57 protein-coding genes and 1 riboswitch (1 of these 58 running past the window's edge) are annotated in these 54,132 nt (G+C 40.2%); of the genes, 47 read left to right on the top strand and 10 right to left on the bottom strand.

The window, feature by feature from the left end; translation table 11 throughout:
* From ACXM1Q_RS00380 to ACXM1Q_RS00570, 39 genes are all read left to right on the top strand, one after another.
* Positions 1–124, top strand: partial view of a hypothetical protein gene (locus tag ACXM1Q_RS00380; protein WP_458515353.1) — the 3' end only. 3,893 nt of this gene lie to the left of the window's left edge; 124 of the gene's 4,017 nt are visible here — the last part of the coding sequence; its start codon lies off the left edge, out of view; it ends in the stop codon at positions 122–124.
* 50 nt (positions 125–174) lie between these two features.
* Positions 175–834 (top strand): phage tail protein, encoded by a 660-nt coding sequence (locus tag ACXM1Q_RS00385; RefSeq protein WP_458515354.1) that lies wholly within the window; start codon positions 175–177, stop codon positions 832–834.
* On the top strand, positions 831–2,258 hold the full coding sequence (locus ACXM1Q_RS00390) for a phage tail spike protein (RefSeq protein WP_458515355.1): 1,428 nt from the start codon (positions 831–833) through the stop codon (positions 2,256–2,258). Before ACXM1Q_RS00385 ends, ACXM1Q_RS00390 begins: the two co-directional genes overlap by 4 nt.
* 14 nt (positions 2,259–2,272) lie before the next feature.
* Complete coding sequence (locus tag ACXM1Q_RS00395) at positions 2,273–4,480, top strand: SGNH/GDSL hydrolase family protein (protein WP_458515356.1); 2,208 nt, start codon at positions 2,273–2,275, stop codon at positions 4,478–4,480.
* Positions 4,481–4,510: 30 nt separating this feature from the next.
* Entirely contained in the window at positions 4,511–4,873 is a 363-nt protein-coding gene (locus tag ACXM1Q_RS00400; RefSeq protein ID WP_458515357.1) for a hypothetical protein, read from the top strand.
* On the top strand, positions 4,860–5,090 hold the full coding sequence (locus ACXM1Q_RS00405; protein ID WP_458515358.1) for a phage holin: 231 nt from the start codon (positions 4,860–4,862) through the stop codon (positions 5,088–5,090). Before ACXM1Q_RS00400 ends, ACXM1Q_RS00405 begins: the two co-directional genes overlap by 14 nt.
* A gap of 292 nt (positions 5,091–5,382) precedes the next feature.
* Entirely contained in the window at positions 5,383–6,366 is a 984-nt protein-coding gene (locus tag ACXM1Q_RS00410; protein ID WP_460255631.1) for a peptidoglycan recognition protein family protein, read from the top strand.
* A gap of 527 nt (positions 6,367–6,893) precedes the next feature.
* A complete protein-coding gene (locus tag ACXM1Q_RS00415) occupies positions 6,894–7,121 on the top strand; it encodes a hypothetical protein (protein WP_458515360.1) in 228 nt (75 codons plus the stop codon).
* Between the two features lie 9 nt (positions 7,122–7,130).
* Positions 7,131–7,313, top strand: coding sequence for a ribbon-helix-helix domain-containing protein (locus ACXM1Q_RS00420; protein WP_458515361.1), 183 nt, complete (start codon positions 7,131–7,133; stop codon positions 7,311–7,313).
* Between the two features lie 70 nt (positions 7,314–7,383).
* On the top strand, positions 7,384–7,572 hold the full coding sequence (locus tag ACXM1Q_RS00425; protein ID WP_458515362.1) for a hypothetical protein: 189 nt from the start codon (positions 7,384–7,386) through the stop codon (positions 7,570–7,572).
* A 299-nt stretch (positions 7,573–7,871) separates the two neighbouring features.
* Entirely contained in the window at positions 7,872–9,539 is a 1,668-nt protein-coding gene (locus ACXM1Q_RS00430; RefSeq protein ID WP_458515363.1) for a formate--tetrahydrofolate ligase, read from the top strand.
* A gap of 205 nt (positions 9,540–9,744) precedes the next feature.
* The gene (locus tag ACXM1Q_RS00435; protein WP_458515364.1) at positions 9,745–10,083 is read left to right on the top strand and encodes an ATP cone domain-containing protein; all 339 of its coding nucleotides are present in this window, start codon (positions 9,745–9,747) and stop codon (positions 10,081–10,083) included.
* Between the two features lie 139 nt (positions 10,084–10,222).
* Positions 10,223–10,657, top strand: coding sequence for a EutP/PduV family microcompartment system protein (locus tag ACXM1Q_RS00440; protein WP_458515365.1), 435 nt, complete (start codon positions 10,223–10,225; stop codon positions 10,655–10,657).
* Position 10,658: 1 nt separating this feature from the next.
* Positions 10,659–11,255: a cob(I)yrinic acid a,c-diamide adenosyltransferase gene (locus ACXM1Q_RS00445; RefSeq protein ID WP_458515366.1), complete on the top strand. Its 597-nt coding sequence runs from the start codon at positions 10,659–10,661 to the stop codon at positions 11,253–11,255.
* Between the two features lie 182 nt (positions 11,256–11,437).
* Positions 11,438–11,583, bottom strand: a riboswitch (adenosylcobalamin (AdoCbl) riboswitch).
* Positions 11,584–11,829: 246 nt separating this feature from the next.
* On the top strand, positions 11,830–12,966 hold the full coding sequence (locus ACXM1Q_RS00450; RefSeq protein ID WP_458515367.1) for a 1-propanol dehydrogenase PduQ: 1,137 nt from the start codon (positions 11,830–11,832) through the stop codon (positions 12,964–12,966).
* A 59-nt stretch (positions 12,967–13,025) separates the two neighbouring features.
* Positions 13,026–13,370, top strand: coding sequence for a BMC domain-containing protein (locus ACXM1Q_RS00455; protein WP_167758442.1), 345 nt, complete (start codon positions 13,026–13,028; stop codon positions 13,368–13,370).
* An 18-nt stretch (positions 13,371–13,388) separates the two neighbouring features.
* Positions 13,389–13,964 carry an ANTAR domain-containing response regulator gene (locus tag ACXM1Q_RS00460; protein ID WP_135034995.1) on the top strand — a complete coding sequence of 192 codons (576 nt, stop codon included), beginning with the start codon at positions 13,389–13,391 and terminating at the stop codon, positions 13,962–13,964.
* Positions 13,965–13,971: 7 nt separating this feature from the next.
* Complete coding sequence (locus tag ACXM1Q_RS00465; RefSeq protein WP_458515368.1) at positions 13,972–15,354, top strand: sensor histidine kinase; 1,383 nt, start codon at positions 13,972–13,974, stop codon at positions 15,352–15,354.
* A 105-nt stretch (positions 15,355–15,459) separates the two neighbouring features.
* Positions 15,460–16,896, top strand: a complete 1,437-nt coding sequence (gene eutA / locus ACXM1Q_RS00470; RefSeq protein ID WP_458515369.1) for an ethanolamine ammonia-lyase reactivating factor EutA — start codon at positions 15,460–15,462, stop codon at positions 16,894–16,896.
* Between the two features lie 15 nt (positions 16,897–16,911).
* Entirely contained in the window at positions 16,912–18,282 is a 1,371-nt protein-coding gene (locus tag ACXM1Q_RS00475; RefSeq protein ID WP_135035004.1) for an ethanolamine ammonia-lyase subunit EutB, read from the top strand.
* A 14-nt stretch (positions 18,283–18,296) separates the two neighbouring features.
* Positions 18,297–19,196 (top strand): ethanolamine ammonia-lyase subunit EutC, encoded by a 900-nt coding sequence (eutC, locus tag ACXM1Q_RS00480; protein WP_458515370.1) that lies wholly within the window; start codon positions 18,297–18,299, stop codon positions 19,194–19,196.
* A gap of 12 nt (positions 19,197–19,208) precedes the next feature.
* Positions 19,209–19,865, top strand: coding sequence for an ethanolamine utilization microcompartment protein EutL (gene eutL, locus ACXM1Q_RS00485; protein ID WP_458515371.1), 657 nt, complete (start codon positions 19,209–19,211; stop codon positions 19,863–19,865).
* A gap of 16 nt (positions 19,866–19,881) precedes the next feature.
* Positions 19,882–20,403, top strand: coding sequence for a BMC domain-containing protein (locus tag ACXM1Q_RS00490; RefSeq protein WP_458515372.1), 522 nt, complete (start codon positions 19,882–19,884; stop codon positions 20,401–20,403).
* 6 nt (positions 20,404–20,409) lie between these two features.
* Positions 20,410–21,891 carry an acetaldehyde dehydrogenase (acetylating) gene (locus ACXM1Q_RS00495; RefSeq protein WP_458515373.1) on the top strand — a complete coding sequence of 494 codons (1,482 nt, stop codon included), beginning with the start codon at positions 20,410–20,412 and terminating at the stop codon, positions 21,889–21,891.
* Between the two features lie 14 nt (positions 21,892–21,905).
* Positions 21,906–22,190 (top strand): BMC domain-containing protein, encoded by a 285-nt coding sequence (locus tag ACXM1Q_RS00500; protein ID WP_458515374.1) that lies wholly within the window; start codon positions 21,906–21,908, stop codon positions 22,188–22,190.
* A 45-nt stretch (positions 22,191–22,235) separates the two neighbouring features.
* A complete protein-coding gene (gene pduA / locus ACXM1Q_RS00505) occupies positions 22,236–22,508 on the top strand; it encodes a propanediol utilization microcompartment protein PduA (protein WP_135035019.1) in 273 nt (90 codons plus the stop codon).
* A 74-nt stretch (positions 22,509–22,582) separates the two neighbouring features.
* Complete coding sequence (locus tag ACXM1Q_RS00510) at positions 22,583–23,152, top strand: hypothetical protein (protein ID WP_458515375.1); 570 nt, start codon at positions 22,583–22,585, stop codon at positions 23,150–23,152.
* Positions 23,153–23,161: 9 nt separating this feature from the next.
* Positions 23,162–23,797: an ethanolamine utilization phosphate acetyltransferase EutD gene (gene eutD, locus ACXM1Q_RS00515; protein WP_458515376.1), complete on the top strand. Its 636-nt coding sequence runs from the start codon at positions 23,162–23,164 to the stop codon at positions 23,795–23,797.
* Positions 23,798–23,807: 10 nt separating this feature from the next.
* Positions 23,808–24,395: a hypothetical protein gene (locus ACXM1Q_RS00520; protein WP_458515377.1), complete on the top strand. Its 588-nt coding sequence runs from the start codon at positions 23,808–23,810 to the stop codon at positions 24,393–24,395.
* 11 nt (positions 24,396–24,406) lie between these two features.
* Positions 24,407–24,682, top strand: coding sequence for a EutN/CcmL family microcompartment protein (locus ACXM1Q_RS00525; protein WP_458515378.1), 276 nt, complete (start codon positions 24,407–24,409; stop codon positions 24,680–24,682).
* Positions 24,683–24,694: 12 nt separating this feature from the next.
* Positions 24,695–25,798 carry an ethanolamine utilization protein EutH gene (locus ACXM1Q_RS00530; RefSeq protein ID WP_135035034.1) on the top strand — a complete coding sequence of 368 codons (1,104 nt, stop codon included), beginning with the start codon at positions 24,695–24,697 and terminating at the stop codon, positions 25,796–25,798.
* A 3-nt stretch (positions 25,799–25,801) separates the two neighbouring features.
* On the top strand, positions 25,802–26,254 hold the full coding sequence (locus ACXM1Q_RS00535) for a cupin domain-containing protein (protein WP_135035037.1): 453 nt from the start codon (positions 25,802–25,804) through the stop codon (positions 26,252–26,254).
* Positions 26,255–26,314: 60 nt separating this feature from the next.
* Positions 26,315–27,409 carry an NADH-dependent flavin oxidoreductase gene (locus tag ACXM1Q_RS00540; protein ID WP_458515379.1) on the top strand — a complete coding sequence of 365 codons (1,095 nt, stop codon included), beginning with the start codon at positions 26,315–26,317 and terminating at the stop codon, positions 27,407–27,409.
* Between the two features lie 21 nt (positions 27,410–27,430).
* The gene (locus ACXM1Q_RS00545) at positions 27,431–28,753 is read left to right on the top strand and encodes an HAD family hydrolase (protein WP_458515380.1); all 1,323 of its coding nucleotides are present in this window, start codon (positions 27,431–27,433) and stop codon (positions 28,751–28,753) included.
* Positions 28,754–28,912: 159 nt separating this feature from the next.
* Entirely contained in the window at positions 28,913–29,665 is a 753-nt protein-coding gene (locus ACXM1Q_RS00550; RefSeq protein WP_135035046.1) for an ABC transporter ATP-binding protein, read from the top strand.
* On the top strand, positions 29,666–31,612 hold the full coding sequence (locus ACXM1Q_RS00555; RefSeq protein ID WP_458515381.1) for an ABC transporter permease: 1,947 nt from the start codon (positions 29,666–29,668) through the stop codon (positions 31,610–31,612). It abuts the gene before it with no gap.
* A gap of 93 nt (positions 31,613–31,705) precedes the next feature.
* Positions 31,706–32,371 carry a response regulator transcription factor gene (locus tag ACXM1Q_RS00560; protein ID WP_458515382.1) on the top strand — a complete coding sequence of 222 codons (666 nt, stop codon included), beginning with the start codon at positions 31,706–31,708 and terminating at the stop codon, positions 32,369–32,371.
* Positions 32,368–33,318 carry a sensor histidine kinase gene (locus ACXM1Q_RS00565; protein ID WP_458515383.1) on the top strand — a complete coding sequence of 317 codons (951 nt, stop codon included), beginning with the start codon at positions 32,368–32,370 and terminating at the stop codon, positions 33,316–33,318. Before ACXM1Q_RS00560 ends, ACXM1Q_RS00565 begins: the two co-directional genes overlap by 4 nt.
* The gene (locus ACXM1Q_RS00570; protein ID WP_458515384.1) at positions 33,309–33,776 is read left to right on the top strand and encodes a GNAT family N-acetyltransferase; all 468 of its coding nucleotides are present in this window, start codon (positions 33,309–33,311) and stop codon (positions 33,774–33,776) included. The genes ACXM1Q_RS00565 and ACXM1Q_RS00570 overlap by 10 nt, the downstream gene beginning before the upstream one ends.
* Positions 33,777–34,148: 372 nt before the next feature.
* Here the strand turns inward: ACXM1Q_RS00570 and guaA are convergent, their stop codons facing one another.
* The gene (gene guaA / locus ACXM1Q_RS00575; RefSeq protein ID WP_458515385.1) at positions 34,149–35,714 is read right to left on the bottom strand and encodes a glutamine-hydrolyzing GMP synthase; all 1,566 of its coding nucleotides are present in this window, start codon (positions 35,712–35,714) and stop codon (positions 34,149–34,151) included.
* Between the two features lie 136 nt (positions 35,715–35,850).
* Between guaA and ACXM1Q_RS00580 the strand changes: the two genes are divergently transcribed.
* The 8 genes from ACXM1Q_RS00580 to xerS all read left to right on the top strand — a co-directional run bounded on the left by ACXM1Q_RS00580 (position 35,851) and on the right by xerS (position 44,587).
* Positions 35,851–36,546, top strand: coding sequence for a GntR family transcriptional regulator (locus ACXM1Q_RS00580; RefSeq protein WP_458515386.1), 696 nt, complete (start codon positions 35,851–35,853; stop codon positions 36,544–36,546).
* Positions 36,547–36,561: 15 nt separating this feature from the next.
* On the top strand, positions 36,562–37,188 hold the full coding sequence (locus ACXM1Q_RS00585; RefSeq protein WP_458515387.1) for a CatB-related O-acetyltransferase: 627 nt from the start codon (positions 36,562–36,564) through the stop codon (positions 37,186–37,188).
* A gap of 66 nt (positions 37,189–37,254) precedes the next feature.
* Positions 37,255–37,587: a putative DNA-binding protein gene (locus ACXM1Q_RS00590; RefSeq protein WP_135035063.1), complete on the top strand. Its 333-nt coding sequence runs from the start codon at positions 37,255–37,257 to the stop codon at positions 37,585–37,587.
* A 10-nt stretch (positions 37,588–37,597) separates the two neighbouring features.
* Positions 37,598–39,163 (top strand): signal recognition particle protein, encoded by a 1,566-nt coding sequence (gene ffh, locus ACXM1Q_RS00595; RefSeq protein WP_458515388.1) that lies wholly within the window; start codon positions 37,598–37,600, stop codon positions 39,161–39,163.
* A 660-nt stretch (positions 39,164–39,823) separates the two neighbouring features.
* Positions 39,824–41,608: a TcaA NTF2-like domain-containing protein gene (locus tag ACXM1Q_RS00600; protein WP_458515389.1), complete on the top strand. Its 1,785-nt coding sequence runs from the start codon at positions 39,824–39,826 to the stop codon at positions 41,606–41,608.
* Positions 41,609–41,620: 12 nt separating this feature from the next.
* Complete coding sequence (gene ldcB, locus ACXM1Q_RS00605) at positions 41,621–42,373, top strand: LD-carboxypeptidase LdcB/DacB (RefSeq protein WP_458515390.1); 753 nt, start codon at positions 41,621–41,623, stop codon at positions 42,371–42,373.
* A gap of 133 nt (positions 42,374–42,506) precedes the next feature.
* Entirely contained in the window at positions 42,507–43,280 is a 774-nt protein-coding gene (locus ACXM1Q_RS00610; protein ID WP_458515391.1) for a hypothetical protein, read from the top strand.
* Between the two features lie 236 nt (positions 43,281–43,516).
* Positions 43,517–44,587: a tyrosine recombinase XerS gene (gene xerS, locus ACXM1Q_RS00615; protein WP_458515392.1), complete on the top strand. Its 1,071-nt coding sequence runs from the start codon at positions 43,517–43,519 to the stop codon at positions 44,585–44,587.
* 15 nt (positions 44,588–44,602) lie between these two features.
* Here xerS and ACXM1Q_RS00620 read toward each other — a convergent pair whose 3' ends face one another.
* From ACXM1Q_RS00620 to ACXM1Q_RS00660, 9 genes are all read right to left on the bottom strand, one after another.
* On the bottom strand, positions 44,603–44,902 hold the full coding sequence (locus ACXM1Q_RS00620; RefSeq protein ID WP_458515393.1) for a bacteriocin immunity protein: 300 nt from the start codon (positions 44,900–44,902) through the stop codon (positions 44,603–44,605).
* 82 nt (positions 44,903–44,984) lie between these two features.
* Positions 44,985–45,974, bottom strand: a complete 990-nt coding sequence (locus ACXM1Q_RS00625) for a lipoate--protein ligase (RefSeq protein ID WP_135035086.1) — start codon at positions 45,972–45,974, stop codon at positions 44,985–44,987.
* Between the two features lie 8 nt (positions 45,975–45,982).
* Complete coding sequence (gene lpdA, locus ACXM1Q_RS00630; protein ID WP_458515394.1) at positions 45,983–47,683, bottom strand: dihydrolipoyl dehydrogenase; 1,701 nt, start codon at positions 47,681–47,683, stop codon at positions 45,983–45,985.
* A 12-nt stretch (positions 47,684–47,695) separates the two neighbouring features.
* Positions 47,696–48,739, bottom strand: coding sequence for a dihydrolipoamide acetyltransferase (locus ACXM1Q_RS00635; RefSeq protein WP_458515395.1), 1,044 nt, complete (start codon positions 48,737–48,739; stop codon positions 47,696–47,698).
* A 9-nt stretch (positions 48,740–48,748) separates the two neighbouring features.
* Positions 48,749–49,741 carry an alpha-ketoacid dehydrogenase subunit beta gene (locus ACXM1Q_RS00640; RefSeq protein WP_167758447.1) on the bottom strand — a complete coding sequence of 331 codons (993 nt, stop codon included), beginning with the start codon at positions 49,739–49,741 and terminating at the stop codon, positions 48,749–48,751.
* 16 nt (positions 49,742–49,757) lie between these two features.
* Positions 49,758–50,726, bottom strand: coding sequence for a thiamine pyrophosphate-dependent dehydrogenase E1 component subunit alpha (locus ACXM1Q_RS00645; protein ID WP_458515396.1), 969 nt, complete (start codon positions 50,724–50,726; stop codon positions 49,758–49,760).
* Positions 50,727–50,866: 140 nt separating this feature from the next.
* Positions 50,867–52,033 (bottom strand): ATP-grasp domain-containing protein, encoded by a 1,167-nt coding sequence (locus ACXM1Q_RS00650; RefSeq protein ID WP_458515397.1) that lies wholly within the window; start codon positions 52,031–52,033, stop codon positions 50,867–50,869.
* A 14-nt stretch (positions 52,034–52,047) separates the two neighbouring features.
* Complete coding sequence (locus ACXM1Q_RS00655) at positions 52,048–52,788, bottom strand: esterase family protein (protein ID WP_135035098.1); 741 nt, start codon at positions 52,786–52,788, stop codon at positions 52,048–52,050.
* Between the two features lie 15 nt (positions 52,789–52,803).
* On the bottom strand, positions 52,804–53,634 hold the full coding sequence (locus ACXM1Q_RS00660) for an alpha/beta hydrolase (protein WP_458515398.1): 831 nt from the start codon (positions 53,632–53,634) through the stop codon (positions 52,804–52,806).
* Positions 53,635–54,132: the final 498 nt, after the last annotated feature.

The raw sequence follows: 54,132 nt of genomic DNA on the forward strand, positions 1-54,132 counted from the left end.
AGTTGAAGCTGGCGGTAATGTCATGATTGATAGCGGAGCGCTAGTTGGTCATATTGGACCAGCAGTGAACGGATATATCGGTCGAGAAACACGCAGGGAAGGGAGGCGGTCACTACGGCCTTAGAAATTAAAGAATATATCGAGTTTGGGGCTTTTAACTCCAAAGGCTGGGGTATGTATCTGGTCGATCGTGACGCACCTACCCCAGATGAGAAAGAAATCGTTGAGGACATTCCTTTTTTGCAGGGTGTCCTTGATTTTTCTTTTTTGACTGGTGAGCGGATTTTCCAAAATCGAGAAGTAACTTACAAATTCAAACTACCAAACACACACTATGACAATCGGAAGACAGTCGAGCGTTTTATCAAAAAAGAGGTCATGCCTAACTTTGAAGAGAAGTTGTATGATAGTGCGATTCCTAATCATTTTTTTGTTGGTAAGTGTGCATCTGTAAAAGTTGTTCATGATCCAGGAAAGAGAAATTTCATCGTGACGCTGGTCTTTAACTGCTATCCTTTCGCATACACTTTGAAAAAGTATTATGACGATGTGTGGGATACTTTCTCGTTTGATGACGATGTGTCAGCTTTTACTAAATGGAATATCGATGGAACTCGTGATATTGTGATTTTCAATCATGGGTCGGCTTTTGTTGCTCCGGAGATTGTTGCAAACGGCCACTTTAAAGTTATTGATGCAAATAGCGATAGTTGGACTTTTCAAAATGAAACGAAGACAGATACCTCCTTTCAACTTGTTCCAGGTGTAAATAAGCTAAGAATCGAAGGAAATGGCCACATTTCTTTCCACTTTAGAAGTGAGGAGATGGTATGAGGACAAAGGCACATAATCGACTTTATCGAAGTGGTGGTTATCGTGTTATTTACTGGCATGATATTGATGATCCAGAGCCAAAAGTTTTACATGAACCTACTTACTCAAAATCCGAAAAGCTCTCGTCCGGAAAAATTACTAAGCGGGTCAATGAAGCAGATGAGTTCATTTTCACGATTCCCACGAATAACCCTCACTACTCCAAGTTGAAAGTTATCAAAGGCTTAGTTCGTGTGGAGAATCTCTTTGATAATACAATCGAATTTTATGGACGTGTCATTGAAATCAACGGGTCAATGACTGCTCAAGGAGGATTTAGCCAAGAAATCATCTGTGAGAGTTCTCTTGCTTATCTGAACGATATGACCATGGCATGGGAAAAGCGGAGGAATCGAGGTCCGGACGAATTTCTAAAGCACGTTATATGGTTCTATAATCAGCGTGTGGAGAAGCATAAACAGTTCAAAGTTGGCCGTGTCAATATGCCTTATGAGTCCGACAGACCGTATCTGTATACAACCTACGAGAGTGCTTGGGATACTATCAAAAACCGTTTGCTGGATAAATTCGGCGGTCATATCGTTATGCGAGCGGAGCGTGATGGTAATTACATCGACTATCTGAAAGAAATCGGGGAGCATAAAAAGACCCCGATTAAGCTAGGGAAAAATATCAAGTCGGCCAGTCGAAACATCTCACTTGAGGACATGATGACCCAGATTGTGCCGATTGGTGGAGACGATGAGAATTATAAAGATCCAGAGTCAGAGAATGGGAATAGCTCGGATATTATCCGGCCGCAAATCAACATCTCATCTGTAAATTTAGAAAATCCAACGCATGTCATGACTCTTTATGATGAGGAGCTTATGAAGCAGTTCGGAGTTATCCGGAAAGTTGTGCAGTGGTCTGAAATCACTGATCCAAGGATTTTGAAAGCTCGGGGATGGCAGTATCTGCGTGATCAAAAAGTTGCTTTGGCCAATTGGAAGGTGTCTGCAGTTGATCGCTATCTGATTGATGATGAGTATGAAAAATTCGAGGTTGGGAATTACCATCCTGTTGAAAATCCCCCACTTTCAGGCATTGAAGAACTTCAAATCATTTCTAAAGAAATTGACATCCTCAATCCACAATCGGTTGAGTTGGAGATTGGTGCTGATAGTTTGACAATCTCAAGTTTTCAGTTGCAGCAACGACAAGCTCAAGAATCGATTGAGAAATTGAATCAAGACATGAAGATTGCCAACGCAAAGGCTGAAGCTGATAGAGCAAAGCGAGATGAACAAATCGCAGTGCTACAGAACCAGCAAATCGAGCATGAAGCTCGTCTGAGTGGAAGTGAGTCAGAGAAGGCTGAGACTCAGAGACAGATTAATAATCTGCAGAGACAAATCGATGAATTACAGAAACAGAATAACTAGAGAAGGAGAAGTGTATGGTTCGTTTTGACGCAAATGAACTTCAAAGCCAAGGCCCAGAAGCGATTGGCCAGAATATCAATAGAGATTTTTCCCACTTAGATAGGACTCAACGATATCCCGTTGAAACACTAATTCGTTTCATCCGAGAAAAAGGTTACGGAATCGATGTTAGAGAATCTATGGCAAAAGCTCTTGAGAGAATATATGTCGATGCTAGTCAAGGTGGCAACACTAATATGGAGATAGCACAAGCTAGGGGAGCTTATGACACCTTGTCTGAAAACCTAGACAACATTATTTCCAGTCTCAGAACAAAAGCAAATGATTCTGAAATAAAAATGTTGATCAACAACATCATGGATGGTACGCCAAAAGGTACGTATTCTAATCTTGCTGCGTTGCAATCGGCAAAAGCGGGAGGAGACAGAGGTATTTACATCACGACAAACAATGGACACTGGAATTACTGGAATGGTTCTAGATGGGTTGATGGTGGCCCTTATCAATCACCGCTTGATGGTGTACCTAACCAATTCGGTGTCATTTTTGATGGGTTATTGACTATTGATCGAAACTTAAAAACAGTCACGATAAAAAAAGATACTTGGATTTCTTTTGGAAATAAAAACTACGCACCAAAAGAAGATTTGAGTATTATTTATGAGCCAACTGGCTTGTCTGAATATGTCGTGTACGATTTTCAAAATAGCGGCTTATCGATGATGACCTTATCCACAATCAAGAATATTTCGTCAACACAGGTCATTCTTGCGATTATGTATAAAGAAGCTCTACATTACCCGGTAAATTCACGGTTTGTAAAAACTATCGGCTATGCAGAGTATACCCAAGACAGCATGATTGGTTCGGTTGTTCAAGGCGCTGTGATTTATAACAACAGCACCGGGACAATTAGTTTTGAAGGCCTTGGAGAAGCTGATGAGATTATTGTTTCAAAAGGCACTAGTTACTATACTATTAAAGGTCATGAAGATCTTCAACTTTCCAGCGGGTTTATGCATCATCTTATCTTAGATGTAATGGACGGGAAATTTAAATTAATCAAGAGTACGTTTCGGACAAAAGGTTCAACTTTTACCGGCAAAAACACGGAGATTCTTATTGCTTCTATTTACCTGGGCGAAATCACGCATTACTCAAATCCTAATTTTGTAAGAACTACCAAAAACTTGGTTAAAGAATCTTACAGTTTGGAAGATTTAATCGTAGATTTACAGACTAAACGGACTGTTTTAGTTACATTGGGAGATTCGACAACCGACGGTTATAGGACTTCAAACTACTCTAATAATCAGATTAGTGTTCTTGCTGAAAAACCAAAAACCTATTCTCATCAATTGATGCAATTGTTGAACAGCTCCACGCAAAACAGGTTCAATCACAAAGTCTATAATCGCGGCTTTTCAGGCAAAACTATTAATTGGCTCAAAAATAACTTAGAAGCAATTCTAGAACCAATCAATGAAAAAATTGACTACGCAACAATTGCCATGGGGATCAATGATATGGTTTATGATGCTACTAAAATTGCAGCTTTTCGCAATGACCATACCGCAGTTATTAGTGCTTTGATGGCAAAAGGGATTAAGCCGATCCTGATGTCCACGCAGAGTCAATTTGAAAATTATAGGCGTTTCGGCTCTAAGACTAATAGCATAGCAGATGTAATTAAAAAGGACCTTGCGGAGGAATTCGGCATTCCGTTCATCGATTACAATGCTGGCACATCAAACATCTTGAATGCTTCAAATTATAGCGTACATGATCTGATTCCTGACATGTGCCATTTTGGCGATTTAGGGCATAAAAAAGGGGCTGAATTTTTGGCATCTCAGTTGATTTCACGCTGTAAAACAGTTGATAGCAATATGAGAATTGGCTACCAATCGAACAAAGTAATATCAGATTTAATTTACTCTGATTTTCAGAACGATAACGACAAGCAAGTAAAATGGATTTCTAAAACAGATAATTTTGATTTAGAAGGTCGGCTGAATGAATCAGCTATAAAAACAATGTTTGAGGTAATCGTTTATATCGAAAAACCAAGCTATGTACGCTGGTTTGGAGAAAATGTAGACATCAATGTTGTTGATGGGGAAGTGCTTGATGTTGGATTGTATACAATCAATGTTAAAAACAAACCAGGTCAAACGAGTAAATTTAGAGGTCTAAAATTTGAACTGGTTCCGGAAGTGTGAAGGGATTTAACTTAGAAAGCGAGGTAATTTGTGAATATTGGAGAAATTGTTACGCTTTTTGGGGCTGTAGTGGCTCTGCTTGGGGGTGTTTCAAAGCTACTGTCAGAGTCCAGGCGGTCTGCTGAAACGTTAGAGCAAATTAAGAAGACAGCTGATAGTAACTCTGAGGCGTTGACCAAGGTTACAAATGGGACTAGGACTTCTTTACGATATCGACTCTTTCATGATATGCAGGTAGATATTGCGAAAGGTTATACGACTTTGGAACGGAAGCGAGAGATAGCCAAACTCTTTGAATCTTACAAGATTCTCGATGGGAATGGGGAAATTGAGTTGATGTATCATGAGTTTGTAGAATTGCCTTTGAAAGGAGACAATGATGCGCCTATCTGATAACTGGTATCAAGCCTTTAAATGGCTAGTACTTATTTTTTTACCAGCTTTGAACACTTTGATTTTTGTCGTAGGTGGGGAGCTAGGCTATGATTTGACGGTGGTCAATAACATTTTGACTGCCGTTTCTGCTTTTTTAGGAACCGTGGTAGGTGTATCTACAGTTGATTATTACAGGAAGGAGGCAGAGAATGACGACAGCACAAGACGTGGTTAACTACACTAACACTTTGGTAGGGAAGAAGGTTACAGTCCCTACCAACCCCTACGGGGGGCAGTGCGTGGCTCTGATTGATCATATTGTTCAGCATTTTACGGATGGGAAAAAGAATATGGCTTACATCAATGCCATAGATGCTCTTAAAAAAGCTAGGCAGAATGGCTTTCCTGTCATTGAGAATGACCCCAACGATCCGAATTTGATTCCGCAGTCGGGCGATGTTGTAGTCACTACTGAGGCATGGCCATTTGGACATATCTTCGTGGTTGTATCCGCTGACGTCAAAGGCATGCACACCATCGAGCAGAATATTGACGGCTATCGTGATGACAACCGAAATGGCATCAACGACCAGCTGGAAGTCGGAGGTGGTGGATACACCCGTAAGAACTATCGAGACTACAGTCACGTCGTAGGGTGGTTCAGGCTGCCCTATTCTAGCTCACAGGAGGTCACAAAGCAGAAAGAGGGTAAATCTACCATGGAACCTAAAAACGTGAATGGAGACTTGTATAGCGGGCTGATTACTGAAGCACGACCAGAGGTGTTCTGGAGTGGTGGCAAGCGGACGAGTAAAATCCAATACATCGTGATCCACGGTACAGCCACAACGTCTGTAACAGGTGCTTATAGCACTTGGTTACGGTCACGGAATAACATGACTTCCGCTCATTATTTGGTGACACCGAACGCTACCATGGGATGTGTTGGTGAAAATCATGTCGCTTGGCATTCTGGTGGAGAGCATGCAATCACCAATGAAAATTCAATCGGAATTGAGCACATCAATTCGCACATTGGAAATGTAAACGACCCGAATACCTATCTGTTCGATGATGCAACTCTTGAACGTGGAGCGAAGCTGGTCGCAGAGATTTGTTTGCGCTATGGATTGAAACCCGATGCCAGCGTTATTGTTCCCCACCGACAAGCTAGTGCAACAGCTTGTCCGCAAACCCTTGATATGGCTGATTACATTAAGAGAGTTCAGCGTTATTACAACGAAATGAGCGGAGTGGTTATTTCCAAAAAGGAAAATACCACTCAAAAACCAGCTATTTCCAAAACGGAAACAACTGGCTCATTCAAGGTTCGTGTCTCAGTCACTGACCTAAACATCCGCAAAGAGCCATCTATCAAAGCCAAAACCAATGGCAAGGTAAAACCTGGTGTCTACACTATTACAGAAACCAAGTCCGCTGATGGCTATGAGTGGGGCAAGTTAAAGAGCGGTGCCGGCTGGATTGCGTTAAAGTATGCGAAGCGGATATAATTGACTTCCCGGTGTTAGGAAATAGCACTGTTGAGCATTTTGTTGACGTCAACAAAATTGGTAGCTATGCGGTTTTCGGGTAACTGACCGACATTGATGTCGGTCAGACTTAGTTACTTAACACTACTTAATATTACTTAACACTAAATATCTAACCGACATTTCCATCGGTAGCAAAATCCCCTTTCGGAATTTCTTTCCGGAGGGGCTGTTTTTGTTTTCGAAAGTTGACGTTTTTTCTTAAAAAAGGCAAATCATTAACATTGTATGTGTGATGTTAAGTTATTTATGTAAAACTTCTTAGAATCGTTTCAGTTTTTATTAGATTTTATCGTGAGATTTTCTTTTCCAAGTAAATTCCGGAGGCCTTATAAACGTTGTTAAATCAACGTTTTTCTATTTTCTAAATAAATTCTTTTCGTGAGAAAAACGTGAGATTTTTTAAATTTTTTTAAGATATCGCTTGACTTATGTACGTACATAAGTTATACTATATACATAAAGATGAAGGAATCGAGGAAAACAAAATGAAACTTAAAGATATCGTGAAAAACTACATTTCTTTTTACAAAGAATTTGGAATGACTGCAGCTGAACTTTTGGAAGTTTTGAATAAATACGTTTCTTATTTTGAAATTGAGAACATTGACTTCGGTAAATTCGTGGCTGATATGGAAGAATACACTCAAGACAATACTGAATATTTTGGTTTTAGTGAAGTATCTTTTAAAGAAGCTATGGCCTGGTTTGCGTAAGGAGGAAAAATGACAGAACTAAAAAAAATGGGGCGCCCAATAAAAGGAGGTGCTCCTCGGAATAAAAGGTTGGAGCTTCGCATAACTGAAGAGTATTTGGATCGTTTAAATGCAATCGCACAGAAGACTGGATTGACAAGAAGCGAGCTAGTTGTTGAAGGAATTGAAAAGATTTTAAAAAAATATGACTAAAAACTCTTGACTTATGTACGTACATAAGTTATAATTAATACATAAAGATAAAGGAATCGAGGAAAACAAAATGGCACTAAATCAAGAACAAATCAATGAATTGGTAAAAGAATACAACGCCTTCATGGCAAGTGAAGGACGTGATCCAAAAACTGAGGATGAAGTGTTGGAGGACTTGCAAGCATACGCTAAAGATTTCACAGACTACGAAGATTTTGATGAAATCCCGTTTGAAGAGTTGTTGGATTTCATTGGATAATTAGCAGAATAATATTAAAAAGGCTCACACGAGCCTTTTTGTGATACAATAGATAAAAATTTATGGAAAGGTTCCATTGATTTTCTAACGCTAACCACTCCGATTTTAGGAGTGGTTTTTTGCTTTTATGGGGGGCAACGAGGGGGCAAAAAATCGGTAAAGTTTAGAAATGTTTGGTAAATAATTGAAAAATGAGCTGTCTGAACCCCTTATTTTGGTAGGGTTTGGCACGATATATGAAAATATTGTAACTGGCTACTGATTTACTGTATAATGAGGAGTGAAGAGGAGGATTGGTCATGAAAACTGATATTCAAATTGCACAAGAAAGTTCCCTGAAACCAATCATAGAGATTGCAGCAAGCCTCGGCCTAGAGTCAAGCTCTATTGAACAATACGGTCCTTATAAGGGAAAAATTTCCTATGAGACTCTTTCACGTTTGAAACAAGAAGAAGCTGGTAAATTGATTTTGGTGACGGCTATCAATCCTACTCCAGCCGGAGAAGGAAAATCGACAGTGACTATTGGACTGGCAGATAGTCTTGCTGCTGCAGGTCATAAAACCATGATTGCACTTAGAGAACCATCCCTTGGCCCAGTTATGGGCTTGAAAGGAGGAGCTGCTGGTGGGGGCTATGCCCAGGTTCTTCCAATGGAAGATATTAACCTTCATTTCACGGGGGATATGCATGCCCTGACTTCTGCCCATAACACTTTATCTGCTCTTATAGACAACCACCTTCATCAAGGGAATGACTTGGATTTAGATCCAAGTCGCATTGTTTGGAAGCGTGTCCTAGATATTAATGACCGAAGCTTACGTCAGATTGTGATTGGACTGGGTGGACCTATCAACGGTCAGCCTCGAGAAGATGGTTTTGACATTACTGTTGCTAGTGAAATGATGGCTATACTCTGTTTGGCTCAGGATCTTCAAGATTTGGAACAGCGCTTGTCCAATATTTTAATTGGTTATAAACGGGATGGAAGTCCTGTCTTTGTGAAAGATTTGGGGGCAGCAGGAGCGCTAACACTATTGCTCAAAGATGCCTTAAAACCGAATTTGGTGCAAACCATTTATGGAACTCCAGCTCTAGTTCATGGGGGGCCTTTTGCCAATATCGCTCATGGATGTAATTCGGTAGTTGCTACGGAGACAGCCTTGTCTTTGGCTGATATTACTGTCACCGAAGCTGGGTTTGGAGCTGATTTAGGAGCGGAGAAATTCCTAGATATTAAAGTTCCCCACTTGCGTAAAGCTCCTGATGCGATTGTAGTGGTCGCAACCATTCGTGCTCTGAAGATGCATGGAGGCCTACCTAAACAGGAATTGACACAGGAGGATTTGACAGCCCTTGAAGCTGGATTTGCGAATCTCCACCACCATGTTCAGACTCTAGCATCAACTGGAAAACCTGTTGTTGTCGCCCTCAACCGTTTCTCTGGCGATACAAGTGCAGAATTAGAGCTGCTCAAGCACCTTTGCCTGAATGCTTCCATTCCTATTGCTCTTACAGAAGTTTGGGAAAAAGGGCCTCTGGGAGGCCAAGAATTAGTTGAGCTTCTCCTACCTTACTTATCAGAAGAAAAAGGTTTTACCTCGTATTACGACCGTCAAGGAAATTTCATGGAAAAACTAGAGTCCCTAGTTCAGAAGGCCTATGGTGCCCAAGGTGTGGATTTGACCCCGAAAGCGGTGAAACAACTGAAGGAGTTTCAGCGTCAGGGTTGGGATCACTTTCCAATTTGTATGGCCAAAACACCCTACTCCCTATCTGATGATCCGAGCTTAGGAGGACGACCTCAGGATTTCCGAATCACCATCCGTGAATTTCAGGTGCGTCATGGAGCCGGTTTTATCGTGGCTTTGGCTGGAAATGTCTTAACAATGCCTGGTTTACCGAAACAGCCAGCAGCATTGAAAATGGGATTGGATGCAGATGGTCATGCTTTCGGTCTTTTCTAGAAAGTTGACAACGTGATTTCAATCTGTTAGAATGTGAATATGCGATGAGTCGATTGGTAGTAGAGACTACCCATCAAGCATAGGAGGTCATATCGCAGGAGCGGACCTTGATGAGTTGTGTGAACCTGCTCATCACACGGAAGTGCCTTTCGGATCCCTCCTCTTTTTGAGTGAGGGATTTTTTGTAAGGAAATGGAGGAATCATATGCGAGTCATTAAACGTGATGGACAAGTAACGGAATTTAACCCTGAAAAAATCTACCAGGCGATTTTAAAAGCAGCCCGGTCTGTTTATGTCTTGGATGATTCTTTACGACAAAATCTTGCCCAAGTAACCAAGAAAGTGGTTATGGATTTGGAAGAAGCCCAGATTGAAAAAGCAACTATTAGTATGATTCAATCGATGGTTGAAAATCGTCTTTTAGACGCTGGCTACATTAATATTGCTGAGCATTATATTTCTTACCGTTTGCAGCGAGATTTGGAGCGGAATGGCTATGAAGACCGCATTAGTGTTCATCTAAAATTTGAACAATTGAAGTAATAAGACTTGATTTATAACTGTTATTAGCGTAAAATGAAATTGCTTACATAAGAATAACCAAGGCAAAGGGGCCTGTTTCCAATCGCGATGAAGCGAGACTATTTGGAACGGGATTCCTTTGCCTTTTTAGGAGTAAACGATGAAAAAAATAATGCTTATTGGGCCTATTGGTGTGGGAAAAACGAGCTTGACCCAACGCTTACATGGCTTGGATTTGGCTTACCAAAAGACCCAGGTGGTTCAATTTCATGAGGATATCATTGATACACCTGGTGAATTTCTACAGCACAGGCAATACTACCATGCTTTAAATGTGACGGCTATGCAAGCTGATGTGATTGGTTTGATGCTAGATGCTAGCAAGGAAGAGCAGTTTTTTCCACAGGGTTTTTCAAATTTATTTACTAAAGAGATGGTGGGGCTGATTACCAAGATGGATCTGATTGAGGAGGGACAATCTATGGATTGGGCTTATTGCCAGCTTCAGGAGGCGGGCTGCCAACGAATTTTTGAACTTTCAGCAGTAGACAATCGCGGTTTATCAGATCTTTTAGAATTTCTACAGGAGGACTAAGATGCAACTATATACAAAAACAGGTGATAAGGGTTTAACAAAATTAGTAGGTGGTCAAAGTGTTGCTAAAGATTCAGAGCGGGTTCAGGCCTATGGGACCATTGATGAACTCAATTCTTGGATTGGGTATTTGATGTGTGATTTGAGTCCGGAAGATGTTCTTCGTGAAGAGTTACTAGAGTTACAGCACTATTTGTTTGATTGTGGCTCGGATTTATCAACTCCACAAGGTGTTTATCCTTATAAGGTGGATCAAAGTCTTGTGGATTGGATTGAGGAGCGGATTGATTTGTATGCTCCCATTCCTCCAGCTTTGGAAACCTTTATATTACCAGGGGGACATCCTTTGGCGGCTTCACTTCATGTGGCTAGAACGATTGCGCGTCGTGCTGAAAGACATATCGTTGCAGCCATGTGGTCAACAGATATCAATCAAAATGTTTTGATTTTTGTGAATCGGTTATCGGATTATTTCTTTGCTTTGGCGCGTTTTGTGAATGACAAAATGGGTGAAAAAGATATCCCTTACGAACGAGGCAGTAAGGTCTTCCATGCTATTACAAAAGAAGATGTAGAACGTTGGTCTCGTAAAAACTAAGCATAGCAAGAAGAGGTTGGGAATTTCCCAACCTCTTGTTTGTTATTGAAAGCTAATCTACTACTTTGTAGTTCCCACTAAGCTTCACTGATTAGTATAGCCTTCTAAGGACTGCGACTCTGCAGCTGGACTAAGTCCAAGAAAATGATGGTACTAATCGTAGAATGAAAATGAATGGGTATTCATGAGGTCGAAGCTTTACATCGAAACTCGACTTCTACTAAAACTTAGATTCAAAGATCTGACTTAAAGCTAGGCTTATCACAGTGGCGGGACCGTGTTGGATTTACACCAAACTTCCATGAATCTAAGAGTACAATAATCAATTTCTTCTAGTCCTAGTTTATTCTTTATTTTTAGAAAAGGCAAGTAAAAGCTTTCGGTTGGATAAGAATTTTTTAAAATCTCATCCGATTCCTGTCTTTACTTGAGACGGAAGCGCTTTTATGTTACACTAGGTATAAGTACAATGGCGTACATCGAATGAAACAAGCAATGAAGCTACAGGAGAGGACTAGGACGTAGGAGTTGTAGGTCTTTTCATGTGGCTTATTTTTGTATTAAAGGAGTGCCTATGTATCAGATTTGTTATAAAACAGAGCTCTTAGTCGGGGCAGGAGCTTTACGGGGATTGGAGAAATATCAACAACAAACAATTCTAGTTGTTGCAGATCCCTTTTTGGAAAAGACAGGTCAATTAGAGGAGATTTTAGCCTATTTACCTGCTAGTAATCAGGTGACCATTTTTAGTGAGATTCAGCCAGATCCACCGATTGAGGTTGTTATTGCAGGAATTCAGGCTTGTCCTGAAGGTGGAGTGGATCTGATCTTAGCGATTGGAGGTGGATCAGCCTTAGATGCAGCAAAAGCGATTTACTATTTTGGTAAGAAGCAAGGACGATTTAAGGAGGTAGAATTGGTTGCGATTCCGACCACTAGTGGAACGGGATCGGAGGTAACGGACTTTTCCGTGATTACAGATGCTGAATTAGGCCGCAAATATCCAATTGTAGATCGAAGTCTGCTGCCTGATGTTGCGATATTAGATGCAGAATTGGTGAAAAGTTTACCGCGTTCAATTACAGCAGATACAGGAATGGATGTTTTGACACATGTGTTGGAAGCCTATGTTTCTCCAAAGGCTAGTGATTTTTCGGATGCGTTAGTGGAAAAGACGGTTCAACTCGTATTTGAGTATTTACCTCGTGCTTATCGGAATGGTCAGGATCTTGAAGCCCGCGAAAAGATGCATGTAGCCTCTACGATGGCAGGAATGGCTTTTAATTCAACATCACTTGGAATTACCCATAGTCTATCTCATGCGGCAGGCGCAGTTTTTCATATTCCTCATGGACGTCTCAATAGTATTCTTTTACCGCAAGTGATTGCCTTTAATGCAGGTTTGGACGGTGTTCGCTTAGATCGGGAGCATGTGGAAACAGCTAAACGCTATCAACGCTTGGCTCGCTTATTAGGCTGTTCAGCCTCTAATCCAGGATTAGGAGTGAAACAATTTTTGCAAGCTCTGAAAAGTTTGCAGAGAAAGTTGGATTTACCATTAACGTTTGCTAAATATGGAGTAGATCGGGCTTTATTTGATGAGAAGAAAGAGACGATTGCTGCTTCGGCTATTCAGGATCCATGTACATTGACCAACCCACGTCACCCCAATCCAGATGATTTAGTGACTATTCTTGAGAATCTTTATTAATTTTGAAAAAATAAGAAAAAATTGATATGATGAAATAAGGAATAGAGTCAGGAGAAAAAATGGCTGAGAAACAAAGAATGATTCAAGAATATGTGCCGGGGAAACAGGTTACTTTGGCACATTTAATTGCAAACCCAGATCCAGTGATTTTTGAGAAATTGGGTTTGCAGGCTAAGGAACAGGGAGCTATTGGAATATTAACAATCACGCCTAGTGAAGCGGCGATTATTGCGGTGGATTTAGCGACCAAAGCTGCCGGTGTGCAGATTGGTTTTGTGGATCGCTTTAGTGGATCGGTAGTGATGACAGGGGATGTATCCTCTGTTGAGACAGCTTTAGTAGCAGTGTTAGATGGTCTTAAAGCTATCCTTGGTTTTACCAGTACTGTGGTAACCAAGACTTAGTTGTGAGAGAGTGAGCGCATGAAAAGTAAAATTGTAATCGTCGATGATGACCCTATTGTTCGCCTTGATATTCGACATATCTTGGAAAAGGAAGATTACCAGGTAGTTGCAGAAGCCAAAGATGGCTTTGAAGCGATTGAAGTTTGTCAAAAATTCCATCCAGATTTAGTGATGATGGATATCCAATTGCCATTGTTGGATGGTTTGACAGCTAGTAAAAAAATATTAGATGATGGATTGACCTATAGTGTTATTCTTTTGTCTGGTTTTACAGATGAGCACTATGTTCAAAAGGCTAAACAATGTGGAACAAGTGCTTATCTAGTTAAACCTCTAGATGCAAAATCCCTCATTCCAATGGTGGAAGTCTGTTTAGAAAAAGGCCGCGAATCCTATGCATTAAAAGAAGAAACCCAAAAATTAGCGAAAAAAATTGAAGATCGGATTTTAATTGAAAAAGCGAAGGGACTTTTGATGCAGCAGAACCATTTATCTGAACCGGAGGCCTTTAAGCAAATTCGTACAATCAGTATGCAAAAACGCGTGCCGATGATTGAAATTGCGAAATTGCTATTGATGCATGATGAATTATAGAGAAAAAATGAAGATTCTCTGCGAGGAGCAAACCGATCTTGAACCCGCAGCAGTATCTTACCTTATTCAACAGGCTGAGCAATTAGAAAAACGGCAACAATATCAGCAGGAAGATGTCTTTATTGATGTGCGAAGCTTGGGGCAGGCTAATCAAGCTTTGGTGATCTATCATAAAAAACCGCTTAGCCAACCTAGTCTCTATAAAGACGAGGTGGTTGGTGATTTGGCCGATTTAAGCAATGAACCCGGGGTGATTCGTACCTTAGAAACTGGTCTAGCTTCTGTAGGCTTGACCGCCCTATCCCAAGAGGGACTGATGATTTATCAGACTGTCTATCCGATTACTTGGGAGGGACGAGTTATAGGGACTTTAATTATCGAAATGCCACCGCCCCCACTCCCATCTTCATTTCCAATGCAGGAATCTTCACAGGTTCCTTGGGAAGAAGAACTCCCAGGATTTTTAGAACATTTGGACAATCTGATTTTTGTATTTAATGGAGAGGGAACCTTGATTTTTGCGAATGCTAAAGCTCGTCATCTGTATGCTGGGTATCTGGGCTACAAGGATCCCCTCCCGGGAATGCATTATGATAATTTAGTGCTGGACACATTGACTTTTGAGGATTTGTTGTTTCATAACCAAGTTCAAGGTTTGGAAATCGAGGAAGTTCGTGTTCCGTATGGGGGATATTTCTTTCAATTAAAACGTCAGTTCATGTCCAATGGATTTCTATTAATGGAGTGTCGAGATGTGAGTGAGATTTGGCAGCTTCAAAAACAAATTGAAGAGCAACAGATGAGCTTGCGAGAGATTAACCACCGTGTCAAAAACAACTTACAAACTTTGGTATCCTTATTGCGTTTACAGGCTCATCAGACAGATAATGTTCTTGTGGAACAGGCATTGGAGCAGAGTGTTCACAGAATTTTATCAATAGCCAATATTCATGACCTCTTATCAGCAGAAAAGGGAAATCAAATGGCCGTTCGTCCCCTGTTGTTACGGGTCTTGGAGACAGTCCGACGGTCTTTTGGTCAGGAATTTATCCAAGTAGTTTGGCAAGTAGATCCAGATTATGAACTCGATTCAAGTCGAGCGACGGCTTTAGCCTTGATTGTGAATGAATTATTGCAAAATTCATTTGAGCATGCCTTTCCAAAAAAACAATTGAATTCGCAAATTCGGTTGCATTTATCGAGGAAAGATGGTATTATTAAATTATTGATAACTGACAATGGTAGCGGTTACAATGTCAAACAAGGTTTTGCAGAAGGCCATCTTGGTCTCATTTTGGTAAAACGCTTTGTTGAAGATAAGTTGTCCGGTAGATTGGACGTTCAATCAAGTCCCCGTGGGACAAGGACACGCATCACTTTTCATGAATAAGATAACTCTCTACAATGGTGTAGGGACGGTAAGAAGCAAAGACGCTTAGAGAATAGATCCATTTATGGACCTAGTTCTTTAAGCGTATTTTTTTGGAGGTATTCCATGTCAGAAAAAATACTGAGTGTCGGGTTAGATATTGGGACAGCTACAACACAACTAGTTCTTTCCCAATTAACGATCGAAAACATAGCCTCAGTTTTTACGATTCCTCGTGTGTATATTACAGACAAAGAGGTGTTGCACAAAAGTGAGATTATGTTCACTCCTCTATTGGATAACCATTTGATAGAAGCCGAACAAATCAAGACTTTTGTTCAAAAAGAATACAAGCGTGCAGGGATTAGCCGCGAAGATATTCAAATGGGAGCTGTTATTATTACAGGGGAATCGGCACGTAAGGATAATGCCAGTCAAGTGCTAGAAGCCTTGAGTGGCTACGCTGGGGACTTTGTTGTAGCCACGGCAGGTCCAGATTTGGAAAGTATTATTGCTGGAAAAGGAGCATGTAGTCATCTATACTCAGAAACCCATCATACATCGGTGGTAAATATTGACATTGGTGGGGGAACTTCTAATTATGCCCTCTTTCGAGAAGGAGAAGTTCAGGACACTGCATGTTTTGATATTGGTGGTCGATTAATAAAGTTGGATCCGAGCAGCCAGATTATTCATTACATTGCACCAAAACTGCAAGAAATTATCAAGCAGGAACAGTTGCAACTGACAGTCGGTCAACCGCTGAATCGTGCAGATCTCGATCGCTTGTTGGGAATTTTGGTCGAAGTGATGGAGGAATCTGTTGGTCTTCCAGGTCAGAGTCCTTATTTTGATCTATTGGTGACCAATCATGCCTTAAAAAAAGGACAAGAGATTAGTTGTGTATCTTTTTCAGGAGGTGTCGCAGATGCGATTGCTCTTGCTGAGCAAGAAATCGATGACTTTTTATACGGAGATATTGGTATCTTACTAGGACGAGCGATTGCCCAGTCGGCTATTTTTAAAGAAAAAGAAATTGTTCAATCAGCAGAGACGATTCGAGCCACTGTAGTCGGAGCAGGTAGTCACACGACAGATGTTAGTGGAAGTACGATTACTTATATAGCTGATATTTTACCGCTAAAAAATATGCCTGTTTTGAAGATGTCTGATGAGGATGAAGCTTGTGATCAGGGACAATTGGGAATGCGGATTCGTGAAAAATTACAATGGTTCCAACTGGAAAATCAGGTTCAACAAATTGCGCTAGCTTTTAAGGGCAAGAAAAGTCCAACTTTTGTAGAGGTTGAAGCCTATGCAGATGCGATTGTTGAAGGGATGGCAGCCAGTATTGAGGAAGGTTATCCTCTAATTGTTGTTGTAAGAGAAGATATGGCGAAGGTGTTGGGACAATGTCTCTATGCTCGGCTTCCCCAAGATTACCCTTTTGTCTGTATTGATTCGGTTGATGTCCAAAATGGAGACTACCTAGATATTGGAAGACCTATTGTGGAGGGCTCTGTTCTCCCAGTTATTGTGAAAACATTAGTATTTGATTCCTAAAGGAGGAAGCGATTCATGATTTTAAAAACAAAATTATTTGGTCGTGTCTATGAATTTTCGTCAGTGAAAGAAGTTCTAGCCAAGGCTAATGAGTATAAGTCAGGGGACCAGTTAGCAGGTGTGGCTGCACAGTCTGCGGAAGAGCGTGTAGCGGCTAAGGTTGTTCTGGCACAATTAACGCTTGCGGATTTATTTAACAATCCTGTTGTTCCTTATGAAGAAGATGAGGTTACACGGATTATTATTGATGATGTCAACCTTCGTACTTATGAAAAAATTAAACATTGGACTGTTGAAGAATTACGGGAATGGATTTTAGATACAAATACGAAGAATGTCGACATTCAATGGATTTCTCGTGGTTTAACATCAGAAATGGTGGCTGCTGTTGCAAAATTGATGACCAATCTTGATTTGATTGTAGCAGCTAAGAAAATTGTGATTACCAAAACAGCCAATACAACTATTGGAGTTCCGGGTACATTTTCTTCCCGCCTGCAGCCCAACCATACAACGGATGATCCAGATGGAATCATGGCTTCTACTATGGAAGGATTTGCTTATGGTTGTGGGGATGCCTTGTTAGGATTGAACCCAGTTGATGATTCAGTTGAAAGTACCAAACGGGTTCTCCATAAATTTAATGACTTTATTGAGGAATATCAAATTCCAACTCAGCACTGTGTCTTAGCTCACGTTACGACTCAAATTGAAGCTATGAATCAGGGAGCTCCGACAGGATTGGTATTCCAGTCTATTGCTGGATCTGAGAAAGGGAACACCGCTTTTGGTTTTGATGCTAAAACGATTCAAGAAGCGCGTGATACAGCTCTTAAAGTTGGTTCTGCTGCAGGTCCGAATGTCATGTATTTTGAGACTGGACAAGGTTCTGAGTTGTCATCCGATGCTCATTATGATGCCGATCAGGTAACTATGGAAGCTCGTTGTTATGGTTTTGCGAAGCATTATGATCCTTTCCTTGTGAATACAGTTGTTGGTTTTATCGGACCTGAGTACTTATATGATTCTAAACAAGTTATTCGTGCTGGTTTAGAAGACCATTTTATGGGTAAATTGTCTGGTATCTCGATGGGATGTGATATCTGTTATACCAACCATATGAAGGCTGACCAAAATGATGCGGAAAACCTTCTTGTACTTTTGGGGGCAGCAAATGTTAACTACATTATGGCTATCCCACATGGCGATGACATCATGTTGAATTATCAAACAACTGGATATCATGAGACAGCTACTATGCGCGACTTATTAGATAAACGACCAATTAAGGAATTCGAAGAGTGGATGGAAAAAATGGGTCTCATGGAAAATGGTCGCCTAACTGCCTTGGGTGGTGATGGATCTGTCTTTATGCAAAGCAAGTAAAAGGAGGTAGAAGAGTGGACGAACTACAATTAAAGGAAATGATTCGAACTCTCTTGAGTGAGATGGTTGATTCAGATAAGGAAGAGACTCCGATTCAAGCAGAGCCTCTAAAGCAGACAGGGACTGTCTCTGTTGAGAGTCAAGTTGAGGATGGCTTTATTGATGATATCACAGAAGTAGATATTCAAGAGCAATTTTTGGTTCCAAATGCTGTTAATGAAGAGGCCTACCGTAAGATTAAAAAATTTACACCAGCACGACTTGGTTTATGGCGGGCAGGTACTCGGTATAAAACACAATCTGTCCTACGTTTTCGGGCAGATCATGCGGCAGCGCAAGATGCAGTCTTTTCATACGTGTCTCCAGACTTTGTTGAAGAAATGGGCTTTATTCCGGTTCACACATCTGCATCTAGTAAAGATGAGTACTTGACACGCCCAGATTTGGGACGGATTTTTCCAGAGGATCAGCAAGCTATTATTCAGGAAAAATGCAAACGAAATCCCAAAGTTCAGATTATTGTAGGGGATGGTCTAAGTTCCTCGGCTATTGAAGCAAATCTTAAAGATTTTTTACCAGCTTTGAAGCAAGGACTAACCATGTTTGGTTTGGATTTTTCAGAGGTTCTCTTCATTAAACATGCCAGAGTTGGGGCGATGGATCATATCGCAGAGTTAACTGGAGCAGAAGTTGTATGTATGCTTGTTGGAGAACGTCCTGGTCTTGTAACAGCTGAATCCATGAGTGCATATATTGCTTATAAACCTTGGATTGGAATGCCAGAAGCTAAGCGGACTGTTTTGTCTAATATCCATAAAGGAGGAACGCCGGCTGTAGAAGCTGGAGCTTATGTAGCAGAAATCATTAAGAAGATTTTGGATCATAAAAAATCAGGTGTTGATTTAAAAGGATAGAAGGAGAATAGAATGGTCAAACAGGAACGGTTAGGTGCTAGCGTATTGACATCGTTGCTAATTCCGAATGTTGATGCAGCCTTAGCAGCCTCTTTGGAGCTTAAACCTCATCATCGGAGTGTGGGGGTTGTGACCTCTGATTGTGATGATGTTACGTATGTAGCTTTGGATGAAGCAACTAAGGCAGTGGATGTTGAGATCGTCTATGCGAAAAGCATGTATGCAGGAGCTGGAAATGCTTCTACAAAACTGGCTGGGGAAGTTATTGGCATTATTGCTGGACCAAACCCAGAAGAAGTTCGTAGTGCTTTGGATGTGATTGTCTATGAGATTGAAAATGGAGCAAGCTTCTACAGTGCCAATGAAGATAACAGCATTCCTTATTTTGCTCACTGTATTGCACGATCAGGTTCTTATCTTTCTCAAGCAGCGAATGCTGAGGAAGGAACAGCAATTGCTTATTTGATTGCTCCTCCAGCTGAAGCAGTAGTTGGTTTGGATGCAGCTCTAAAAGCTGCAGATGTTCAAATTGGTGCTTTTTATGGACCACCAAGTGAAACAAACTTTGCAGGTGGATTATTGGTCGGCAGTCAGTCTGCTTGCCGGGCTGCTTGTGATGCTTTTGCGAGAGTCGTCGAGCAAATTGCGGATAATCCAAAAACCTACTAGATAAGGGGAGATTTGTATGACACAAAAAGCACTTGGCTTAATTGAAGTAGAGGGCTTCTTAGGTGCGGTTGTGGCGGCTGATCTTGCTCTAAAAACGGCTGATGTTCGTTTGATTCAAGCGGAAACTGTTAAGGCTGGATTGAAAAATGTCCAGATTATGGGAGATGTAGGAGCCGTAAAGGCGGCCATTGAGGCGGTGAAATCCGAGTTAGGGCAAGAACCTTACTTTATTTCGAGTCATGTCATTGCCCGTATGGATTCTCAAACAGAGCAATTGTTATTCTCGAATCCAGTAGAAGGTCAGGATGTTGAAGAAGAAACGGTCGTTTTAGAGGAGACTCCTGTAGCAGTAACAGAACACGAAGAGACTCAACAAAGAGTTCTCAAATACGAACGGTTGAAGCTAGAGGGTATGACGGTGGTTAAGTTGCGTAGCCTAGCCTACCAGGAGCCGGCTATTGGGCTCACTAAAAAAGAGATAAAATTCGCTCATAAAGCAATCTTACTAGAAGCTTTAGAAAAAATAGAAAAGGAGTAGGCGTCTATGTATATTGAAGATAAGGACTTGGCGTCAATCCAGGAAGTAAGAAATCTGATCCGGACGGCAAAGAAGGCTCAGAAAGAGTTGGCCCAATGGAATCAAGAACAGATTGATACCCTGGTAAAGGTCGTCACCAAGGCCTGCTATGATAAACGAGAATATCTAGCTAAACTAGCTGCTCAAGAGACTGGTTTTGGTCGTTGGGAAGATAAGGTGTTAAAAAATGCCTTGGCTTCTCAAGGAGTATACGAAGAAATTAAGCATCAAAGAACAGTTGGTGTTTTATCGGAAGATGCTAAAACGGGACTAACAGAAGTAGCTGTACCGGTTGGAGTTATTGCAGGGTTAATCCCTTCTACAAATCCAACCTCCACAGTTATCTATAAGGCATTGTTAGCTCTTAAAACAGGGAATAGTATTATCTTTTCTCCGCATCCCAATGCCCTTAAGAGTATTGAGGCAACTGTTGAGATTATTCAAGAGGCAGCTAAATCAGTTGGTTGTCCACCAGGAGCCGTCTCATCCATTCACCGTGTCTCTATTCCGGCAACGAATGAATTGATGCGGCATAAGGATACTAACCTTATTTTAGCAACAGGTGGAACAGCCATGGTACGAGCAGCCTACTCTTCTGGTACACCAGCAATTGGAGTAGGACCAGGAAATGGGCCAGCCTATATTGAGTCAACTGCAGATATCTCTCATGCAGTCCAACAAATCTTGGATTCAAAAACCTTTGATAATGGAGTGATTTGTGCTTCTGAACAATCTGTGATTGTTGAAGAGTCTAATAAAGAAGCTGTCATTGCAGAATTTAAACGTCAAGGAGCTTATTTTGTTCCTGCAGAAGATGCTAAAAAATTAGGAGCCTTTGTTATTCAGCCAAATGGAATGATGAATCCAAAAATGGTTGGGAAGCCAGCGCCTTTAATTGGGGAAATGGCTGGAATATCGGTACCAGCAGATGCACGAGTCTTGATTGCAGAAGAAACTGGAGTTGGTAAAGGTCATCCATTCTCCTTGGAAAAACTTGGGCCGGTTCTTGGTTTTTACACCGTTAAAAATTGGGAAGAAGCTAGTGATTTAGCCAATCGTATCTTGAACAATGAAGGTGCAGGTCATACTTTTGCTATTCATAGTCAAAATCAGGATATTATTCGTGAGTTTAGCTTACGGACTCCGGTATCTAGACTTTTAGTTAATACTGGATCTGCCCTTGGTGGAGTTGGTGCCACAACCGCCTTGTTCCCATCCTTCACTTTAGGGTGTGGAGCGATAGGAGGAAGTTCAACTTCTGATAATATCAGTCCTATGAATTTGATTAATATCCGCCGCATTGCTAGTGGTCAGCGGAATTTAGCCGATTTACGGAAGACTGAAAATCAAGTAGTAGAGGTTGTAAAAGAACTTAAATCTGAAAGCTCATTCAGCGATGAGGACTTAATCGAAACCCTCGTTGCAAAAGTTTTAGAAAAATTAACATAAAAGGAGAATAGAAGATGAATGCAAATGCACTTGGAATGGTAGAAACAAAAGGACTTGTAGGCGCAATTGAAGCAGCAGATGCGATGGTCAAAGCAGCTAATGTAACGTTGGTTGGAAAAGAACAAATTGGTGCTGGTTTGGTAACGGTTATGGTTCGTGGGGATGTTGGTGCAGTTAAGGCTGCGACAGATGCAGGCGCAGCAGCAGCAGAAAATGTAGGAGAATTAGTCTCTGTTCATGTAATCCCACGTCCTCACACTGAGGTTGAAGTTATTTTGCCTGGAAGCAAATCTGAATAAGTTTACAGAATTAGGAAACATTTTAAATAAAAAGGAGAATAGAAGATGAATGCAAACGCACTTGGAATGGTAGAAACAAAAGGACTTGTAGGCGCAATTGAAGCAGCAGATGCGATGGTCAAAGCAGCTAACGTGACTTTAGTTGGAAAAGAACAAATTGGTGCTGGTTTGGTAACAGTTATGGTTCGTGGGGATGTTGGTGCAGTTAAGGCTGCGACAGATGCAGGAGCAGCAGCAGCAGAAAATGTAGGGGAATTAATCTCTGTACACGTTATTCCACGTCCACACTCTGAAGTAGAAGTTATCCTTCCAAAATAGGAAGCAAGGGGGAGGGACCGGAATAGAAACTGGTCCCTTCATGTTCCCTTGAGGGTAGGAAAGGAAGTGACTGTATGACTCTGTATACAGAAGCACGAATTCGCAAAATGATGCGGGAATTAGATTTGGAAGCTTCAGGGCAGTTGCTCTTAGAAGCGGGATCCATTTTGACTCCTTCTGCTAAAAGCTTCCTCAGAGACCGTCGCATGAACGTTTCATGGAAAGAAGCTAAATCTTCGGAAAAAACGGATTTTCTATCTCTACCCACAGACACTTTGTTTCGCTTGGAGAAAGTCTATCCTTATTTTTTAAAAGCTCAAAAAGTCTTAAGGCAGTATTATTTGCTTGATAAAGAAGAAAAATTGATTCATTACTTCCATCAACTTCAAACGTTGAGAAAAGGGAAAGAATTAGAACTAGAAATGTCTGTAATTTTCGCAGATGACAGTGCTGACCGACTTATGAATCAAGTTTTGGAGAAGCCAATCTGGGCATTGGAGCTCTATCAATTATCGATAGAGTTGAACCAAATTTATTGTGAATATGAATTAGCTTGGTCAACCGAATCCCAAAATCGGCATGAACAATTTTTGAGACAGTTAAAAAAAATAGTGGGTGGAATTCAAAGCTTGATTGTGGAGTGAGGAAATGCAATGAAATTAGAAACATTGATTGAAAAAGTAGCTGAACGGGTTCAAGAGCAACTAGATTCTAGTTTTGAAATTGAAGCCAGTGGCCGTCATGTCCATCTGAGCCAGAAAGATTTGGAGAGTCTTTTTGGACCAGGATATGAATTAACGAAGATGAAGGACTTATCCCAACCAGGTCAATACGCAGCACAAGAAAGAGTGACTCTGATTGGTCCGAAAGGTATCTTTCGAAATGTAGTCATCTTAGGACCTGTTCGGAAGGAATCACAAGTAGAAGTTTCTGCGACAGACTGTTTGCAATTGGGAATTCAAGCACCTGTGAGAGAGAGTGGTGATATTGAAGGCACACCTGGAATTGTTCTTGTGAATGGAAATCGCACAGTTTCTTTGGACAAAGGATTGATTGTTGCCAAGAGGCATATCCATATGACACCAGAGGATGCAGAACGCTTAGGTGTTTCAAATCATGAAATTGTCCAGGTTCGAGCAGAGGGGCAACGCCCGCTTATTTTTGATGATGTGGTGGTTCGGGTTAGTCCACAATTTGCGACTTACATGCATATAGATTATGATGAAGCCAATGCTGCAGGATTTGTTAAAGGTATGCGTGGTCGTATCGTAAAGATTTCAAAAACATAGGAGATGGCTTATGACACAAATTGAAGATCTTATTCAAGCTGTGACAGACCGCCTCTTAGAAAAATTGACTGTAGAAACTGCCAGTAAGGAGTCAGAAAAGGTTTATGTTTTTGGCTCAGAGGACTGTAAGCGTCAGATTCAAAATTTGGGTTTTGAAGTGGTAGAAGATGCCCAACAAGGGAAGGTTTTGGTTATTGAATCTTTAGCAGATGCTGCCGTTTTCCGTTTGGCTAATCTTTGTCCACTGACAACCTTAGAAGAATGGATTTTGCAGGCTCTGCAGCAGGGAAAAGCGGTTTTTGTTTTAGGAGCTATGCCGACTGTGCAAGGCTCTACTAAGGCTCTGCGGACTAGTATTGGAAACGCGAATCAAACAGTTTGTTCATTTGGATTACGATTTACAGATGTTGAGGGTTTGAAAGGATTTTTACAGCGGAAAGAAGTCACACCTAAAAATGGAAAACGTAGATTGTTAACAGAGGAGAAAGCCCAATCCCTTGGCTTATTACCGGGTGATCACCTGGATGCCAAAAACTGGCTTATTACTCCGTTAGCTCGTGATTTTTTACGTCGAAATAGGATTAGGATAGATGAATAAGGAGTGGGGAGATGTTTGTCGGTAAAGTCAAGGGTAGCCTATGGGCTACTCGAAAAGAGGAAGCCTTGAATGGTTTGAAGTTTTTAGTTGTTGAACGCCAATTAAATGACCAGCAAACAGATCCCGCTCATGTGATTGCGGCAGATTTAATTGGGGCTGGCCAAGGTGATTTGGTATTGGTTACGACAGGAAGTAGTGCCCGTGTGGCCCTGGATAAGACCGATGTGCCAATTGATATGCTGGTTGTTGGAATCATCGATAAGGTAGCTTATGAAGATGATAATTAGAAAGGAAAGCAAATGAGTATCAATGAGATAATCATTTATGTAATGGTCCTTTTTCTACTGATTGGAGCAGTTGATAAGTGTATCGGTGGAAAATTGGGACTGAGTGAGCAGTTTGAAGAAGGGATTATGGCCATGGGTGCCTTGGCTTTATCTATGGCTGGGATTATGGTCGTAGCTCCTCTATTAGCTGATTTATTAAAGCCAATTATTGTTCCAATTTATGGATTGGTTGGTGCGGATCCCTCTATTTTTGCGACAACTTTTATTGCCAATGATATGGGAGGTGCTCCCTTGGCTTTGAGTTTGGCAGAGAATGAAGAGGTCGGAAAATTTGCAGCCTATGTTCTTGGCTCTATGATGGGTCCAACTTTGGTGTTTACAATTCCAGTTTCTCTTGGAATCATTGAAAAAGAAGATCGCCCTTTATTAGCACGTGGTATTCTCTATGGTTTGGTTACGGTTCCTATCGGTTGTTTAATTGGAGGTCTTTTAGTACCAGGATTGGGCTTTGGCACACTACTGATTAATTTAATTCCAATTATTATCGTATCCGCACTAATCTTCCTTGGTCTAGTTATGGCACCTGAAAAAATGATTAAGGGATTTGAGGTTTTTGGACAAATTATTGTGACCATTGCAACTCTTGGTTTAGCTTTTGGAGCAGCGCAACTCTTAACAGGAAATGAGTGGCTTTTGAGTCTTTATCCGAGCGGAGCGGAGACTTTGGTAGAAGCCTTTGAAGTTGTCGGAACAATTGCAGTTACCCTAGCGGGAGCCTTTGGCTTGGTAGCAGTCTTTACTAAAGTAGCCAGCAAACCTTTAGCAAAGGTTGGTCAATCTCTGGGTGTCAACGATGTCGCAGCTGCAGGTTTGGTTGCGTCCTTGGCCAATAATATTGCTATGTTCCAAATGATGAAAGATATGGATAACCGTGGAAAAATTATTAATGTGGCCTTTGCGGTATCTGCTTCTTTCGTAATTGGAGACCATCTTGGTTTTACAGCAGGACAAAGCCCAGATATGATTTTCCCAATGATGGTTGGAAAAATTGTAGGAGGAGTGACTGCTGTTATTCTAGCCTTTATTTTGACAAAATCTATGAAGAAAGAAGGGTAGCCTATGAGTTCTGTTAACCGTGACATGTTAGAAAAACTGGTTCGTCAGATTATTCTCGAAGAATTAGCAACAGAGCCATCTGATAAAAAAGTCAGTAAAGCAGGAGTTATTTCCCTAGCAGTTAATCAAATAGATGTAAGACCGGAAGATCGACTAGACACTGGAAACGCTCAAGATCAGGTTTATACGAGAGATTTAGTAAGTTTGGAAGAAAGTCCACGCTTGGGCTTTGGTCTCATGACCATGGAAGACACTACTTTCCCTTGGCATCTTGATTATGATGAAGTTGACTATATTATTGACGGTCAATTAGATATTATTGTTGGGGATGAGGTTATGTCAGCAGGACCGGGACAAGCCCTCTTCATTCCGAAAGGGAGTGACATTCAATTTTCTGTAAAAGGAAAAGCCCGCTTTGTTTACATTACATATCCTGCTGACTGGCAGAATAGTTAAAAGAAGTACGGATTCTCCTCAGGCATATGGTGAATCCGTCTTTTTTAGAAGGAGGACAAGATGCAATTAGAGAGTTCTTACCCTTTTCCAAATGGTATGCGAACAAACAATCGCCTAGTTTTAGCCCCTCTGACTATTAGTGCCAGTTTAGCGGGTGGAATTGTGTCAGATGAAGATTTAGCTTTTTATCGGCGACGTGCTGGTAGTGCAGGTTTACTGATTACAGGTAGTGCTTATGTCCATCCTCTAGGACAGGCTTATGCGAATAGCTTTAGTGTAGCTGACGATGATAAGATTCCAGGTCTAGCAAAACTAGCCGAGGCTATGAAATCTCAGGGGAATCTGGCGATTCTGCAAATTTATCATGGGGGACGGATGGTTCCAGCTACTCTTATCGACTCACAACCAGTTGCACCAAGTGCGATTGCTGCTGAACATGGGGAAGTAACGGTTCCTAAATCTCTAACCAATACTCAAATCGAGGAATTGCTGCAAGATTTCTTGGCTGCGATTCGTCGTGCCATCGCAGCAGGTTTTGATGGTGTGGAACTTCATGGAGCCAATACATATTTGATCCAACAATTTTTATCGCCTCATTCGAACCGTCGACAAGATAAATGGGGAGGGACTTTAAATAATCGCATGCGATTTGCCAAAACCCTCGTTAAGCGAGCACGGCAATTGATTGACCAAGAGAGTCCGAATTCCTTTTTATTGGGGTATCGTTTCTCTCCAGAAGAAATTGAAGTTCCAGGGATTGAACTCAAGGATAGTTTAGCATTGATTGATCAGTTGATTCGTTTAGGAATTGATTATCTCCATGTGTCAATGGATCATTTATGGCAATCTTCCTTGCGAAAAACAGAGGAAAATACTCCAGTCATCTTAGCCATTCGCGACAAGATAAATGGACGTGTACCTCTTATCGGGGTCGGTAAAGTGAGGAATGCTGAAGACTATAAAGAGGCATTGAAGTCAGGCATTCCCCTTCTATCCATGGGAACGAGCTTATTGTTGGAACCGGACTGGTTAGAACTCTATCAATCAAAAACGGAATCAGAGATTCGGACTTACTTGGATGAGGAAAATCTGGCAGATTTAGCTTTACCTCAAAACTTTGTAAGGGACTATGGAAGTTACTATTCAAAACCTTAGTAGCGTTAAAAGGAGAACATTATGAATTGGAAAACAACAGCTGTTTTATTATGCGGAGCTAGCCTACTTTTAGGTGCTTGTCAGGCGGACATGAAAAAGGAAGAAACGAAATCTGATAAGGTGGAGCAATCTCAAACGCGTCAAAAAGGTCAAGAGATTTTGATGACTGGAAATTGGGATTCCAAAGCCCATGCACGCCTAACACAGATTATTCAAGAGTATGGGAAGGACTCTCCAAACTATTCAGAGGAGGCTCGACCTTACGCAGTCTTTGACTGGGATAATACAACCATCATTAATGATATTGGTGAATCCACTTTTGTTTATCAAATTGAGAACTTGGCCTTTAAAGCAACTCCTGAAGAATTTGGGGCGATTATTCGAACACAGGTTCCAGAGGAAGTTTTCAGTGAGGATTATCAGAACAAAGCAGATCAGTCCATTTCCATTACAGAAATTGGAGCTGACCTAGAAGCGGATTACCAATATCTTTATCAGGAATACAAAGGTTTTGAAGGTGGAAAAAGTTTAGAAGAAATCCAAAAAACAGATCAGTACAAGGATTTCAGAGCTAAACTTCTCTTCTTATATGAAGCGATTGGGGATACGTTTAGCTCAGATATTTCTTATCCATGGGTGACTTATTTCTATGCAGGAATGACATCCGAGGAAGTTCAAAAGCTATCGAAGGAATCCATTACTAAATCATTAAACGATGAGTTAGTGTTTGAAACTTGGGAGAGCCCAGCAAGTCACAAAGGGCAAGCAGGACAGGTTGAAATTGAATTTAAGCGTGGTATTCGGACGGTCAAAGAAGTCCAAGACCTTTATCAAACATTGATGAAAAATGGAATTGATGTTTATGTCAATTCTGCTTCTTACTATGATGTGATTATACCGTTTGCAACTTCTAAAGAATATGGATACGGTGTACCAGAAGAACAAATTTTTGCGATGCGTCTTTCTAAAACAGAGGATGGTAAGATTCTGCCTGAATTAGATTCAGCGTATCCGCAAACGCAGGGAAGTGGTAAGACTGAGACAATTAACCAGTTTATGGCTCCAAAACAAGGGGATAGCCAACCGATTTTGATTGCCGGAGACAGTAATGGGGACTATGCGATGCTCAGTGATTTCCCAGAATTAAAAATGGGCTTAATTTTCAATCTCTTACGTAACCCTGAAAAAGGGATTGGTTTGTTAGCCAAAGAAGCTGCAGCCGATTATGATAAAGACCAACCGCTTTATTATTTGCAAGGCCGTGACGAGAATAAGGGAGTTTTAATTTCAGGTCAGAAAACTATTAAATTGGGTAAAGATGAAGCTGAATTATTAAAAGATTAGATGGAGGAAAAGACCAGGATTCATATTCTGGTCTTTTTAACAATTGTTATGAGAAATTTTCTTTCTTACAGCTTTGTAAGAAAGTAGGAATTTTTGTAAGAATCCTCTCTTATACTTTGTTCTATAATGATAGTAACGACAGATGAAAGAGGAAGTTTTATGTTATTAGAAATTAATCATTTAGAAAAGGTTTATCGAACTCGTTTTTCCAAAGAAGAAACACGCGCCCTCCAGGATGTTGACTTCAAAGTCGAAGAAGGGGAATTTATTGCCATTATGGGAGAAAGTGGGTCTGGTAAGACAACCTTACTCAATATTCTTGCAACCTTAGACAAACCAACCCGTGGTTCGGTGGTACTCAATAATCAGGATATTACTCAGATTAAAGAAGGTAAATTGGCAGATTTTCGTCTCCAAAATCTCGGCTTTGTCTTTCAAGATTTCAATCTCTTAGATACCTTAACGGTTCAGGATAATATTTTCCTACCACTAGTGTTAGCGCGCAAGAAGTTTTCTGAAATGGAGCAAGGCTTAGCTCATTTGGCTCCACAGCTAGGGATTCAAGACTTATTACAAAAGCGTCCGTTTGAGCTTTCAGGAGGTCAGAAGCAGCGGGTAGCTATTGCTCGCAGTTTGATTACACAACCACAGCTCGTCTTAGCCGATGAGCCAACAGCTGCTCTTGATTATCGGAATTCTGAAGATTTACTACATCTATTTGAGGCTATTAATGAGGCTGGTCAGACCATTCTTATGGTAACCCATTCAGCTAATGCCGCTAGTCATGCTAAGCGCGTGCTTTTTATCAAGGATGGCCGGATTTTCCATCAACTTTATAAGGCTGGAAAAAGCAATCAAGATTTTGCTAAAGAAATATCCTTGAATATGTCTGCCTTGTTAGGAGGTGAGTAGATGTTCTACCTCAAACTTGCCCTTCAAAACATTCGTAATTCCATCCGTGTTTTTGCCCCATTTGTCCTTGCCAGTTTAGTTCTCTTTACGATTATCTCCTCCATGTTTGGACTTATGTTTAGCCCTGTGATGACATCAATGGGATCTGGAGCAGTTAGCCTAGGTTTAGGGCTCTTTGTTTTGACTATTTTCAGTTTAATTATGGAAATTTATAGTTATAATTTCCTAATGCAACAAAGGTCAAGAGAATTCGGTCTCTATAATATGCTTGGGATGAATAAGAAAAAGGTTGCTCTGATTGCCAGTATCGAGCTAATACTACTTTTCTTGGCGATTCTATTATTAGGATCCATTCTAGGGACCGTTTTTTCCAATGTTCTTTATTTAATTTTTGTTAATTTGGTGGGTTACAGTGAGCTTCACTTTAGTGTTGATCCCTTAGCGTTTGTTTACTCAGCTTTCTTATTTGGAGGGATTTTCCTTGTTTTGGAATTCTTGGCCATTCGAAAAATTGGAAAAACAAATCCATTGATTCTATTCCGCAGTAGTGAAAAAGGTGAGAAGGAGCCAAAGGGAAATATCTTACTGGCTGCTTTGGGAATTCTAAGTTTGGGGACAGGTTACTACCTTTCCCTCAGTTCCAAAGAGACAGGAGTTGGAATTATTTATCTCTTTTTCCTGGCTGTTTTATTAGTAATTGCTGGAACCTATTTATTCTATATTAGCTTTATGACATGGTTGCTCAAGAGACGTCGGAAAAATAAACGGTATTTCTATCAACCAGAACATTTTATTACCACCTCTCAAATGATTTTCCGAATGAAACAGCATGCGACAGGTCTAGCCAACATTACACTCCTAGCGGTAATGTCTTTTGTAACTATCGCTACCACAACCTCACTCTACACAGGGATGCAAGGAATTACGGATAATCTTTATCCAAGAGAAGCGAGTCTCGATCTTATTGTTGAAAGTCGTGAGGAAGCTAAGGAAGCCTATCAACAAACAGTTCTTGCTAATTTCCCAGACTCTGCTAGAAATGTTGAGGACTTGCTATTCTTCCAAACTGCGATCATTTATGATGGTGGTGAAGAGATTGCGATTACAGAAGGAAGCATTGCAAATTCAAGCACTAGCAATCCATACTATACCTATGTGGTTACTCAAGATGATTTTAGAAAACTAGGAAATGAACTCCCACATTTAGACATGAATCAAGTAGCTGTTATCCAAGGAAGTCAGAATCCAAGCTTGAAAAGAGTGCAATTAGGAGAACAGGTCTTTGAAACGCTAGCAGCTCCTTCAGATTCTAAACTTCCTGGATTATCGAATGCTTTAAACGCCATGGTTTTTGTTGTACCAAATGATGCTGTTTTAACTGCATTTAAAGACTTATATGAACTGCCTTTAACCTATCGTGTCTTTGCTGATATTAGTAAAGCAGAGATTGATGCAGTGGCTGAAAAAGCAGGTGATGTAGCACTTGTTCAAGATGAATCTGGTAAGTGGACCGCAGAAGTCTTCCATATACAAGATTTTTCCAATATGCTATTAGGTTTTACAGGTGGTTTCCTCTTTACGGGATTTCTACTTGGAATCAGTTTTCTACTAGGGGCAGCTTTGATTATTTATTACAAACAATACTCTGAAGGTCACGAAGATAAGAAATCTTATAAGATCTTACAGGAAGTTGGTATGAGCCAGGCAGCTGTTAAAAAGGCCATCAATTCACAAGTCTTGCTGGTATTCTTTATGCCACTCGGAATGGCAACCCTACATTTTATAGCCTCTTTGGTCATGCTGAAACAAATGCTGGCTCTATTCGGAGTGAATTCTTCAAGCATGATTTATACGGTTAGTGCGGTGACTCTTTTGTCCATTGGTATCCTGTACTATGTCATTTACAAGCTAACCAGCCGCACCTACTACCGTATTATTGAACGATAAACTGAAAAGTCGGAGATTTTTGTCTCCGGCTTTTTAAGGGTAAATTTTCGGTTATCTTTTTGTTTTTCTGATAAAAGGTGTTAGAATGTCAATATGAAACAAAGTGTCGTATACATTGTTGAGGATGATACCTTCATTGTCGATCTTCTCAAGCAACATTTAGGTCAGAATCACCAAGTTATGAGTGTGCAGAATTTTCGTGCAGTGAGCCAAGAAGTTGCAGAAATCCAGCCAGATATTATTTTGATGGATATTAGTTTACCTTACTATAACGGTTTTTACTGGACTACGGAGATTCGTAAAAGTATGACCATGCCCATTATTTTTATATCTTCTAGTGATGACGAGATGAATGCGGTGATGGCTATGAATATGGGCGGGGATGATTTTGTGACCAAGCCATTCTCCTTGGAAATTCTAGATGCCAAAATTGGGGCTTTTTTACGGCGGGTTCATCAATTTGCACCTGTTCAAGATTATAGTGTGGATGATTTTCATCTGAGTTTGGAGGGGCGCTTGCGACGGGGACAAGAGCAGGTACAGCTTACCCCAACGGAAACGCGAATCTTGAAAGCCCTCTTTAAGGGTCAGGGGCAAGTGATTAGCAAAGAAGAGTTGCTCAAGGATTTATGGGAAAATGAAGATTTTATTGACCAGAATACTCTCAATGTTAATATGACTCGCTTGCGGAAAAAGGCAGCAGAAGTGGGTTTTGATCGCATTCATACTGTACGGGGAGTGGGGTACTTGGTTAAATGATACGCTCTTTTCTCCGAGAATACCGAGTATTCTTTTTCGCTTATTTTTTGCTTGCAAGCTCTTTTTTGATTTTGTTCTATCTCTACCAACTTCCCTGGCCTTTCTTTCTGCAATCCATCTTTTTATCCTGCACAATCTTTATGATTGTTATGCTAAGCCTTTTTTGGAAATTTTTTCATCGAATGAAAGCCTTACAAGATGGAATTCATGATGCTGATCTCTATATTTTAAATAAGCCCATTGATCGAGCTTATTTTATGTTGCTTGAAAAGGAGAAGGATCAGGCTCGGCAAGAACTCTTGTCCTATAAGAAAAGGGAAGAAGATCTTCAAGCGGTGGTCAAGTTATGGTCGCACCAAATGAAGGTGCCTCTCGCAGCTCTTTCTCTGATGACTCAGACCAAACAGTTAGATCCTCAAGGCGTGGACAATCAGCTCTTGAGATTAGACAATTATCAAGCTAACCTCCTGAACTATCTAAAACTTAGCAACCAGAGCAGCGATTTCCGCTTTGAAGAAGTAGAGGTACGTCAAGTCATGGTTGACTTAGTAAAGAAATACCGCACCCACTTTTTACATAAACAAATTGCTGTTAGTATAGATGGGGAATGGAAACTTAAATCTGATCGAAAATGGCTCTCCTTTGCCCTCTCTCAAATCCTGGATAATGCCATCAAATATAGTCAGGAAAGCGGTTCAGTCCAGATTCAATTGGATGAGGGTATTCGCATTAGTGACCAAGGCATAGGTATTCTGCCAGAAGACATCCCCCGCCTCTTTGACCAAGGTTTTACCGGCTTTAATGGCCGCGAACACCAAAAAGCCAGCGGCTTTGGCCTCTACCTAGCCAAGCGCGTGCTCGACCAGCTAGAACTAGCGATTGAAGTTACTAGTCAGGTGGATCAAGGAACTCAAGTAGTGGTGAGGAGGAAGGAGGATTGGACGTAAAGGAAATACTAATTAGGGAATACCGAACCTCGGATTGTGAGGACCTTGCAGATCTTTTTTACCAAACAGTCCACTCTATGAATGCCAAAGATTATAATGACAAACAATTAAATGTTTGGGCACCTGTTACTGTAGACTTAGTAAAATGGAATAAATCTCTGCTTGAACATTTCTCTCTAGTAGCCATAAGAGAGGGAATTATAGTAGGTTTTGGTGATATTGACAGAACCGGTTATCTTGATCGGCTCTTTATTCATCAGGACTACCAAAATCAAGGGATTGCGACAGCAATTTGTGATAGACTCGAACATGAATTTCCAGTGAGCAAAGTGGTTACGCAAGCCTCTATCACTGCAAAAACATTCTTTCTCCAAAGAGGATATAAAGTAATCAAAAAGCAACAAGTATTAAAATCAAACGTCTCTTTGACAAATTACCTTATGGAAAAGGAGTTGTAACTTATCTCCAGATTCAAAATCTGAGAAATAAGTAGTGGGAATGGAAACTTAAATCCGCTTGAAAATGGCTTTCCTTTCATTATTAGCTAAATAGAAAACAGCTTAGAATCAACGTTTTTAATGACGTAATTCTAAGCTGTTTTATCTAATAAAATTTCAAGTGAAGTCAGAAATTGCTCGCTTTTGAATTTCTAAGCTCGGGATAAAAAGGTCCGTAGTCCCCGCCTCGCTTTTGGATTTCTAGGCTCGGGATAAAAAGGTCCGCAGTCCCCACCTCGCTTTTGAATTTCTAAGCACGGGATAAAAAGGTCCGTAGTCTCCGCCTCGCTTTTGGATTTCTAGGATCGGGATAAAAAGGTCCGCAGGACCTTTTTATTCCCACTCAACTGTTGCGGGTGGTTTGCTGGTGATGTCGTAGACGATGCGGTTAACGTGGTCGACTTCGTTGACGATGCGGACAGAGATTTTTTTTAGAACATCCCATGGAAGTTGGGCGAAGTCTGCTGTCATTCCATCGATAGAAGTGATAGCACGGATGGCTAGTGTGTAGTCATAGGTACGGCCGTCTCCCATAACTCCGACGGAGCGGACACCTGTGTTAACTGTGAAGTATTGCCATACGTCGCGGTCGAGTCCTGCTTTTTGGATTTCTTCACGGAGGATGGCATCGGATTCACGAACGGTTTTGAGTTTTTCTTCAGTAATTTCACCCATCACACGGATTGCAAGACCTGGTCCTGGGAATGGTTGACGCCATACGACTTCGTCTGGCATACCAAGTTCTGTTCCGAGGGCACGAACTTCGTCTTTGAAGAGTGTGTTAAGTGGTTCGATCAATTCAAATTGAAGATCTTCAGGTAGACCGCCTACGTTGTGGTGAGATTTGATAGTTTGTGCGGTATCTGTTCCAGATTCGATAATATCTGTATAAAGGGTACCTTGGGCTAAGAAATCGACACCGTCTAATTTGCGAGCCTCGTCATCAAAGACATAAACAAACTCGTTTCCAATGATTTTCCGTTTTTGTTCTGGATCTGATACTCCAGCAAGTTTAGAAAGGAAGCGTTCAGAAGCATCAGCTTTGACGATGTTAAGGCCGAATTTGCCTCCAAGCATCTCCATAACTTGATCAGCTTCGCCTTTACGTAGTAATCCATGGTCTACAAAGATACAGATAAGTTGGTCTCCGATGGCTTTTTGGAGAAGGACACCTACAACAGAAGAATCAACGCCCCCTGAAAGACCAAGGAGTACTTTACGATCTCCTACGGTTTCACGGATTTTCTTGATTTCCATCTCAATAAAGTTATTCATAGTCCAATCGCCTTTAGCACCACAAATATTAAAGACGAAGTTTTTCAAGAGATTAAAGCCATAGACAGAGTGACGAACTTCTGGGTGGAACTGAATTCCGTATAGGTTTTTATCAGCGTTTTCAATGGCAGCGAAAGGACAGTCTGCAGAAGTCCCTGTCCGAACAAACTGATCTGGGATTTCAGTTACAGCATCTCCATGACTCATTAAGACAAGTTGTTCTTCTGGTGTACTTGCAAAGAGACGACTTTCAGGAGTATGGGTTAATGGAGATTGACCATATTCACGATTTCCTGCTTCGCCAGCGGGAACAACCTTACCACCCAATTTATGAGTCATCAGTTGCATACCGTAACAAATTCCAAGTACAGGGATTCCCAACTCGAAGATTTCTGGATCAATATCGAAGGATCCTTCTTCATAAACGGAGTTTGGACCACCAGAAAGAATAATTCCAATTGGATTCATTTCTTTCACTTCTTGAGCACTGAGTTTATGGCTTTTTAGTTCAGAGAACACACCCATTTCACGCACACGACGTGAAATCAACTGGTTGTATTGGCTACCATAATCCAGAACAATAATTTTTTCGACATCTTTCATGTCAGGAGTGATTGTAGTCATCTAATCCCTTTCCTATAAATAGATTTTTTATAGATTCCATTGTATCATAGTGCTTGCTCCTTGCCAAGGAAGCTAAATTAATTTGACTTTTGTCTCAGAGACTTCTAGAATAGGAGTAAATAAAGGGGGAGAAGCCATGCGACCAGCCTATTTGGAAATACACGATGATATCAAAACCGCTATTGATCAAGGTAAGTGGGAAATTGGCCAGCGCTTGCCAAGTGAACGCGATTTGGCGGAACATTACCAAGTTAGTCGTATGACTTTGCGCCAGGCTATTACTCTTTTAGTGGAAGAGGGAGTATTGGAACGTCGGATTGGAAGTGGAACCTTTGTTGCATCGACTCGGGTACAAGAAAAAATGCGTGGAACCACTTCTTTTACAGATATCATCCATTCCCAAGGTAAAGAACCGTCTAGTCAAGTTATCTCCTATCGTCGGACTCTTCCGAGTCAAAAAGAAGTAGATATTTTAGGTATTTCTCGAGAAGATAACATTATTCGAATGGAGAGGGTTCGGTATGCCGATGAAGTGCCAGTTGTTTATGAGATTGCAAGTATTCCTGAAAAGTTTATTAAGGACTTGCCCAAAGAACAAGTAACCAGCCATTTCTTTAAAAGCTTAGAGGAACAGGGATATCGGATTGGTAAATCAAGTCAAACGATTAGTGCAAAACTTGCAGGAGAGCGTATTGCTCATTACTTAGATATTCCCAAAGGTCAGGCAGTTCTTACGTTAACACAGTTATCTTATCTGGAAGATGGCCCAGCTTTTGAATATGTAAAAAGCCAATATGCAGCGGATCGATTCGAATTTTATTTTGAGAATTAGAAAGAGAGTAAAATTATGACAAAAATGATTTTTTTAAAGGATGTAATAGAGGCTGATAATATTGAAGTTGGTAGCTATACTTACTATGCTCAAGAATGTGAAGAGGATGACTTTGAAAGAGATCATGTTCTCTATAATCGAAAAGGGCATGGAAAGTTAAAAATTGGTAAATTTTGTAGTATTGCTAATGGTGTTGAGATTATTATGGGAGCTGCAAATCATAGTATGGCTTCTATTTCAACGTACCCTTTTAATATTGTTAAAGAAAAATGGGCTAAAAATTTTGGAATGACTAGTGAAGATATGCCAGATAAGGGAGATACCATAATTGGTCATGATGTCTGGATTGGACAAAAAGCAACAATTATGCCAGGAGTTAGAATTGGTAATGGTGCAGTTATCGGTAGCAAAGCTGTTGTAGCCAAGGATATTCCACCGTATGCGATAGCAGTCGGGAATCCTGTAAAAGTTATTTCTTATCGTTTTGATGAAAATACAATTCAATTTTTAGAGACCCTTAAGTGGTGGGATTTAGAAGAAGAAATGTTGGATCAAGCAATACCTTATTTAACGAGTGTTCACTTAGAAGAAAGTAAAGAGGCTTTGAAAAAATTGATTGATCAATCTAAGAAGAAGGTTTAAAGCCTTTTTAGAAAAGGATGGGAAAAGAGCCTCATTCTTATCTGATTCTGATATAATAGGACTGTTATGGAAATTGAAAAAACCAATCGCATGAATGCTTTGTTTGAGTTTTATGCAGCTCTTTTGACGGATAAACAAATGAACTACATTGAACTTTACTACGCTGATGATTATTCCTTGGCTGAAATTGCGGAAGAATACCAGGTCAGCCGTCAGGCTGTTTATGATAATATCAAGAGAACTGAACGAATTTTGGAAGATTATGAACGGAAGCTTCATATGTATTCTGATTATATTGTTCGCAATCAGGTATTTGAAGAAATTTTGGAGGCTTATCCCCAAGACAGCTTTTTAACCGATAAGATTCAATTATTAACAAGCATTGACAATCGAGAATGAGGAGAAAAGAATGTTCGAAAGTCTAACAGAGCGTTTACAATCTGTTTTTAAAAATCTACGTAAAAAAGGTAAAATTGACGAAAAAGATATTCAGGAGGCCACCAAAGAAATCCGGATGGCTCTGCTAGAAGCAGACGTTGCTTTACCTGTTGTGAAAGATTTCATCAAGCAAATTCGAGAACGTGCCTTGGGACAAGAGGTTATCGATACCTTGAATCCCGCCCAACAAGTGATTAAAATTGTTAATGAGGAATTGACTCGTTTATTGGGTTCAGACCGCTCTGAAATTGAAAAATCTTCTAAAATTCCAACAATCATTATGATGGTAGGTCTCCAAGGAGCTGGTAAAACAACTTTTGCTGGAAAATTAGCCAATAAACTGAAAAAAGAAGAGAATGCTCGTCCCTTAATGATAGCAGCAGATATTTATCGACCTGCTGCTATTGAGCAATTAAAAACGCTGGGCCAACAAATTGATGTACCTGTTTTCTCTATGGGGACTGAAGTTCCAGCTTTGGACATTGTTAAAGCTGGTTTGGAACAAGCTCGGGAAAATAAAAACGACTATGTTTTGATTGATACAGCGGGTCGCTTACAGATTGATCAGCTCCTCATGCAAGAGCTAAAGGACATTAAAGAGTTTGCGCAACCTAATGAAATCCTTTTGGTAGTCGATGCCATGATTGGTCAAGAAGCTGCTAATATTGCACGTGAGTTTAACCAGCAATTGGAAGTGACGGGAGTTATCCTAACAAAAATGGATGGAGACACTCGTGGGGGAGCTGCTTTATCTGTCCGTCAAATCACTGGAAAACCTATTAAATTCACCGGAACAGGTGAAAAGATTACAGACATTGAGGCCTTCTATCCTGACCGCATGGCTGGTAGGATTCTGGGTATGGGTGATCTTTTGACTCTTATTGAAAAGGCCTCTCAAGAGTATGACCAACAAAAGAGCCTGGAAATTGCCGAAAAGATGCGGGAAAACACCTTTGATTTCAATGATTTCCTTGATCAATTGGACCAGGTTCAGAATATGGGACCAATGGAAGATCTTCTCAAGATGATTCCAGGGATGGCTAGCAATCCAGCTCTGAAAAATCTCAAGGTTGATGAAAAAGAAGTTGCTCGCCGTAAGGCGATTATCTACTCCATGACTTCTGCTGAGCGGGAAAACCCAGACCTCCTCACCCCATCACGCCGCCGTCGAATTGCGGCTGGTTCAGGAAATAGTTTTGTGGAAGTGAACAAATTCATCAAAGACTTTAACCAAGCTAAACAAATGATGCAAGGGGTTATGTCTGGTGATATGAATAAGATGATGAAACAAATGGGAATGAACCCTAATCAACTTTCTAAGAATATGCCAAATATGGGTGATATGGATATGTCCGCCTTAGAAGGAATGATGGGGCCAAATGGCATGCCCGATCTATCAGCCCTGGGTGCTGATATGGATATGAGTCAACTATTTGGTGGAGGGCTTAAAGGAAAACTCGGTCAGTTTGCTACTAAACAAGCCATGAACCGTATGAACAAACAATTGAAAAAAGCTAAGAAAAAACGGAAGAAGTGATGAATGGTTTGCTATGAACCAAAATCAATTTTTGTCAACTTTGGTGATTTCTAGTTTCCTTACAATCAGCGAGGCCAACCGTCTCTCGGAAAGCTGTTCTCAATGATCAAGTAATATCCATATTACCGAGGAACGAAATCGTCAAGTTTTATCCCAAGCTAATCGATTGTAAAAGATCGGATGAAGTCTAGGTTGACGGAGAAACACCGTTCTTTCAAAGTTGAAACTTCACGAGAGTTCGCCCAGATATTGGATGAGGCTCCTTATTTAAATATATCTCGAGTAGTCTCACGGCTCTTTGATGAACTATTTAAGAGTGAGGAACAGCTAGCACAACGAGTTTGTAGCTCACTATAATACAAAAATTAAAGCATTTCCTTTAAAAATGGTATCAACCCAAAGAGTACTATGTGGTTGATATCGAAGACGAATTCCCAGACAAGTTATTGGGACTTTAAAAATATAAATAGACCCAGCAAGCGATTAACGGTTTGTTGGGTCTATTTATATATTGAGTTCTATCTAGAAATATTTTTTGTTCCTCGGAATAAATTTCACTAAATAAATTTATGTTAAAAAATACTAATAAAATCATTGACAGGTTTCAGTCTTTCTACTAAACTTATAATAGTAAAAAGAATAAAGTTAGGTGAAATTAATATGGAAAAAAAGGATCAATGGCTCAAAGAATTTGAAGCACGTGAGGGGAGAAAGCCCATTCCACAAGAGTTTGTTATTGCTAAGGAAGCGGGATTCCCCTTGGTAGAAGAAGATTTGGCTCATCGTTGGGCTGTAGCTTTTGAGACCTTAAATCAGCGGAAACCTAGCCCTGCTGAATATATGGCTGCTAAGAAACAAGGATTTCCAATTAATCAATTTGAATCATCTTCAAAACAAGAAGAAAATTCACTACAAGAAGTTGAGATAAGTTCACAAGATAGAGAGAGGGTTCAGAATCCAAAAGCACTTTGGATTCAAGCTTTTGAAGTGGCTCACGGTCGTCGACCTGGACCTCAGGAGTTCGCTCTTGCTAAGGAAACAGGCTTTGATGTAGATTATTTACCTGACCTATCATCGGTTGAAACAGTAGCTGAATCTGTTGTTGTAGCACCTGTACAAGCGGATGAAAGTCCAGCTCCTGTTAAGAAAGAGAAGAAATTAAAGCCTAGTCGTAAACAGGTACTTACAGGGACTGCCATTGGTTTAGTTCTTATCGTTCTAGGCGGTGGTTATTACTATTTTGACAAGGAGTCTGGGGCGGATTTAGCCGTTGATCAATTTTCTAAACAAATTGAAAATAGCAAATTCCAGCAACTTGCGGAATCCTTTAGTGATACTAATTCGAAAAACGTGAACTGGTCTGCAGAAGATGCTAAGAATTTCGTTCAATATCTAAATAAAGATGGAAAGTTAGAGAGTGAGTTGTCGAAGTTAGAGGCTGATCCTTCTTATATTATTAAAGATGAAAATGGTAATCAGTTACTAGGCTTAGAGGAGACTACAAAGAAACTGGGGTTATTTCCTGTTTATGAGGTTAAGACTTTTCCATTGACAATTACTGTAAAAACAAACTTGGACACTTTAAGTTTGAATGAACAGAAGGTAGAGAAAGATAAAGAATTAGCTTTAGGAGACTTTTCATTTGCTCCCCATTCTTTTGCAGCTAAGGGGAAAACGGATGCTGGAGATCTAAATACGGATATTACAGCAGAACTTTCGGAAGCTAAGGAGAATAGCCTTACTCTTTCCATTTCAAATGTAGATAAGAATTTACAAGCTTCACTCCCTAGTGACGTGCAAGGGGCAAGTGATATTAAATTGTATGTGAATAACAAAGAGGTCGCTAAGGAATTAACGAAGAAACTTAAATTGATTGAAAATCAAACAATTGATGTTCATGCTCAGTTTAAATTCGAAGAGAATACTTATACAACTGAAAAAAGTAAACTAGTTGTAAAACCAGGCGAAGAATCCCTTGTAGTTGACCTTCAGCTTTCCTCTGATATCCAGCAAAAAATTGCGGATGCTAGAAAAGCTAAAGAAGAGAAAGTGAAACAGGAAGAAGACGCAAAGCGGAAATTGGAAGAAGACAAAGTTGCCATCAGTAATTTTATGTCCTCTTACATTAATGCTATGCGTGACTCTATTCGTAATCGTTCAGTCGGTTTTACGGACTATTATGATACCAATAGTGAAGCCTATCAAGTTATGTATAATTATGTAGCAAACGGTGGTGTTGCTGCAGCACGAATTGATTATCAAACAACGCTAGAATATACTGTTACTGATGTTGCCAAAGAAGGAAATGATTATAAAGTCACAGTCCGCAATAGCTTTAAAGAAGTCTATACAAATGGTAAATCTGATACCGTTCATAAAAATCAAGTCTTTATGCTTCGTCCAGAAAATGGAAGTTTTAAAATTTACTCTATTAGCGAGTATTAAGAAAGGGATCCTATGAAATCAAAAAAATGGTTTGGGTTGATTCTTATGACTCTAGCTTTAGCAGCTTGTGGCCAAGAATCAGCAACTACTCAAGAAAACAAAGGCAATACTGAATCAAATCAGACAGTCACAAACAATTCAGATGAGAGCTCTGCTCAAAGCTCATTATCTAAGTTTAATAGTCAACAAAAAGAATCTAAAACGGATACTAAGGCTACTTATAATGGTGATTACTATAGTGTCAAAGGATCTGATGGACAAGAAATTATTATTGTTAATAAGAAGCATCCGCGAAATGCAAATTATGCACCAGGGGAAGATCCTCAGGCTCAAGCTGCCTTTATGCAACTGATTGCGGATATGCAAGATAAAGGTTTTGCTATTAGCAACCAGTACAGCGGATATCGTTCTTATGAAACACAGGTTGGTTTATACCAATCCTATGTTGATCAAGATGGTCAAGCTAATGCCGATCGTTATTCAGCTAGAGCTGGGTATAGTGAGCACCAAACTGGTCTTGCTTACGACTTAATCGATAGCTCGGGAAATCTTCTGACAGATAAAGAAGCCAGCAAATGGTTACGAGAGCATGCGGCAGACTATGGTTTCATTGTTCGCTATACTGAAGACAAGGAAGATATTACGGGTTACACAGCAGAAAGTTGGCATGTTCGCTATATTGGATCAGAAGCTGCGGATATAGCTAAATCAGGATTGACCCTAGAAGAATACTTTGGGGTACCTGGTGGAGATTATGAGGATTAGTAAATGGAGAGGCTGGAAATTCCAGCTTTTTCTTTCAGTCTATGTTTAACATAAATAATTTTTATAAAAATGAATTGTTACAGTAGACATGTTATAATTGTTGTAATCAATACATGCGAGAGGAAATTTCTAAATGGGAGATACTAAAAAACATACTGTAAAAATTAAACCTTCTAAGAAAGATATTGAAAGAACCTATGAAGGTTTTGATAAGTTAAAGGAGTTGATTGATCCTTCTTCAAACAAGCCTGAGGCTGGTTTTTATATTTTAAATGGGGGAAAGTGGTTTGATGATTCTAAGATACCTAAGTTTTTAGAAGAAATAGAGGTTAGTATTGTAAATAGTCCTAATCTCTCAATAAAACCGATACAAACCGTTTTGTGCTCCTGTAAGAAATCATCAAGAAAAAATCGGAAACAGCATCCTAAAAATATTATAGGTAAATCTGAAGTATCTCCTGAATTATTTCATCAAGGACATCTAATAGCTGATTCTATACATAAATATATAAATCCTCTCAATAGTATCAGATGGGCAGAAAATTTTGTAATGATTACACATTGGTGCAATCTAGCAAATACTTCAAAAGAATCTTGTGGTATGTTTTATTTTGAAAATATCCTGTTACAGACTTTAGATTTTTATCATAGAAACAAAGAGCACATAGAAATTGATTATCGCATTACACCAGTTTTTAAAAAACTAGACTCAAAGAATGAACAGCAAAATTACGAAAAGCTTCCACGAGGGATTATAATGGAAGCTAGAGTAAGAAATGGTGGAAATTTTTTAACTTCAAATGATGAAAAACATCCCATTTTCGAATCTGGATTCAATGTCTTTATCCCAAATGCTCAAAAGAATTTGAAAATTGATTATAATTCAGGTGAAGTTATCAAAGAATAATAAATCATATGTTAAAAAGCTGGAATTTCCAGCTTTTTCTGTCAGCACACGTTTAACATAAATTCATTTTATTTGTTATAGGTAAAGGTTGATAATGGCAGTCTAGGAAGTAATCATACGATATATCTCAAAAATCATTAGGAATATCTCCAACAACATCTTTCCGAAAAACTGTAATTTTCTTGAAAAAAGTTTGTGTGTTTGGTACACTACTATTAGAGAATTTGGAGGTACTTATGCGTCGTGAATTGTTACTAGAAAAAATTGAAGATTTGAAAGCAATTATGCCTTGGTATGTTTTAGAATACTATCAATCCAAATTAGCTGTCCCTTATAGTTTTCCCACCTTGTATGAATACTTGAAAGAATACCAGCGTTTTTTTAATTGGTTGATGGATACAGATCTTGTTCAAGTCACTGAAATTAAAGAGATTTCTATTGAAACCTTAGAACATCTTTCTAAGAAAGATATTGAATCTTTTATCTTATATTTACGGGAACGTCCTTTGTTAAATGCGAATTCGACGAAAACCGGTCTGTCGCAAACAACCATTAACCGGACTCTATCAGCACTCTCGAGTCTCTTTAAATTTTTAACTGAGGAAGTTGAGAATGAACAGGGGGAACCCTATTTTTACCGTAATGTTATGAAAAAGGTTTTAACAAAAAAGAAAAAGGAGACTTTAGCTGCAAGGGCTGAAACCATTAAGCAGAAACTTTTTTTAGGGGATGAAACCGAGGGGTTTTTACGCCACATTGAAGATGACTATCCCAAACAGCTTTCCAAACGTGCTCTTAGCTCCTATGAGAAAAACAAGGAACGTGATTTGGCCTTGATTGCACTACTCCTAGCTTCAGGAATTCGCTTATCTGAAGCAGTGAACCTTGATGTCAGAGATTTGAACACACAAATGATGATTGCGGAAGTTACTCGTAAAGGAGGCCGTCGTGATGCTGTTCCTATTGCTAGCTTTGCTAAGCCCTATCTTTTACATTATTTAGAAATCCGAGATAAACGTTATAAACCTGAGAAACACAATCTTGCCCTGTTTTTAAGTGAATATAGAGGCAAGGCAAATCGCATGGATGCTTCTAGCATTGAAAAAATGGTTGCAAAGTACTCGGAATCTTTCAAAATTCGTGTAACCCCCCATAAACTACGCCACACACTTGCAACCCGTTTGTATGATGCTACCAAATCACAAGTTTTGGTCAGTCATCAATTGGGACATGCTAGTACACAGGTCACGGACCTTTATACTCATATTGTCGACGAGGAACAAAAGAATGCCCTAGATCAACTCTAGGGCATTTCAATTATCCTATTTTAAGCCATGGAAACTCATAGCCAACATATTTAAGGCGGAGATTTTACCACGTTCCCGATGGTATTTATTTGCTATTTTTGTAGCGAATTCGATTACATTTTTGGGAGCTTTATAGTGATGTGTCATTAAATAGAGGGATAAGCTATGGCTTAGTTGACTAATCGCTTGAACTTGATTCTCTTCAATGGCTATTTTAGATGCTGAAAAAATCTTTTTCAATTCAATATCTGTTGTCATTTCAGGAATTCCTAAGATTTTGTCAATTTCTCTTATTAGATCTTCTTTTTCTTTCATGATTCAGATTTAGATAATGATTATAAATGTTATAAGACCACTAGACTAACAAATCCAGTGGTCTTATTTATATAGACTGGTATTATTCTACAATAGCTTCTGCAATTTCTTGTGCTGAAATTCCTGCGAAGTAGCGTGACAAGTCTAGTTCAGCTAGTTTTTGCTCGACTGCTTCTCGTTCATAGGCAAGACCTACTAGGGACTCTTCTACTGCAGCAACATCCTCGATTCCGAAGAAATCTCCGTAAATTTTCAAGGTATCAATCCGAGATTCTACAACATTGACATAGGCATCTATTAATCCGCTTGGGAATTTGATGGTTCGACGGATATTGTATTCAGGTGATTTTCCATAATTCCAATCCCAGTTTCCGAATTTAGCATCGCGAATTTGGCGAATTTCTTCTAATTCAGAATCTGAGAAGGTGTATTCAGTCATCTCTGGATACTCTTTTTTCATATAGTCTAGCAAGAGATCACGAAATTCTAGAACGGAAATTTTCTCATCTAATTCATCAACGATATTCGTTACACGGGCTCGAACAGACTTGACACCTTTCGATTCAATTTTGTGCTTGGAAACTTGAAGTGCTTTTGCTAAGACAGATAAATCAACATCAAAGAGTAATGCACCGTGATGCATAATTCGTCCATTGATATAGGCCTGGGCATTCCCTCCAAATTTCTTACCATCAATTTCTAAATCATTACGGCCGGTAAATTCAGCCTTAACCCCGAGAGCGGCTAAAGTATTGATGACTGGAATCGAAAAGCTCTTGAAATCAAAGAGTTTGTCTTGATTCTCATTTGAAATAATGGTGTAGTTAAGATTATTGTAGTCATGGTAGACTGCACCACCTCCACTGATACGTCGAACGACTTCAATACCATTGTCTCGAACATAGTCCCGGTTAATTTCTTCAATCGTATTTTGATGACGACCTACGATAATGGAGGGTTTATTGATCCAGAGAATGAAAATCATATCTTCATCAAGCATTTGCTTGAAAGCATATTCTTCAAGTGCGATGTTAAAAGCTGTATCGTTACTGTCATTAATAATGTATTTCATGAAGTCTCCTATTTCTTAGGTGCATGCACAGCGAGATTTAGGACATCTGCAAAGGCTTCATACATGACTTCTGAGTAAGTCGGGTGACCATGGATTGTTTTGAGAACTTCTTCAACCGTAATTTCCATTTCAATAATAGTTGAAGCCTCATTAATTAATTCTGCTGCGGCAGGTCCAATAATATGGACACCGAGTACTTCACCATATTTTTTGTCAGCGATGACTTTCACAAATCCTTGGGCAGCATCAGAAGCGATGGCACGACCATTGGCTGCGAAATTGAATTTTCCAATTGCTACATCATACTGTTCACGCGCCTGTTCTTCTGTTAAACCAACAGCGGCTACTTCTGGTAAGGTGTAGATAGCAGCTGGGGTAAGGTTGAGTTTCGCCACTGCATGGTTGCCTTTTAAAGCATTCTCAGCGGCTACTTCACCCATACGGAAGGCTGCATGAGCTAACATTTTAGTTCCATTGATATCACCTGGGGCGTAGATGCCTGGAACAGATGTTTCCATATACTCATTCACCTTGATACGACCATTTTCAAGTTCAAAGGCTACTTCACCCATACCTTCTAAATCTGGAACTCGACCAATTGAAAGAAGGGCTTTATCAGCTAGAATATCTTCTTGACCAGAAACTTTAATACGTAGTTTACCATTTTCTTCAATAATCTCTTCTAGCTTGGTTTCTGTATGAATGGTCATTCCTTTTCGTTCAAGAATGAGGCGAAGATTTTTAGAAACTTCTTTATCCATTGCTGGAACAATACGGTCTGTCATTTCAATAACAGTGACTTTTGAACCGTAGGTCATAAAGGCTTGACCAAGTTCGATTCCGACAACTCCGCCACCAATAACCACTAGATGTTCTGGAACTTCTTTGAGGTTAAGGATATCATCACTTGTCATGACTAAATCAGATTCCATACCTGGAACATTGATTTTGCTAACTTTTGATCCACCTGCAAGAATAATTTTCTTTGTTTCGAGAAGGGTTTGACCATCAACGAGGACATTCTTATCTTTGGTAATTGTTCCTGTTCCCATATGAACATCAATACCATAAGAACGCATTAAGCCTCCGACACCTCCGACAAGAGTGGCAACAACTTTGTCTTTTGTAGCAACGACTTTATCCATATCAACTGTAAAGCTTGGATTTTCGACCATGATTCCACGATCTGCTGCATGACCCAGGCTTTCAATGATTTCCGCATTGTGAAGGTAAGTTTTGGTAGGGATACATCCACGGTTGAGACAGGTTCCTCCAAGGGCTGTTTTTTCAACAATAGCCACTTTACCACCTAATTGAGAAGCCTTGATAGCTGCTACATAACCAGCAGGACCACCACCGATAACGACGACATCATAGGCGTCATCACTCTTATCAGAGTCCTCTTGAGTTAGTGGGGCAATTGGACTTTCAGCAACTGGTGCTTCTGTAGAAGCGGTTGGGATGTTTTCTCCCTCTGCACCAAGATAGCCGATAATTTCTGTAACCGGAACTGTTTCTCCGTCTCCTTTTAAGATCGCAATCAGATAACCATCTTCTTCTGCTTCTAGTTCCATACTAACTTTATCGGTCATAATTTCAAGAAGAACTTCTCCTTCTTTCACAAATTCTCCGACTTTTTTATTCCACTGAACGATTTGACCCTCGGTCATATCGACACCGGCTTTAGGCATAATTACTTCTAAGGCCATTCTCTACTCCTTCTAAATTAACATTGAAATTGGATTTTCAATGAGATCTTTCAAATCTTTCATAAATTTCGCACCAGCCATTCCATCGACAACTCGATGGTCAATTGTGAGGCCGAGACTCATCATAGGACGGATGACGATTTCACCATTTAAAGCTACTGGTTTCTCAATAGTTGCACTGACACCAAGGATTGCTGAGTTAGGTTGATTGATGATAGGGCCAAAAGATTGTACCCCAAACATTCCCAAATTACTAATCGTGAATGTTGAATTTTGTAATTCACTCGGTGCCAATTTCATATCTAAAGCACGGCCAATTACATCCTTAAATGCTACGACAAGTTGTGAAAGGGACATTTTTTCAGCATTAAAGACGACAGGTGTCAATAAACCACCGTCCATTCCGACAGCCATGGCGAGGTTCACATAATCATGGGTAATAATCGTTTGGCCATCTTCAGTTAAACTTGAATTGATATAAGGATGCTTCATCAATGTTTTGATGACTGCAAGTGAAATCAAATCCGTAACAGTGACCTTTTTCCCAGTTTCTGCCATGATTGGGTCTAGGACTTTCTTTCGTAGTGCCAGCATTTCCGTCATGTCGACTTCATAATTGAGGGTAAAGGTTGGCGCTGTTAGATAAGAATCCACCATACGTTGGGCAATGACTTTCCGCATTGGAGTCATTGGAATCCGCTCAATAGTTCCCCATTCAGTTTGGTTATCTGGAACTTCTTCAACTTTTTCAATTTGAGCTGGAGACTTAGTGGTTCCAGTTTCAAGATTTTCAGGGAGAAGGGCTAAAACATCCTTCTTCATAATTTTTCCATTAACCCCTGTACCTTGAATTTCTTGCCAAGCAATGTTGTGCTCTAGGGCAATACGCTTAGCCAAAGGCGAGATTCGAACGACATGCGTGTCTTTATGCTGATCTACATCTTCTTTATGAACCCGTCCTTTAGCTCCCGAACCACTAACATCATAAAGGTTAATCCCTAATTGATCCGCCAATTTACGAGCCGCAGGAGTTGCTCTTAGTTTTTTGTCAGACATTGCTTCTCCTTATTCTTTGTTTACAGTTTTGAGAATCGTCTCTTTAATACTTTCGACTGTTGGAATCATCGCATTTTCAAGATTTGCGGCATAAGGCATTGGAACATCCTCACCCGCACAGCGGCGAATTGGTGCGTCTAAATAATCAAAGGCTTCTGATTCAGCTATAATGGCTGAGATTTCTCCAATAAAACCGCTTGTTTTGTGAGCATCGTTTACGAGAACGACTTTCCCTGTTTTCTTGACAGAATTAATGATGATTTCCTTATCTAGTGGTACTAGAGTCCGTGGGTCAACAACTTCGACAGAAATTCCGGTTTCTGCTAATTCTTCCGCAGCCTGGAGTACACGACGCAACATTTTACCATAGGTCACAACTGTGACATCCGTACCCTCTCTTTTAATTTCACCTTTGCCTAAAGGAATTACATAATCCGGATCAACGGGTACTTCACCTTTTTGATTAAATTCAGATTTGTACTCTAAAATAATAACCGGATTGTTATCACGAATTGAGGCTTTAAGGAGTCCTTTCATATCTGCGGGGGTTCCAGGAGCAACAACTTTAAGGCCTGGAATGTGAGTAAACCAGCTTTCAAGGGATTGGGAATGTTGGGCTGCAGAACCAACTCCATTACCGGCAGCACAGCGTACAGTCATCGGAACTTGGCCTTTCCCACCAAACATATACCGGGTTTTAGCAGCCTGGTTTACAATAGCGTCCATGGCAATAACAGAGAAATCCATGAAGGTCATATCCACAATCGGGCGAAGACCTGTCATGGCAGCACCAGCTGCAGCTCCTGAAATAGCAGCTTCTGAGATGGGAGCATCCCGAACCCGCTCTGGTCCAAATTCTTCTAACATTCCTACTGAAGTTCCAAAATCTCCGCCAAAGACACCTACATCTTCTCCCATAAGAAAAACATCTGGATCACGACGCATTTCTTCAGACATAGCTAGGATAATCGTATCTCGAAATGACATTAATTTAGTTTCCATTTGTGACTGACCTCTCTTATTCCGCATAAATATCTTCAAAGGCTGATTCTAGTGGTGGTAGGGGACTATTCTCTGCAAAGCGTACAGACTCTTCCACTGCTTCTTTAACTTCTGCCTGAATGTGATCTAATTCTTCCGCGCTAGCAATCTGATTTTCAACCAAATAATGACGGAAATTCTCTATTGGATCTTTTTTCTTCCATTCTTCTACTTCCTCTCGTGTCCGGTATTTACCAGGATCAGATGAGGAATGGCCTAACCAGCGATAGGTTACACTTTCAATGAGTACAGGACCTTTTCCAGAACGAACATGTTCGACAGCTTCTTGGAATCCTTTGTAGACATCCAAAATATTATTACCATCTTCAACAAAAATACCTGGAATACCATAGGCTGTTGCTCGTTGATAAATGTGCTCTACATTGGTCATTTTTTTAATATCTGCTGAAATACCATAACCATTGTTGATACATGCAAAAATAACAGGAAGTTTCCAAATAGAGGCCATATTGACAGCTTCATGGAAGACACCTTCGTTGGTGGCACCATCTCCAAAGAAGCAGACGACAATCTTATCAGTGCCTTTCATTTGCTGGGTTAGGGCTGCTCCAACTGCGATTCCCATTCCACCTCCAACAATACCATTGGCTCCGAGGTTTCCAGCGTCTAAATCGGCAATATGCATGGAGCCACCTTTTCCTTTACAGGTTCCAGTGTATTTTCCAAGAATTTCGGCCATCATTTCATTGAGATTAATCCCTTTTGCGATGGCTTGTCCATGTCCTCTATGGTTAGAAGTAATTAAGTCATCTGGATTGAGAGCAGCCATGGCTCCAACATTTGCAGCTTCTTCTCCAACGGAAAAGTGGGTCATTCCAGGAACTTTTCCTTTTTTTACCAATTGGGCTATTTTTAAATCCATTCGACGGATTTCTTCCATTTTACGGAACATATCCAGTAAAAGGCTTTTGTCTAGTGTTTCCATATATTCACCTTTCTGTTTTTCACAAACTTACACTTTCTATTTTACCTTGTCTTGAAATCCCTGTCAAAAGATAACTAACAACTGAAAAAGCCCAGATATTAGGCTTGGAAAGCATTATCTGGACTTTTCGATTGAAAAAATTAATCTGCTAAAGTTTCAATATCACGAATGATATTGTGAATGACTTCAATATCATCAGAGGTGAAAATAAACATATCGTTTCCTTGAAGAGCTGCAAAAGCTTCCGGCATACGAACATTGGCTTTTAGATACGCAGCATAGCGCTCAAGAAGTTCTTCTTTGGATACTTGATAGCTCACCTCGTCTCGTCGTGTAGCTGCAAGTGCATGGTTGAGAGGACCATCTGCTTCTGGGAAACCATGACCAGCAACGAGACTAGCATAATCACGGAAAAGATCACGCGAATAACCAAAGTTATAGACATCCATAGCAAAGGCACCAGCTGGACGATTATTGTATTCGATAGCAATATAGTCGTCTCCATTACGGAAGAACTCAATATGGAAGAAACGTTCTTTCATGCCAAATGCTTTGACTGCAGCTTCTCCATATTTGCGAAGTAGAGGATCTACTTCCATTTGTGTGTAATAAGCAATTCCTTTTTGCTGGATCAGGATATTCAATGGAGTGTCTGTGTAATCAAAGGATGTTGACCATACAATCTCGCCATTGGCATCTACTAATCCGTCAAAAGTACAAATTTCGGTGCTAGTTACGAAAGGCTCTAAGAAATAGGCAATACTTTGATCCCAATTTTCGATGAATTCACGCACGGATCTTGGTTCTTCTAGCTTATAAGTAGCTGCAGCTCCAACTCCATTATCAGGTTTCGCAATGAGTGGTAGACCAAGAGCTTCTACTGCTTCATGTACTTCATCTTCAGTTGTCACCACTCGTCCTGGTGTAACAGGAACCCCAGCAGAGCGGAAAATTTCTTTCATTTTTGATTTATACTTTGTTTTTTCAATATCTTCATTTTGGGGACCGAAAACATTGAATTGTGTGCGAAGTTCTGCATCAAGTTCCAACCAGTACTCGTTTTGTGATTCAATACGATCGATTGGACCATGTTTGTAGAAAAGGAAAGCTACTGCACGCTTGACTTCATCCAAGTCTTCTAAATTATTGACACGGAAGTATTCTGTTAAAGCCCCTTGGAGCTCAGAACCTAGTTGATCGTAAGGTTCTTGACCAATTCCGAGAACAGTTATTCCTTGCTTAGCCAACTCAATGGAGAATTTTTGGAAATTCTGTGGGTAATAAGGTGAAATAACAATATAATTCATAATCCCTCTCCTTTTTATAAATCAAGTGCTTCTAAGAAATGTGGCATTTGAATCCGCCACCAATCCCAATCATGAGCTACATCGTAGCCCCAAACATCAAACCAAGCTGGGATTTGTTTCTCCTCAAAGGCAGTTTTTAAGCTATAGAAGGATGGTAAGCCATCTTGTTCCCATGCCCCCAACCCAGTGCAGACAATGATGTCAGCAGAGCGGTAATGATCTAAGAACCATGGATCATTTTGATTCCAGATGTAGTCGCTTGGAGAATTTTGGTAAATTTCTTTGTCGTCTCCATATTCGCCGACAAAGAAACGAGCATCATAGACACCACTTAAGGCAATGACTTTTTGGAAAACGTCTGGATGCTGCAAGAAGAAGTTTAGCGCGTGGTAAGCTCCCATAGAACAGCCCGAAGTCATTAGAGGTCCTTCCCAATTTGCGATGTGTTTGATAAAAGGTACAGCTTCTTGAATGATGTAACGTTCGTATGCCAAGTGAGCCAAGGCACGATCATGACCATGTTTCCAATTTGCTTCCCAACTTTCATTATCAATACTTGAAACTGTAAAGAATTGTACTTTCCCCTCATCGATAAAGCGTTGAGAGGCATTGATCATACCAAAATCGTAAAATTCATTGTGACTTCCACCTGAAGATGGGAAGACAATAACTGGAATACCAGCATGTCCGTAGTGGTTCATATGCATGTCACGCCCTAATTCGTGACTCCAATGTACAAGATTTTCGATATTCATAAACGTCTCCTTTTACTAATCATGCCAAAAACGACTTAGGAATCGGAAGCAATCTCCCAATTGTTCAGACCAAGCAATTTCGTTGTGCTCTGCATCTGTTTGAATCACCAATTCCAGATTGTCCACATTATGTCCCATTCGAATCAGATCCTTAAAGTAGCGAATAGAAGAGCTCACATAGGCTTGTTTGATGTTACCACCAATCAAACTCTTATCTGCCTCATCATCTTCTTGGGTCCCAACATAAATGTAAATTTGTTGAGGAGCCTCCATTGGCATCCGTTCAATATAACGGTTAAAGGCTTCTTGGTGGAGGAAGTTGGCGGAAGAGAAGACACCTAGACAACCAATCCGATCCTGGTAAGCCAGTCCCATAAACTGGGTGATATTCCCGCCAAGAGAACTACCAATCATAGCTGTATATTCTCTTTGGGGTTTGGTACGGTAATGTTCATCGATAAAAGGTTTTACGACTTCCATAACAAATTCGGCGTATTCAATTCCCTTCCCGCCGAAGCTAATTCCTGGAATAATCCCCCCTTGAAACTTCCAAGCGGAGTATTCATTCATGCGGTTCTCCCCATCGTTATCAATGGCAACCACAATCATCCGATCAATATCTGGATTTCGCTTAATAGTTGGAATGACTTTCCATGAATAACCACTAAAAGCTTCTTTACTGTAGAGAACATTTTGTCCATCATGGAAGTAAGCCACTGGATAGGAACGCTCCACATCTTGCTCATAGTTTTTAGGGAGGAGAACTCGAATTCGACGACCTTCACCCGAATAAGGTACTTCTAGTTCATGCGTATGCATATCTAAGTAAAAGTAGGATTGATTCATTGTCTGAAAACTCTCTATATTCAAAAATTTAAATCAGTATACCACAAATGCCTTGGACTGTACATATATTTTTGAAGGTTTTCAAAATATTTTCTTTCCATATGCCAAAAAACCGAGACTTAGTCTCGGCATTTTAAGTACGACGGGCATGTCGTACATCTGAGGTGCAAGTCCTCTGTGGGCACCTGCTACCGGTGAACCCAATAGCGACTCCCAAGCCTGACTATCGTGAGGTAGCGGGGAGAGGAAGGGATAGCGAAATCGTGGCTCTACGAACAGAAACGTGATATCAAGGCGTATATAGAGGATAAGGGGGCTTAAAACTCTAAAGTCCAAGAAGGTAGTCGTAACCTATGTGCGTAAATCACGAGAATAAACGAGGAAAGATGTACGGCTTATCCCGTGAGGTCTTGTCGAGGCAATAGCCTAGTAACAACGAACGACAAGAAGTCAGCCGAACCCATAGTAGTGAAGAAACTTCTGTAATGGAAGTGGAGC

This window comes from Streptococcus sp. 10F2, assembly GCF_054331515.2.

Bases quoted from the DNA above. Each gene is read 5' to 3' on its own strand.
- ACXM1Q_RS00425 (WP_458515362.1), top strand. From the start codon at position 7,384: ATGGCACTAAATCAAGAACAAATCAATGAATTGGTAAAAGAATACAAC.
- ACXM1Q_RS00405 (WP_458515358.1), top strand. From the start codon at position 4,860: ATGCGCCTATCTGATAACTGGTATCAAGCCTTTAAATGGCTAGTACTT.
- ACXM1Q_RS00510 (WP_458515375.1), top strand. From the start codon at position 22,583: ATGACTCTGTATACAGAAGCACGAATTCGCAAAATGATGCGGGAATTA.
- ACXM1Q_RS00475 (WP_135035004.1), top strand. From the start codon at position 16,912: ATGATTTTAAAAACAAAATTATTTGGTCGTGTCTATGAATTTTCGTCA.
- ACXM1Q_RS00390 (WP_458515355.1), top strand. From the start codon at position 831: ATGAGGACAAAGGCACATAATCGACTTTATCGAAGTGGTGGTTATCGT.
- ACXM1Q_RS00490 (WP_458515372.1), top strand. From the start codon at position 19,882: ATGACACAAAAAGCACTTGGCTTAATTGAAGTAGAGGGCTTCTTAGGT.
- ACXM1Q_RS00500 (WP_458515374.1), top strand. From the start codon at position 21,906: ATGAATGCAAATGCACTTGGAATGGTAGAAACAAAAGGACTTGTAGGC.
- ACXM1Q_RS00660 (WP_458515398.1), bottom strand. From the start codon at position 53,634: ATGAATCAATCCTACTTTTACTTAGATATGCATACGCATGAACTAGAA.
- ACXM1Q_RS00565 (WP_458515383.1), top strand. From the start codon at position 32,368: ATGATACGCTCTTTTCTCCGAGAATACCGAGTATTCTTTTTCGCTTAT.
- ACXM1Q_RS00555 (WP_458515381.1), top strand. From the start codon at position 29,666: ATGTTCTACCTCAAACTTGCCCTTCAAAACATTCGTAATTCCATCCGT.
- ACXM1Q_RS00435 (WP_458515364.1), top strand. From the start codon at position 9,745: ATGCGAGTCATTAAACGTGATGGACAAGTAACGGAATTTAACCCTGAA.
- ACXM1Q_RS00450 (WP_458515367.1), top strand. From the start codon at position 11,830: ATGTATCAGATTTGTTATAAAACAGAGCTCTTAGTCGGGGCAGGAGCT.
- ACXM1Q_RS00655 (WP_135035098.1), bottom strand. From the start codon at position 52,788: ATGAATATCGAAAATCTTGTACATTGGAGTCACGAATTAGGGCGTGAC.
- ACXM1Q_RS00590 (WP_135035063.1), top strand. From the start codon at position 37,255: ATGGAAATTGAAAAAACCAATCGCATGAATGCTTTGTTTGAGTTTTAT.
- ACXM1Q_RS00395 (WP_458515356.1), top strand. From the start codon at position 2,273: ATGGTTCGTTTTGACGCAAATGAACTTCAAAGCCAAGGCCCAGAAGCG.
- ACXM1Q_RS00530 (WP_135035034.1), top strand. From the start codon at position 24,695: ATGAGTATCAATGAGATAATCATTTATGTAATGGTCCTTTTTCTACTG.
- guaA (WP_458515385.1), bottom strand. From the start codon at position 35,714: ATGACTACAATCACTCCTGACATGAAAGATGTCGAAAAAATTATTGTT.
- ACXM1Q_RS00525 (WP_458515378.1), top strand. From the start codon at position 24,407: ATGTTTGTCGGTAAAGTCAAGGGTAGCCTATGGGCTACTCGAAAAGAG.
- ACXM1Q_RS00440 (WP_458515365.1), top strand. From the start codon at position 10,223: ATGAAAAAAATAATGCTTATTGGGCCTATTGGTGTGGGAAAAACGAGC.
- ACXM1Q_RS00410 (WP_460255631.1), top strand. From the start codon at position 5,383: ATGCACACCATCGAGCAGAATATTGACGGCTATCGTGATGACAACCGA.
- ACXM1Q_RS00460 (WP_135034995.1), top strand. From the start codon at position 13,389: ATGAAAAGTAAAATTGTAATCGTCGATGATGACCCTATTGTTCGCCTT.
- ACXM1Q_RS00540 (WP_458515379.1), top strand. From the start codon at position 26,315: ATGCAATTAGAGAGTTCTTACCCTTTTCCAAATGGTATGCGAACAAAC.
- ACXM1Q_RS00430 (WP_458515363.1), top strand. From the start codon at position 7,872: ATGAAAACTGATATTCAAATTGCACAAGAAAGTTCCCTGAAACCAATC.
- xerS (WP_458515392.1), top strand. From the start codon at position 43,517: ATGCGTCGTGAATTGTTACTAGAAAAAATTGAAGATTTGAAAGCAATT.
- ACXM1Q_RS00455 (WP_167758442.1), top strand. From the start codon at position 13,026: ATGGCTGAGAAACAAAGAATGATTCAAGAATATGTGCCGGGGAAACAG.
- ACXM1Q_RS00585 (WP_458515387.1), top strand. From the start codon at position 36,562: ATGACAAAAATGATTTTTTTAAAGGATGTAATAGAGGCTGATAATATT.
- ACXM1Q_RS00415 (WP_458515360.1), top strand. From the start codon at position 6,894: ATGAAACTTAAAGATATCGTGAAAAACTACATTTCTTTTTACAAAGAA.
- ACXM1Q_RS00610 (WP_458515391.1), top strand. From the start codon at position 42,507: ATGGGAGATACTAAAAAACATACTGTAAAAATTAAACCTTCTAAGAAA.
- ACXM1Q_RS00600 (WP_458515389.1), top strand. From the start codon at position 39,824: ATGGAAAAAAAGGATCAATGGCTCAAAGAATTTGAAGCACGTGAGGGG.
- ffh (WP_458515388.1), top strand. From the start codon at position 37,598: ATGTTCGAAAGTCTAACAGAGCGTTTACAATCTGTTTTTAAAAATCTA.
- ACXM1Q_RS00520 (WP_458515377.1), top strand. From the start codon at position 23,808: ATGACACAAATTGAAGATCTTATTCAAGCTGTGACAGACCGCCTCTTA.
- ACXM1Q_RS00550 (WP_135035046.1), top strand. From the start codon at position 28,913: ATGTTATTAGAAATTAATCATTTAGAAAAGGTTTATCGAACTCGTTTT.
- ACXM1Q_RS00545 (WP_458515380.1), top strand. From the start codon at position 27,431: ATGAATTGGAAAACAACAGCTGTTTTATTATGCGGAGCTAGCCTACTT.
- ACXM1Q_RS00650 (WP_458515397.1), bottom strand. From the start codon at position 52,033: ATGAATTATATTGTTATTTCACCTTATTACCCACAGAATTTCCAAAAA.
- ACXM1Q_RS00635 (WP_458515395.1), bottom strand. From the start codon at position 48,739: ATGTCTGACAAAAAACTAAGAGCAACTCCTGCGGCTCGTAAATTGGCG.
- ACXM1Q_RS00640 (WP_167758447.1), bottom strand. From the start codon at position 49,741: ATGGAAACTAAATTAATGTCATTTCGAGATACGATTATCCTAGCTATG.
- ACXM1Q_RS00495 (WP_458515373.1), top strand. From the start codon at position 20,410: ATGTATATTGAAGATAAGGACTTGGCGTCAATCCAGGAAGTAAGAAAT.
- ACXM1Q_RS00625 (WP_135035086.1), bottom strand. From the start codon at position 45,974: ATGAAATACATTATTAATGACAGTAACGATACAGCTTTTAACATCGCA.
- lpdA (WP_458515394.1), bottom strand. From the start codon at position 47,683: ATGGCCTTAGAAGTAATTATGCCTAAAGCCGGTGTCGATATGACCGAG.
- ACXM1Q_RS00445 (WP_458515366.1), top strand. From the start codon at position 10,659: ATGCAACTATATACAAAAACAGGTGATAAGGGTTTAACAAAATTAGTA.
- eutL (WP_458515371.1), top strand. From the start codon at position 19,209: ATGGTCAAACAGGAACGGTTAGGTGCTAGCGTATTGACATCGTTGCTA.
- ACXM1Q_RS00465 (WP_458515368.1), top strand. From the start codon at position 13,972: ATGAAGATTCTCTGCGAGGAGCAAACCGATCTTGAACCCGCAGCAGTA.
- ACXM1Q_RS00620 (WP_458515393.1), bottom strand. From the start codon at position 44,902: ATGAAAGAAAAAGAAGATCTAATAAGAGAAATTGACAAAATCTTAGGA.
- ACXM1Q_RS00645 (WP_458515396.1), bottom strand. From the start codon at position 50,726: ATGGAAACACTAGACAAAAGCCTTTTACTGGATATGTTCCGTAAAATG.
- eutD (WP_458515376.1), top strand. From the start codon at position 23,162: ATGAAATTAGAAACATTGATTGAAAAAGTAGCTGAACGGGTTCAAGAG.
- ldcB (WP_458515390.1), top strand. From the start codon at position 41,621: ATGAAATCAAAAAAATGGTTTGGGTTGATTCTTATGACTCTAGCTTTA.
- ACXM1Q_RS00385 (WP_458515354.1), top strand. From the start codon at position 175: ATGTATCTGGTCGATCGTGACGCACCTACCCCAGATGAGAAAGAAATC.
- ACXM1Q_RS00420 (WP_458515361.1), top strand. From the start codon at position 7,131: ATGACAGAACTAAAAAAAATGGGGCGCCCAATAAAAGGAGGTGCTCCT.
- ACXM1Q_RS00580 (WP_458515386.1), top strand. From the start codon at position 35,851: ATGCGACCAGCCTATTTGGAAATACACGATGATATCAAAACCGCTATT.
- pduA (WP_135035019.1), top strand. From the start codon at position 22,236: ATGAATGCAAACGCACTTGGAATGGTAGAAACAAAAGGACTTGTAGGC.
- ACXM1Q_RS00560 (WP_458515382.1), top strand. From the start codon at position 31,706: ATGAAACAAAGTGTCGTATACATTGTTGAGGATGATACCTTCATTGTC.
- eutA (WP_458515369.1), top strand. From the start codon at position 15,460: ATGTCAGAAAAAATACTGAGTGTCGGGTTAGATATTGGGACAGCTACA.
- ACXM1Q_RS00535 (WP_135035037.1), top strand. From the start codon at position 25,802: ATGAGTTCTGTTAACCGTGACATGTTAGAAAAACTGGTTCGTCAGATT.